47 protein-coding genes, 3 tRNA genes and 1 pseudogene (1 of these 51 running past the window's edge) are annotated in these 57,671 nt (G+C 35.4%); 22 read left to right on the top strand and 29 right to left on the bottom strand.

Annotated features, from left to right (window positions below):
• On the top strand, positions 1 to 44 hold the 3' end of the coding sequence (locus tag CF599_RS02605; RefSeq protein WP_121964485.1) for a toxin-antitoxin system YwqK family antitoxin. 772 nt of this gene lie to the left of the window's left edge; the window shows 44 of its 816 coding nt (coding positions 773-816); its start codon lies beyond the left edge, outside the window; the stop codon is at positions 42 to 44.
• Positions 45 to 158: 114 nt separating this feature from the next.
• On the opposite strand, the gene CF599_RS02600 is transcribed toward CF599_RS02605, so the two are convergent.
• The 3 genes from CF599_RS02600 to CF599_RS02590 are packed head-to-tail and all read right to left on the bottom strand — an operon-like array spanning position 159 to position 3,128.
• Entirely contained in the window at positions 159 to 1,187 is a 1,029-nt protein-coding gene (locus CF599_RS02600; protein WP_121964484.1) for an asparaginase, read from the bottom strand.
• Positions 1,177 to 2,313: a 1-acyl-sn-glycerol-3-phosphate acyltransferase gene (locus tag CF599_RS02595; RefSeq protein WP_121964483.1), complete on the bottom strand. Its 1,137-nt coding sequence runs from the start codon at positions 2,311 to 2,313 to the stop codon at positions 1,177 to 1,179. Before CF599_RS02595 ends, CF599_RS02600 begins: the two co-directional genes overlap by 11 nt.
• Positions 2,314 to 2,357: 44 nt before the next feature.
• On the bottom strand, positions 2,358 to 3,128 hold the full coding sequence (locus CF599_RS02590) for a TatD family hydrolase (protein ID WP_121964482.1): 771 nt from the start codon (positions 3,126 to 3,128) through the stop codon (positions 2,358 to 2,360).
• Positions 3,129 to 3,208: 80 nt separating this feature from the next.
• On the opposite strand from CF599_RS02590, the gene CF599_RS02585 reads away from it, so the two are divergent.
• Positions 3,209 to 3,646, top strand: a complete 438-nt coding sequence (locus CF599_RS02585; RefSeq protein ID WP_121964481.1) for a retropepsin-like aspartic protease — start codon at positions 3,209 to 3,211, stop codon at positions 3,644 to 3,646.
• Positions 3,647 to 3,650: 4 nt separating this feature from the next.
• On the opposite strand, the gene CF599_RS02580 is transcribed toward CF599_RS02585, so the two are convergent.
• A complete protein-coding gene (locus CF599_RS02580) occupies positions 3,651 to 4,226 on the bottom strand; it encodes a DUF3109 family protein (RefSeq protein WP_121964480.1) in 576 nt (191 codons plus the stop codon).
• A 382-nt stretch (positions 4,227 to 4,608) separates the two neighbouring features.
• On the opposite strand from CF599_RS02580, the gene CF599_RS02575 reads away from it, so the two are divergent.
• Positions 4,609 to 4,803, top strand: a complete 195-nt coding sequence (locus CF599_RS02575) for a hypothetical protein (RefSeq protein ID WP_121964479.1) — start codon at positions 4,609 to 4,611, stop codon at positions 4,801 to 4,803.
• Positions 4,804 to 4,808: 5 nt separating this feature from the next.
• Positions 4,809 to 5,423, top strand: a complete 615-nt coding sequence (locus CF599_RS02570; protein ID WP_121964478.1) for an FAD-dependent oxidoreductase — start codon at positions 4,809 to 4,811, stop codon at positions 5,421 to 5,423.
• Between the two features lie 81 nt (positions 5,424 to 5,504).
• Here the strand turns inward: CF599_RS02570 and CF599_RS02565 are convergent, their stop codons facing one another.
• From CF599_RS02565 to CF599_RS02545, 5 genes are all read right to left on the bottom strand, one after another.
• Positions 5,505 to 6,470, bottom strand: coding sequence for a PCMD domain-containing protein (locus CF599_RS02565; protein ID WP_121964477.1), 966 nt, complete (start codon positions 6,468 to 6,470; stop codon positions 5,505 to 5,507).
• A 33-nt stretch (positions 6,471 to 6,503) separates the two neighbouring features.
• Positions 6,504 to 8,228, bottom strand: coding sequence for a phosphoethanolamine transferase (locus tag CF599_RS02560; protein ID WP_121964476.1), 1,725 nt, complete (start codon positions 8,226 to 8,228; stop codon positions 6,504 to 6,506).
• An 8-nt stretch (positions 8,229 to 8,236) separates the two neighbouring features.
• Positions 8,237 to 9,409, bottom strand: coding sequence for a BamA/TamA family outer membrane protein (locus CF599_RS02555; RefSeq protein WP_121964475.1), 1,173 nt, complete (start codon positions 9,407 to 9,409; stop codon positions 8,237 to 8,239).
• A gap of 123 nt (positions 9,410 to 9,532) precedes the next feature.
• The gene (locus CF599_RS02550) at positions 9,533 to 10,723 is read right to left on the bottom strand and encodes an aromatic amino acid transporter (protein WP_121964474.1); all 1,191 of its coding nucleotides are present in this window, start codon (positions 10,721 to 10,723) and stop codon (positions 9,533 to 9,535) included.
• Positions 10,724 to 10,888: 165 nt separating this feature from the next.
• A complete protein-coding gene (locus CF599_RS02545) occupies positions 10,889 to 11,815 on the bottom strand; it encodes a beta-1,6-N-acetylglucosaminyltransferase (protein ID WP_121964473.1) in 927 nt (308 codons plus the stop codon).
• A 208-nt stretch (positions 11,816 to 12,023) separates the two neighbouring features.
• On the opposite strand from CF599_RS02545, the gene CF599_RS02540 reads away from it, so the two are divergent.
• The 5 genes from CF599_RS02540 (at position 12,024) to CF599_RS02520 (ending at position 18,044) form a co-directional block, all read left to right on the top strand.
• Positions 12,024 to 12,398 carry a hypothetical protein gene (locus tag CF599_RS02540; protein WP_121964472.1) on the top strand — a complete coding sequence of 125 codons (375 nt, stop codon included), beginning with the start codon at positions 12,024 to 12,026 and terminating at the stop codon, positions 12,396 to 12,398.
• Positions 12,399 to 12,471: 73 nt separating this feature from the next.
• A complete protein-coding gene (locus CF599_RS02535) occupies positions 12,472 to 14,838 on the top strand; it encodes a TonB-dependent receptor domain-containing protein (RefSeq protein ID WP_121964471.1) in 2,367 nt (788 codons plus the stop codon).
• Position 14,839: 1 nt separating this feature from the next.
• Positions 14,840 to 15,163 (top strand): hypothetical protein, encoded by a 324-nt coding sequence (locus CF599_RS02530; protein WP_121964470.1) that lies wholly within the window; start codon positions 14,840 to 14,842, stop codon positions 15,161 to 15,163.
• Positions 15,164 to 15,271: 108 nt separating this feature from the next.
• Positions 15,272 to 15,805 (top strand): DUF4625 domain-containing protein, encoded by a 534-nt coding sequence (locus CF599_RS02525; protein WP_121964469.1) that lies wholly within the window; start codon positions 15,272 to 15,274, stop codon positions 15,803 to 15,805.
• Between the two features lie 118 nt (positions 15,806 to 15,923).
• The gene (locus CF599_RS02520) at positions 15,924 to 18,044 is read left to right on the top strand and encodes a prolyl oligopeptidase family protein (RefSeq protein ID WP_371514451.1); all 2,121 of its coding nucleotides are present in this window, start codon (positions 15,924 to 15,926) and stop codon (positions 18,042 to 18,044) included.
• Between the two features lie 75 nt (positions 18,045 to 18,119).
• On the opposite strand, the gene CF599_RS02515 is transcribed toward CF599_RS02520, so the two are convergent.
• The 7 genes from CF599_RS02515 to CF599_RS02485 form a co-directional block, all read right to left on the bottom strand.
• Complete coding sequence (locus tag CF599_RS02515) at positions 18,120 to 18,728, bottom strand: DUF1684 domain-containing protein (RefSeq protein ID WP_121964468.1); 609 nt, start codon at positions 18,726 to 18,728, stop codon at positions 18,120 to 18,122.
• 87 nt (positions 18,729 to 18,815) lie between these two features.
• Positions 18,816 to 19,289: a Dps family protein gene (locus CF599_RS02510; RefSeq protein ID WP_121964467.1), complete on the bottom strand. Its 474-nt coding sequence runs from the start codon at positions 19,287 to 19,289 to the stop codon at positions 18,816 to 18,818.
• A gap of 178 nt (positions 19,290 to 19,467) precedes the next feature.
• Positions 19,468 to 19,920 (bottom strand): hypothetical protein, encoded by a 453-nt coding sequence (locus tag CF599_RS02505; protein WP_121964466.1) that lies wholly within the window; start codon positions 19,918 to 19,920, stop codon positions 19,468 to 19,470.
• 70 nt (positions 19,921 to 19,990) lie between these two features.
• On the bottom strand, positions 19,991 to 20,716 hold the full coding sequence (mtgA, locus tag CF599_RS02500; protein WP_121964465.1) for a monofunctional biosynthetic peptidoglycan transglycosylase: 726 nt from the start codon (positions 20,714 to 20,716) through the stop codon (positions 19,991 to 19,993).
• Positions 20,717 to 20,992: 276 nt separating this feature from the next.
• Positions 20,993 to 21,709, bottom strand: coding sequence for a 3-ketoacyl-ACP reductase (locus CF599_RS02495; RefSeq protein ID WP_121964464.1), 717 nt, complete (start codon positions 21,707 to 21,709; stop codon positions 20,993 to 20,995).
• Positions 21,710 to 21,769: 60 nt separating this feature from the next.
• Complete coding sequence (locus tag CF599_RS02490; protein WP_121964463.1) at positions 21,770 to 22,546, bottom strand: DUF3050 domain-containing protein; 777 nt, start codon at positions 22,544 to 22,546, stop codon at positions 21,770 to 21,772.
• Positions 22,547 to 22,629: 83 nt separating this feature from the next.
• On the bottom strand, positions 22,630 to 23,808 hold the full coding sequence (locus CF599_RS02485; RefSeq protein WP_121964462.1) for an acyl-CoA dehydrogenase family protein: 1,179 nt from the start codon (positions 23,806 to 23,808) through the stop codon (positions 22,630 to 22,632).
• 388 nt (positions 23,809 to 24,196) lie between these two features.
• Here CF599_RS02485 and CF599_RS02480 point away from each other — a divergent pair, with 388 nt between their 5' ends.
• Positions 24,197 to 25,294 carry a redoxin family protein gene (locus CF599_RS02480; RefSeq protein WP_121964461.1) on the top strand — a complete coding sequence of 366 codons (1,098 nt, stop codon included), beginning with the start codon at positions 24,197 to 24,199 and terminating at the stop codon, positions 25,292 to 25,294.
• Positions 25,295 to 25,553: 259 nt separating this feature from the next.
• The gene (locus tag CF599_RS02475; protein ID WP_143824784.1) at positions 25,554 to 26,783 is read left to right on the top strand and encodes a hypothetical protein; all 1,230 of its coding nucleotides are present in this window, start codon (positions 25,554 to 25,556) and stop codon (positions 26,781 to 26,783) included.
• A gap of 52 nt (positions 26,784 to 26,835) precedes the next feature.
• On the opposite strand, the gene CF599_RS02470 is transcribed toward CF599_RS02475, so the two are convergent.
• Positions 26,836 to 27,687, bottom strand: a complete 852-nt coding sequence (locus CF599_RS02470; protein WP_121964459.1) for a DUF4349 domain-containing protein — start codon at positions 27,685 to 27,687, stop codon at positions 26,836 to 26,838.
• 452 nt (positions 27,688 to 28,139) lie between these two features.
• Here CF599_RS02470 and CF599_RS02465 point away from each other — a divergent pair.
• The 4 genes and pseudogenes from CF599_RS02465 (at position 28,140) to CF599_RS02450 (ending at position 31,187) form a co-directional block, all read left to right on the top strand.
• A pseudogene (locus CF599_RS02465) lies at positions 28,140 to 28,766 on the top strand (CatA-like O-acetyltransferase).
• Position 28,767: 1 nt separating this feature from the next.
• Positions 28,768 to 29,265, top strand: a complete 498-nt coding sequence (locus tag CF599_RS02460) for an NUDIX domain-containing protein (RefSeq protein WP_121964458.1) — start codon at positions 28,768 to 28,770, stop codon at positions 29,263 to 29,265.
• Between the two features lie 211 nt (positions 29,266 to 29,476).
• On the top strand, positions 29,477 to 30,328 hold the full coding sequence (locus tag CF599_RS02455; RefSeq protein WP_121964457.1) for a hypothetical protein: 852 nt from the start codon (positions 29,477 to 29,479) through the stop codon (positions 30,326 to 30,328).
• 307 nt (positions 30,329 to 30,635) lie between these two features.
• The gene (locus tag CF599_RS02450) at positions 30,636 to 31,187 is read left to right on the top strand and encodes a hypothetical protein (protein ID WP_121964456.1); all 552 of its coding nucleotides are present in this window, start codon (positions 30,636 to 30,638) and stop codon (positions 31,185 to 31,187) included.
• A gap of 524 nt (positions 31,188 to 31,711) precedes the next feature.
• Here CF599_RS02450 and metF read toward each other — a convergent pair.
• The 8 genes from metF to CF599_RS02410 all read right to left on the bottom strand — a co-directional run bounded on the left by metF (position 31,712) and on the right by CF599_RS02410 (position 44,766).
• Positions 31,712 to 32,671, bottom strand: coding sequence for a methylenetetrahydrofolate reductase [NAD(P)H] (gene metF, locus CF599_RS02445; RefSeq protein ID WP_121964455.1), 960 nt, complete (start codon positions 32,669 to 32,671; stop codon positions 31,712 to 31,714).
• Positions 32,668 to 36,402: a methionine synthase gene (gene metH / locus CF599_RS02440; RefSeq protein ID WP_121964454.1), complete on the bottom strand. Its 3,735-nt coding sequence runs from the start codon at positions 36,400 to 36,402 to the stop codon at positions 32,668 to 32,670. The genes metF and metH overlap by 4 nt, the downstream gene beginning before the upstream one ends.
• Positions 36,403 to 36,447: 45 nt before the next feature.
• Positions 36,448 to 37,644, bottom strand: a complete 1,197-nt coding sequence (locus tag CF599_RS02435; protein WP_121964453.1) for a PLP-dependent aspartate aminotransferase family protein — start codon at positions 37,642 to 37,644, stop codon at positions 36,448 to 36,450.
• A 157-nt stretch (positions 37,645 to 37,801) separates the two neighbouring features.
• A complete protein-coding gene (gene thrA, locus CF599_RS02430; protein ID WP_121964452.1) occupies positions 37,802 to 40,204 on the bottom strand; it encodes a bifunctional aspartate kinase/homoserine dehydrogenase I in 2,403 nt (800 codons plus the stop codon).
• 12 nt (positions 40,205 to 40,216) lie between these two features.
• Positions 40,217 to 41,182: an alpha/beta fold hydrolase gene (locus CF599_RS02425; RefSeq protein WP_121964451.1), complete on the bottom strand. Its 966-nt coding sequence runs from the start codon at positions 41,180 to 41,182 to the stop codon at positions 40,217 to 40,219.
• Between the two features lie 13 nt (positions 41,183 to 41,195).
• A complete protein-coding gene (locus tag CF599_RS02420; protein ID WP_121964450.1) occupies positions 41,196 to 42,335 on the bottom strand; it encodes a PLP-dependent aspartate aminotransferase family protein in 1,140 nt (379 codons plus the stop codon).
• 1 nt (position 42,336) lies between these two features.
• On the bottom strand, positions 42,337 to 43,611 hold the full coding sequence (locus CF599_RS02415; RefSeq protein WP_121964449.1) for an O-acetylhomoserine aminocarboxypropyltransferase/cysteine synthase family protein: 1,275 nt from the start codon (positions 43,609 to 43,611) through the stop codon (positions 42,337 to 42,339).
• Positions 43,612 to 44,058: 447 nt separating this feature from the next.
• Positions 44,059 to 44,766 carry a tRNA1(Val) (adenine(37)-N6)-methyltransferase gene (locus CF599_RS02410; protein WP_121964448.1) on the bottom strand — a complete coding sequence of 236 codons (708 nt, stop codon included), beginning with the start codon at positions 44,764 to 44,766 and terminating at the stop codon, positions 44,059 to 44,061.
• Positions 44,767 to 44,963: 197 nt separating this feature from the next.
• Between CF599_RS02410 and CF599_RS02405 the strand changes: the two genes are divergently transcribed.
• On the top strand, positions 44,964 to 45,995 hold the full coding sequence (locus CF599_RS02405) for a GTP pyrophosphokinase family protein (RefSeq protein WP_121964447.1): 1,032 nt from the start codon (positions 44,964 to 44,966) through the stop codon (positions 45,993 to 45,995).
• Between the two features lie 100 nt (positions 45,996 to 46,095).
• Here the strand turns inward: CF599_RS02405 and CF599_RS02400 are convergent, their stop codons facing one another.
• From CF599_RS02400 to CF599_RS02390, 3 genes are all read right to left on the bottom strand, one after another.
• Complete coding sequence (locus CF599_RS02400; protein WP_121964446.1) at positions 46,096 to 46,788, bottom strand: DUF1003 domain-containing protein; 693 nt, start codon at positions 46,786 to 46,788, stop codon at positions 46,096 to 46,098.
• A gap of 130 nt (positions 46,789 to 46,918) precedes the next feature.
• Positions 46,919 to 47,449, bottom strand: a complete 531-nt coding sequence (rimM, locus tag CF599_RS02395; RefSeq protein ID WP_121964445.1) for a ribosome maturation factor RimM — start codon at positions 47,447 to 47,449, stop codon at positions 46,919 to 46,921.
• 12 nt (positions 47,450 to 47,461) lie between these two features.
• Positions 47,462 to 47,989, bottom strand: coding sequence for a 30S ribosomal protein S16 (locus CF599_RS02390; protein WP_121964444.1), 528 nt, complete (start codon positions 47,987 to 47,989; stop codon positions 47,462 to 47,464).
• Positions 47,990 to 48,988: 999 nt separating this feature from the next.
• Between CF599_RS02390 and CF599_RS02385 the strand changes: the two genes are divergently transcribed.
• The 3 genes from CF599_RS02385 to trxA all read left to right on the top strand — a co-directional run bounded on the left by CF599_RS02385 (position 48,989) and on the right by trxA (position 54,878).
• Entirely contained in the window at positions 48,989 to 49,639 is a 651-nt protein-coding gene (locus CF599_RS02385; protein ID WP_121964443.1) for a hypothetical protein, read from the top strand.
• Between the two features lie 287 nt (positions 49,640 to 49,926).
• On the top strand, positions 49,927 to 54,450 hold the full coding sequence (gene dnaE, locus CF599_RS02380; RefSeq protein WP_121964442.1) for a DNA polymerase III subunit alpha: 4,524 nt from the start codon (positions 49,927 to 49,929) through the stop codon (positions 54,448 to 54,450).
• A 110-nt stretch (positions 54,451 to 54,560) separates the two neighbouring features.
• Entirely contained in the window at positions 54,561 to 54,878 is a 318-nt protein-coding gene (trxA, locus tag CF599_RS02375; protein ID WP_121964441.1) for a thioredoxin, read from the top strand.
• 165 nt (positions 54,879 to 55,043) lie between these two features.
• On the opposite strand, the gene CF599_RS02370 is transcribed toward trxA, so the two are convergent.
• On the bottom strand, positions 55,044 to 56,465 hold the full coding sequence (locus tag CF599_RS02370) for a DUF1399 domain-containing protein (RefSeq protein WP_121964440.1): 1,422 nt from the start codon (positions 56,463 to 56,465) through the stop codon (positions 55,044 to 55,046).
• A gap of 410 nt (positions 56,466 to 56,875) precedes the next feature.
• Here CF599_RS02370 and CF599_RS02365 point away from each other — a divergent pair.
• The 3 genes from CF599_RS02365 to CF599_RS02355 all read left to right on the top strand — a co-directional run bounded on the left by CF599_RS02365 (position 56,876) and on the right by CF599_RS02355 (position 57,466).
• Positions 56,876 to 56,949: transfer RNA gene (locus CF599_RS02365), tRNA-Asp, on the top strand.
• Positions 56,950 to 57,098: 149 nt separating this feature from the next.
• A tRNA-Asp gene (locus tag CF599_RS02360) sits at positions 57,099 to 57,175 on the top strand.
• 214 nt (positions 57,176 to 57,389) lie between these two features.
• Positions 57,390 to 57,466, top strand: a tRNA-Asp gene (locus tag CF599_RS02355).
• Positions 57,467 to 57,671 lie beyond the last annotated feature (205 nt).

Genomic DNA, 57,671 nt, shown 5'->3' with positions numbered 1-57,671 from the left:
TGAGAAAAGAAGAGACGTTTAAGAACGGTGCTGTAGTGAATTAAAGAGTATATATTATGTGTATGGTATGAATTGAATATATTTGGTAAAGTAGGTATAGATACACGGTCATAAAATGCAAAAAGCTCTTAGATATCCTCTAAGAGCTTTTGTTATTTTTAGTCTTCCATTTCTCCACAGATAGGAGTTTCGAAGGTAGTTTTAAAGTCTGTAATGTCTTTTTGCTTAAGCATAAACATTAGTTTAGTAATAGCAGCTTCTGTAGTAATATCTTTACCTGAGATCATACCTATTTCCTTAAGTTCTGTACTTGTTTCATATTTACCCATATGTACACTTCCACTAGAGCATTGAGTAACGTTAATTACTTTTAGTCCATTCTTAATAGCATCAGCTAGTGTATTAAGGAACCAAGGCTCTGTCGGTGCATTCCCTGCTCCATAAGTTTCAAGTACGATACCCTCTAGGTCCTTAATATTAAGGATAGCTTCTAGTACATTCTTCTGAATACCAGGGAACATCTTTAAGATCATCACATTAGTAGACATCTCTTTGTGTACAGTGAAAGGCAATTGTGTTTTGCTATAGTTTAGCAAATGTTTGTTTATACGCAAGTTCACTCCTGACTCTGCTAAATGAGCGATGTTAGGAGAGGTAAACGCATTAAATAACTCAGCACTTACTTTAGAAGTACGATTACCTCTATATAGTTTGTACTCAAAGTATAGACATACCTCTTGTATTACAGGTATATTGTTTTCTTGTACAGCTGCTACTTGAATAGCAGTGATTAGATTCTCCTTTGCATCTGTACGCAAGTCACCGATAGGTAACTGTGAACCTGTTAAGATAACAGGCTTACGCAAGTTTTGAAGCATAAAGCTTAATGCTGAAGCAGAATAAGACATCGTATCCGAACCGTGTAATATCACGAACCCATCAAACTTATCATAATTCTCCTCTATCACTGTCGCCATCTGTCCCCATAACTCCGGTCTCATATCAGAAGAGTCTATAGGAGTCTCGAAAGAGTATGTCTCTATCGAGCAGTCTAGCATATGTAATTCGGGTATGCGTTCTACTAATTGATCAAAGTTAAAAGCGCGCAAAGCACCCGTTTTGAAGTCTTTAACCATACCGATGGTACCACCAGTATAGATTAAAAGAATAGTAGGTTTATTGTTCATCGTTTTGTTTTAATTTGTTGACAACAGGGTTAGCGTACATAGCTAGGAAACCATCTACTACTATCTTATTCTCTTTATCTACACGTAGTTCAAGGCGTCTTTCGAATAATTGCCTCTCCTTTTCTGTGTATTTATCTGCGAATTTATTTGTGCCATACACTATATCATACGCAATATAATTCGTAGGCCATAAGTGGTAGTTAGCAATGATAGATTTGTCTATCTCCGTAGCTACAGCCTGCATTTGCTTGTTTGTTTTATCTACTGTTTCCTTGATGTAATCAAGTTCAGTATCAAGTATTTTACCTACCGTGATGTGTATTCCTCTTTTTTGACCAATAATACCACTGTATAGATTGATAAAGTCTTCGTTTTTATCTTTTATATACACTTCGTCATTAGCTTTTGCTAATAATTGAGGCATTTTAAGGGCATCAGTAGGATCATACTCATAAGAGATAGATACAGGTACGATCTTCACTTTCTTAAAGTAATCCATAAGATTAGGCTCATCAGAAGCCATTCCGATCATCTTAAGAACTCCTTGGTGAGTTGCATCATTTCCATCTTTAGTACGGCCTTCTCTCTGTGCTATCCACACAGATCTGTTCTCCTCAAATAAAAGATGTTGTATATATTCAGACATTAGTTTAGAACTTTCTAATAGTTCTCTAGGTGGTAATCCACGTTTAACTAAGAAGTTTCTATTTACTTTAGCTAGTGCTAGTAAAAAAGATTTTTGTACTAGGTTATCCCCTATAGCAGAGGCTGTCATAACTAATTTATTATCTTTAAGAGCAACGTTCAGAAGAGAAGTATCCATTAGGATATCTCGATGGTTAGATACATATAGATAAGCTGTGTCTTTATCTAATTTGTCAAATCCAGAAGTGGTTAGGCCATTTGAGCTTCTCTCTAATATTTTTTGAATAGAATAGTAAGCAAAGTCATCTTGAAATTGCTGAATTGAGTTAACTTCCTTTAGAGAAGTCATCCATTCTTCTTCTGTTTTGTTAGGAAAAGTATAAGCCATTAACGCTTTTATCATAGGGTGTTTTGAAATCTGGTGTAAGACTTCGTTTACCTCGTGATCGTGGTAGTGGCGTATAGAATCAAACTTAGACATTAGTGTAATGTGTTATTATGAACAAGTTAATGTTGTTTCTTATGTTATATTCCAAATACAGCTATTGAATTGGCTGTAGTTTGTCTTGCTATTTCTTCCAAAGGAAGTCCGTAAATATCGGCTAATTTTTCTGCAATATTCACTATATATGTACTTTCGTTTCTTTTACCTCTAAAAGGAACAGGTGCAAGGTACGGAGAATCAGTCTCTAATACGATATGCTCTAATGCTATTTTGTTTAAAAATTGGTCTATTTTGCCATTTTTAAAAGTAGCAACTCCTCCAATACCTAGCATTAGGTTATATGAAATCGCTTTTAAAGCTTGTTCTTCAGTACCTGTAAAGCAGTGAAAAACACCTCTTAAGTCATCTCCTTTTTCTCTTTCAAGAACTTCGAATACTTCATCAAATGCATCTCTACAGTGGATGTTAATGGGAAGTTTATATTTTTTAGCTAATTGTATTTGATACTGAAAAGCTTCTTGTTGTATTGCCAATGTACTTTTATCCCAGTATAGGTCTATTCCTATTTCTCCTACGGCATAGTACTTTCTGCGCGCAAGTTCTGCTTCTATAAATGCAAGCTCTTGCTTATAGTTCTCCGGTTTTACATCTGTAGGATGTAGGCCCATCATTAGAAATATATTGTCTGGAAATTCCTGCTCTAATTCGAACATTGCTTTTGCATAAGTCGAATCAATAGCTGGTATAAAAAAACGTGTAACCCCACTAGATATTGCCCGATTTATTGTTTCTTTACGATCGTCTGCAAAAGCATCAGAATATAAGTGTGTATGTGTATCAGTAAAAATCATTTGAATAGTGTGTTTTTCTAAATTGCTAGATTATTGGTGCAAAAGTACCTTTTAAAAAGAATTTAAACTACATTTGATTGATGGAAAACAAGGAAGAAGTATTAAAAAAGGGAAGATATAAGAAAATAAGGTTCAAAGTTTCTAAAACAAATCACCTTTTTGTCAGTGCAAAGATAAATGGAGTGTTTGGAGATTTCATTATTGATACTGGAGCATCTAATAGCTGTATTGACTTTAGCTTTGTTGACCATTTTAAGATTGTCCCAGAGCATTCACCTACTAAAGCATCAGGTGCAGGGGCGAATGGGATGCACACTCAAGTAGCCTATCACAACGAATTACAGATGAGTCGCTGGTATAACAAGTCATTTAACTTAGTGATACTAGATCTTACTCATGTCAATGTAGCCTTAGTAGAATATAAGGTCAAGACTGTACACGGTATTATAGGCTCTGATGTGTTACTTAATGGAAATGCCATTATAGATTATAAAGAGCAAATCCTTTATCTACAATAAATAATTATCGCTTAGATTTACTCCACTCTCCTGCTACCAATTCAAGTTCTTTATACCAATCTTCTCCGTACTTGCGGATTAATGGGGCTTTAAGGAATTTATATACAGGGACACTTAGCTCTTGACCTAACGTACATGCATCACTGCAGATGTGCCATTTATGATAGTTTACTGCTTCGAATGAAGAGAATTGTTTAATTCGGATAGGGTATAAGTGACAAGAGATTGGTTTTTTCCAATCAATTAATCCTTCATTATATGCTTTCTCAATACCACATAGTGCCATTTCGTTTTCATAAATAACATAAGCACATTCTCCCCCTTCTATAAGTGGTGTCTCGTATTCTTCATCATCACCATATACAGAAGTACCTTGTTCTTCGATAGCAGCAATACCTTCTGGGCGTAAGAATGGTTTTACCTTATCGTATACAGATCTAAGTATTTCTACTTCACCGTCTTCCACAGGAGCACCCGCATCTCCATCAATGCAGCATTCTCCTTTACAAGCTGAAAGGTTACACACGAATTCTTTCTCAAGAACATCCTCTGATACTATTGTTTTTCCTATTTGAAACATCTGAATATTATAATAATTGAGTGCAAAATTACGAATCTTTAATCAAATAATTTCTTTTGCTTTTAGTTTAACCTTTTAGAGCGTCTATTTAGTTTCAATATAAAACACTTGAAGCTAGTTAGTTGTTTGCTTAACGGCTATAATTGTTAATTATAGATTTGTTTATAGTGTTAATGTTTTTGTTCTAAATAAGGATGTTTGTCTATTTATATGATTAGAGTTGCATTAAAAAGACTGTGTTCTTTATAATAATTGTTTAAAAGGGCTATTTAATGATTAAGACTGTCGCTGTTAAAATAATTAGTATGTATGTTAAAGGATTGTCCTAGTGGTGGTTTTTTTGTACTTTCGGGAGGTAAAATCAAATTCTTTATCATTAGAAATGAAAATCTTTAGTTACGTAATTATTGTATTTGCTGTAGCATTAGTAGTGTTAAACGCCACTAAGCTAGACTTTAATAATCTTTTTCAAGGGGATAGTCTTATAGCATTAATTGGTATTGTAGCAGTGCTTTGTGCTGTATGTATTATATTGATCTACCGTACGTCAAAAATGATAAACGATAAGACAAAATAAATCAGATGGAAATATTTGATGTTCTTATTATCGGAGGTGGAGTATCAGGGGTATCGTGTGCGCAAGTGCTTGGTAGTGCTGTAAAAAAGCCTTTTGTAGCTGATAAGAAAGTGGGGATAATTATGCATCAGAAAACTTCTATGTTACAAGATGCAATCTTCTATAATGCTTATGGTGTTAAACAAGGAACTTTAGGAAGTGATCTATTATCTCAGTCTATTGAGGATTTGAACTACTATAAGCACTTGATTCAGATCTTTGGAGAGAAAGTAACCTCTGTCCGTAGAGTAAATGAGGTGTATGAAGTACGCACAAATAAAGATATATGCTATACTAAACTAATTGTAGTGGCTGTTAATTCTAGTCCAACCTTTGATATAGAGGGGTTACTAGAGTATGTAGAGCCTCATAAAAAATCATTAGCTAGTAAAAATAGAATACAACTTAAGAATAATGACCATCTAGTAGTAGACGGAATCTATGTTGTGGGAACATTAGCAGGACACAGAAGTCAGTTAGCTATAGCTGCAGGTAGTGGAGCCGCAGTTGCTACAGATATTCTTACGTTATGGAATGATGGTGTAGAGACACATAGTCACGATAGTATACGAGTGAAGTAGTTAGCTTCATTTTATCAAAATAATAAGGGTGCTTAAGTTTTAACTTAAGCACCCTTATTATTTTGTTTATAGTAGTTATTATTAGTATACTAATCCTACGTTATCTACCCATAGACGGCTATCAGTATTACCGATATATGCTCCTCCATTACTAGACGAGAATTGGACAATTAAATGTGTTACTTCATCATCTGCTGTTCCCCATCCTTCTTCTTGGATAGGAACCATCTTACCTTTGCTGTTTCTTGTATAGTAAGCGTTACTTCCACTTCTTAGCGCCATATATGAAGCATAATAACTTTGTTTAGATATATCACCATAGTTTACTGTAAGGCGGTGTTTATTTTGCCAAGTCTTAATAGATTTGTCCATAAGCTCCCAACCTGTACCTATGCGTTTAGCGTGTATATTACCATCTTTATCTTCCCATCTTTTTTGAAGTAAGATTTGCACTTCTGCTTTATCCGTTCTATTAGCATCAGTACCACTTCCCATTCCATTTACTTTCTTAGATTGACCTCCAGTAGTAACTTTGTAATCAAACTGTAGTGCTTTAGGCTTTTTAGTAAAGGCGATACCTGTTACTAATTTACTTTGAGGATTCTTAGTATCTGTAATAGGCTCTAACATCTCTCCTAAAAAGATAGTACCACTAGCAAGTACATTGATGTTGATAACACCTAATACTTTTACTTTTTCAATACGTGTTTCTAGACGAGCAGCATATCCGTTGTCTCTTTTTTCAGGAAATACAGTTACACTACCTTTCGTGATGCCACTTACTGTTGCTAATACAGACGAGGTAGCCCATGGTGACTTTTTATTCTTATAAGGAGTATTGTCTTTTAGTGTATCCTTTGTTTCTGTTATCTCGTATAAATATTGTGTTTTACCACCAATTACAAAAGATTCTTTAATCTCACGTACCATCCAATGGTCCATATTACCTAAGCGAATGGATTCTATTTTCTCACTTTGGGCTACTGCTGCGAAAGGCAAGGCGAACATTAGCATAGCAAGTATGTTAAGTTTTGATTTTGTTGTCATATTGTTGTTTTGTTAGTCTTTAATGTTGTTTTGTTAGTCTTTAATGTTGTTCTTTTTGAGCATTTCGAAGTCTTCTTTTTTCAAGTTCATCTTTGTATACGGCACAGCTATATCATGATCATTAAGATACATACGTGCTTCTACATTAAATACTCTATTGACTAAAGATAGGTCTTTTTCTAGATAAGCCGTGCGAATATGTGCTGCGTTAATCATAGTATGAAATACTGCATTCGTAGAGATAGGCTTGTCTTTATTTGCGTAAACAGCTTTCATTCTCTTCTCATTACTAGCTATATATTGATTCGAAAACCACATTATGAATGGTACTCTAAGCTGATAATATGTAGGGCTAGGAGACGAGTGTAAGAATCTATTTCTATCGTCGTCAAACAAGTCTTCACCGTGATCAGAGGTATATAACATAGCTACATCAGCATTAGTCTGCTCTAATGCTTTAATCGTCTGTGATAAGAAGTAATCTGTATATAGAATAGTATTGTCATAGGCATTAATCAGTTGTTGTTTTTCTGATTTTCTTACTCCGCCCACATTGTCTGGAGTAAACTGTCTAAACTTCTCTGGATAACGCTCCATATAATTGAAATGCGAACCATAACTATGTAGTAGAATGAATAAATCACCCGTATTATTAGTTATTTCTTGTTGCATTAATGTTACAAGCTCTTCATCATAGTGATTTTCAGTCATAAGTGTTTTACTGTCTGTAGATCGTATTGTCTTGTAGATATCAGCTTCTTTAGTAAAGAATTCGATGAATGAAGAGTTCTCTGCTTGATTAGAAAGACAGATGGTTTTAAATCCGGCTTCCTTAAAGGCCTCTATAATTCCTTTTTTGCGATAGATAGAGTTGTAATTCTCAGCTTCTGCATCAGATAGTATCATCGATACACTCTTATGAGTTGTATTAGATTGAGTCAGAGCATCTTTAAAAACAACAAGGTTTTCTTGTTGCTTTAGATTTGGATTAGTCTCTCTATCATAACCATATAAAGACCAATTATCAGCTCTACTTGTCTCTCCGATGACAAGTACGTAGATTTGTCTTTCCTTACTAGGGATGCTATCTCTATAAGCTTTAAAAGAGAAGTCCTTAGAGGTCTGCGGATAGCGCTGTATTTTATCCCATTTATTAACAGCAAAACCTAAGTTATGCAAGGCATTTACAGGATAAACATCTTGATTAAAAGCAAAGGTATTTGTGTTTTTATTAGTACTGTAAAAAGACAGTACTAATGATGCTATTAATAGCAGTACAGCAGGTAAAACAGTCAATCTTCTAAAGCTCCAATCTAAGTAGTTTTTCTTTTTCCATTGACGTATAGCTAACACGATAGGAGGTATGTATAGAAAGCATACTAGTGCAATCGATGGCAGTAAACTACCAAGTAATTCATTGATTTCAGATGTATTGGTTGTTGCAACATTTAAGAACATATCTGCGGCAATAATATCTTCTCCGAACAGGTAGAATAATACAATCTGAAAGGCGTGTAAGAACATCAGAGGAAAGCATAGAAGTAACCAAGCCCCTGAGTTTTTAAAGGCAGAAAAAATAGTCATAAATAGCCCTAATGGGAAGAGTATTATTACTATTCGCCCAAGTAGATCTACTGGCTGTGTAAAGGCAAAATAAAAGCTAGGTGCCATATTCACTAGAATATAGAACCAAAATAATGCTATAGGATTATTAATTATTCTGCCGAATAATCCCTTAGTTTGGATATTGTCTGCCATAGTTCTAATTAAAACGATTCATATATATTAAAGTAGAATCCACTTTGTCCCTTACCGAATCCGTAGTCAAGGCGTACGTTCACTCTGTTTTTAAATTCCCATCTATAACCGATACCATAAGTAGGAAGTGTATGTGTCCAATCAAATTCTTTCATATTCTTAAACACATTACCTGCTCCACCCCATACAGCTACACCGTGGCGATTATAGATCTTTTGTCTTAGCTCTACTTGAGTATTAATCTGTTTTCTATCTCTATATTGTCCCATGAAGTATCCTCTCATTTGTCTAGCTCCTCCTATTTTAGAAAGCATTGTCCACGGAACATCTCCATTATTGAACTCACCATTAAGATCAAATGCAATAAGACCATCTTTCCATACTTCTTTATAAGCACGAGTAGTAAACTTAATGTTGCCAAAGTGCTTATTACTTCCCAGTGATTTAGGAAAGAAAGTCTGCTCATATAAAATAAAGATTCCTTTGCTCGGGTTGGGAATAAAATCTCTAGTATCATACTGAGCAATAAATCCCCCTCCAATAGCCGTATTCTTAGAATCAGTATCTGGTCTTACATTAATATCTTGAAAGTTTCTACTTTGTATATTCTGAGCAGAGAATACTAATCCTACATAGGTGTTAGGTAATATTTTTCTAAGTATATCAAATTTTAAGCCTAAATGGTATTCATCATATTTAGTATACTCACCTAAATCACCTGCATCATAGCCAATACCGAAGTATTTGCTAGGCATATACTTAAATGCCATGTCATAGTGAAACCTATAATCATCATTGGGAAATATAGTGGTATTCTCTACTCCAATAGCAAAAAAGCCACTAGTAGTAAAGTTAGTATAAATAGCTACATCAGATGGGGGTAAACTTAAATCTTCTTTATCTAATCGATATAGCCCTGATGCTACGATACCTAGTCCTAGTTTAGTATCAACGGAGTAACTAGGTCCTCCTATAAAAGATAAGTCAAACTTGCTTTGTGATTTGTCTTTTTTAGCTTCTTCAAAGTAAGAGATAACACGATCAAAGAATTTTTTATTCGTAGCGGTACTATCCCGGAGCTCTTCATTAGGAATATCACTTGTACGTTCTTGTGCAAGTGTTATGGTGCTCGTCATTAGTGAGATAACGCTTATTGTTGTTAGTAAGTATTTGTAAGTCATATATTGTTATAAGGGGGCAAATTTACGCAATTTACAGGTTCTAGAATCTTGAAAATTCCTAAATAAAAATGACATTAAGCGTTTATTAACTAAGTTTTAGAAAGTTTAAACTTTATTTAAGCTTTAACTATTGCTAACAACTAGAAGTTGTGCGTAAACTATTAGTAAAGAAAGTATTAATATAAAACTTATAACAATATATTGAAGTGAAGATATCTTGATATTGTGAAATTTCATTGCTTTCAGATATAGTATAACAGGAATAACAAGTGCTAAGATTACACCTGCTATAGCAGCATATCCTAATGCTAGAATGAATCCCTCTGGATAGAACAAAGCGAACATTAATGGCGGTACAAATGTGCAGACAGTGGCCAAAGGTTTTATAATGCTTTTTTTCTTGTCTTTAAATAAGTCTCTATAGTAATCAAATAAACCTATACTCACACCTAAAAATGATGTTCCTAATGCTGTAGCAGCAAAGAAACTAAACAGGGTTTCTATAGATGTAGAATGTGATAGTTCTCTAATGCTTAATAGCAATCCTTTTACTTCAGAGTGTTCATTTAAGATTTGCATAAATACAGTCTGGTCTAAACTACCCAATATAACTATTTGCCAAACTAAATAAATAGCTAGTGGTAATAAACTACCTAGTATAAATGCTTTCTTAAGCATCTTTTTATTTCCATCTAGATAATCTACTATACTTGGGATACTACCATGAAAACCAAATGAGGTAAATATAGCAGGGATGGACATAATCACTATTCCTAGTGATAAGGGCATATGAAGTAGATTAGCCCATTTGATTAACGGGGTCATTAAGATTACTAATAAAACTAAGAAGACTACCTTAGCACCAAACAAGATGCGTGTGAACCAATCAACCCATTTAGTTCCAATAATAACCACTGTACTAAAAACCAAAGAGAATACTAATACAGCTAATCGATCATCTACATTAGTATTAAATAAGAGGTCAATATTGGTTTTAAGAATAGTTCCTCCTCCAGACATATAAGCAGCAGTTAGCCCATAGATTAGAAACATAAGACTTAGTCCAGCTATCCTATTAACTAGTAATCCAGCATATTTTTTAGTCAATGTGTCAAACCCATCTTTAGAACTATTAAAGTCATAAATACGAACCATTAGTAACGCCGTATAACACATCGCAAACCAAATAACAAATAACAAAAGAGTTGCTCCTAAGAAACCTACACCTGCTGAGGTAATAGGCATAGCTAGCATTCCTCCTCCTATAGAAGAACCCGCGATAATTAATATACTTCCTAATAGTCTGCTATTCATTTTTCTGTTTTTAGAAAAACAAAGGTAACGAAAACCAACTTGATTATTAATGGTGTGTTTAGGGGTGGAATGTTTAAATACTTCCGCCTTGGCTTTTAATGTTTGTGATAATCGAATTTATTTGCCCCCTTAATTGTCCTGTCAACATATGCTGTGATTATTTAACTAATCTAGTATGTTCTTGTCAATCCAATCTAGTATGTCAGAATGGTTCTCTGCATCAAATTTTCGAGCATTTAGAAAATCTTGTTTTGACATTTCTAGAAGTAAATCAGAGTCTTCTAAAGTAAAAGTAACAGGTAGAGGCACTCCCTTTCTAAACCAATCAACATAAGTAATTGTCGGTTTGATTTTAATTGAAGAATCCTGTTCCATTATCTTCATAAGTAATGTTTGAAAGAAATATTCATCAACACAAAATGAATGTTTAAAAAACGGGTGCAAATTATTATAATCTTGATGATAATAATCAATGATCTTTTTTAGCGTTTTATAACTTAATGACCACCAATTAGACCCTTTGTAAAACTCTATAGAATTATTTAATTTCTTCTCATTAAAAAAATACTTTAAGTACTTAAACTTAAAACATCCTTTTAGTAATGATTTGTAAATACCTGTAAAATTATGTTTTTTAAAAATGACATAATCTCCACGTTTGTCACTTCTATTTATTTTGTAACCTTTAAAATTTAAGTAAGGTCTTGGAAATGATTCTTGCGCTAATAATATTTCAATAAATTCTACTGATACGTTTTCTTTGTAAAATTCAGAAACTTCAATACTCTTCTTTAAAGGATAATCTTGACCACTCTTTAGCTCGATTCGGTCTTCAGGTTGAACATCAAAATGTTCTAATTCATAAATAAGATTTAAGGTTGCTTGAACTTGAGAAAAATCTCCCCAAATACAATTAATGCGATTGTCAATGAAATGAACATTAGGGTACTGGCAACACTTTTTAAATAGTTCAATATTGCTTTTGGCATCTATATGAATTAAAAAAACAGTCTGTTTTTCATTCATTATGTTTATCATACGATTTAACTGTTGAGGATTAGTATGTGCCTGAACTAAGTAAAATATTCTCATTTATTTATGATTGTTTTAGATTTAACAAATATAATTATTCTTATGGTTGTATAATTCTAAAAAGTATAATAATGAACAAAAAATAAGGTAGTGATTAGTTGTTAGTGAGGTTTTTGTTACGGTTATTGGAAATGCTGTAATGTGAACTAATTATTAAATTATTCGCTACCTTTTGTTAATCTCTTTAATTCTTGTCTATATTTGCAATATGCAAGCAAAGAAAAACATAGCGAGAATACTATTGGTGGTAGCCATTATGTTTACCGTTGTTTTTCAGTTTGTGCATAGTTATGAGCATATCTCTGCTTCTTTCGAATATGAGAAAGAACACAGTACACATGCTCACTTCACAGAAAAAAGAGGAGATCATACAAGCCAAGTTACTTTTACGGAAGCACATAGTCAACTAGACAAGTGTTTTGTATGTGATACAATACTTAACCCTGCTATTACTACAGATATATTATCATTTGATGTTATGTCTTTTGATATGGCTAAAGCTGTACATGACGTTGTATCACTATCAGTTGTCCCTCTATCTCAAATATTCTTTTCGCTTAGGGCACCGCCTTCATTGGCATAAACTATCGATGAAGTCTCTTGCATTATATGCATTGAGATAGATTATTTATGTACAATTAAAATTTAGCGATTATATGAGAATTTCTATTCTTGTACTTTCACTAATGGCTTCTATTGGTACTTATGCACAGCAGTATGTTGTGAAAGCTAAAGTATCTGATGTTTATGGAGAAGCGTTAGTAGGGAGTAATATTTCTTTTGCAGGATTACAGTCTGGGACTGACCTGAAAGGACAATTTATATCTACACCTGTATCAGCAGGACAACACCGTTTATTAGTTGAATACCTAGGATATGTATCTGTGGATACGTTGCTTAATGTGAAGTCAGATATATATTTAGACTTGCATTTAAAGTCAGATAATACACTACTAGATCAGGTACTAGTATCTACTCACGGGTTAAAAACTGTAGCTAACACTGAGGTAGTTACAAACAAAAAGTTAGTAGAGAATTTCTCAGGGTCATTCGCCAAGACATTGACGTCTGTACCTGGTGTGAATGCTATGGAGATAGGAGCAGGAGCTTCTAAACCTATTATTCGTGGACTTGGATTTAACCGTGTGGCGGTGGCTGAGAACGGTGCAAAACAAGAAGGACAACAATGGGGTGCTGACCACGGTCTTGAGATAGATGCGTTTAGTACTGAGGAAGTTGAGGTGATTAAGGGAGTTGGTACTATCGAGTATGGTAGTGATGCTATCGGTGGTGTGATTAAGATTAATAATGAGAAAGTGCCTGAAGTACATTCGTTTAATGGGAGTGCTACGATGTTTGGCAAGACGGTAAACGATTCTTATGGTGCTTCAGTACAAGTAAAAGGTAGAGGAGAGAAGTTCTTCTATAAATTTAAAGCTACTGGACAGGACGCTGGAGATTACCGTGTGCCTGTATCCGAGATAGACTACCTAAATACGATTATCCCTATTCACGGGAATAGAATGAAGAATACTGCCTCTAAGAACTTTGCGTTATATGGGCAGATAGGATATGTGGATGATAACTTTAAGAATATACTTAGCATTAGCAATGTGTATGATAAGAGTGGTTTTTTCCCTGGATCACATGGTTTGCCTAATGTAGCAGCTGTAGCTGACGATGGGGATCACCGCAATATAGAATATCCACGTCAGAATGTTAGTCACTTTAAATTAGTAAATACTACTACTTGGGATAGTTCACTGCAAGATAAGTGGACGTTTATGGTAGCGTATCAAAACAATAAAAGACAAGAGCACAGTCTGTTTCACTCACACTTCGATGATCAGACACCTCCTACTTCAAACCCAGATCTAGAGTTGCAATTCGTATTAAATACGGTGGATGCTTCTGTGAAGTATGAACATCTATTTGATAATAATCATAAGTTGACTTTAGGGGTACAACAGAACTTTCAAAACAATACCATTGATGGATATGGCTTCTTATTGCCAAAGTATAATAAGCAAGGTACAGGAGTATTTGGATTATATGAGTATTTTGTAAATGAGAAACTTACTTTAGAAGGAGGAGCTCGTTTTGATTATGCAAGTGTACACGTTAAGCCATTCTACGATCAGTTTCTTTATGACTACTTAAAGGAGCAAGGCTATGCTGATCAGATGGCTGATAAATATGCGCAGAGAAGTACGACTACAGATAGAGACTTCACTAGTGTAAATGGGATGATAGGAGCGAAGTATGCGCTTAATGATAAGTTCAATTTTGGAGCTACCGTGGGTACTAACTTTAGATTCCCCACTGCTATCGAGTTAGCATCTAATGGTGTACACCACGGAGCTTTTAGACACGAGAAAGGTAACCCTGATTTAGACCCTGAGAAAGGTATCGCATTAGACTTTAGAGCAGAGTTTAAGACGGAGACGTTTAACACTACTTTTAGTCCGTATATGTATTACTTCTCTAACTATATCTATCTTAAGCCAACAGGGAAGTTCTCTATACTACCGGATAGTGGGCAGATATATGAGTACACACAGTCAGAGGCTATTATCAGTGGTTTTGAATGGAAAGTAGAGAAGTGTTTCTTCGAACGCTTAAATGTATCAGCAGTATTAGAATATATCTATAATCAGCAGGTATCGAATGGACAGAATGGGGCTTACCCGCTGCCGTTTACACCTCCGATGAATGTGTTCGGAGAGGTGAGATATACTTTTGGAGATACTAATCTGTTTAAAGAATCTGAGATTTACTTTAATGGTAAATGGTATGCTAAACAAGAGCGTATCGCACAAGGGGAAGAGATTACACCTAGTAGTCAGAGCTTCGGTGCAGGGGTATCATCTACGATACAGTTAGGTAAAGTGAAAGCGCGTACAACACTTTCTGTTACTAATATGTTCGATACGAAGATACTTAATCACACTAGCTTCTACAGACCATTAGGTATCCCTGAATTAGGTCGTTCAATACAATTGATGATTCAAGTGCCATTCTAATATGACAGATAAGAACATACGTGCTATAGTATGTTCATTATGGTGCGCCCTGTTTTTGGTGCCATTACTGAACAATACTCTTCACTATGTCATCATTGATCATCATTTTGGGCAGAAATCTAATACGTTAGAGTATGTAGATAGTAGTACTATTCACTATTGTGAGCAGTATCTCTGTAAACTCTCTCCATCTATAGAGAACCTAGTCGGTCCTGTAGAGTTCTGGGTAGAGAGATTATATGATGTAATATTAGTCGAAGTAGTAGCCAGCTATAAAGAATGTCTATTTCCCTTTTATTGGTTAAGAGGACCTCCAGCGAATTAGTACCCCAATACTCATTTTGCAAGAGGAAGAAACAAAGACAATTTATTAAAAACACTAGATTGTGTATAGTCTTTAGTACAGCACAATCTAGTTTAATATTTCAAGAAAATGAAACAATTAAAATATATACTGAGCATATCATTATTAAGTAGTGTATTATTCACATCATGCCTTAAAAGTGATGGAGATATGGATACAGAGAAACCTGTAATAAAACTTAATGCACCAGTAGAAGGAGCTAAATTAGAGGCTGGTGAGAGTATTCATTTTGATATGGATTTATCAGATAATATAGCTTTAGGGTCTTATGATATAGATATACATTCTGCTGAAGGACATTCGCATACACATAGTGCTGCTGTTAAAGATGCAGATCATGACCATGATCACGATCATGAAGAAGATCCAGAGAATGCTCATCGCAAATCATTCAAATATAAAAATAGTTGGGATGATATTTATGGACAGCGCAATGCACATATTCACCACCATGAAATTGTAATTGATAAAGACGCGAAAAGAGGTGAATATCACTTTGTCGTTAAGGTGTTAGATAAAGCAGGTAATCAAGCTATGGAATACCGTACAGTGAACATCGTAGACCCAGGTAAGGGGGATGATGACCATGGACACAAGCATTAATAGTAGGAAATAATGTTAATTAATAGAGAGTAAGGGGGATTCCTCCTTGCTCTTTATTTTTTAATAGATATATTTACTATCTTATTATTTAAAGTAAGAATAACTAACTTAAACATTTATGAAAAAAACACTTATGACTTTACTAGTTGCTACAGTCATTGTTTCTTGTAAACAAGGAGCTACTGAAGAAGTAGTGGTAGATTTAAAATACCCTGAAACAAAGAAGGGTGATGTAAAAGATACTTACTTCGGTGTAGAAGTAGCTGATCCATATAGATGGTTAGAAGATGATAGATCTGAGGAAACAGCAGCTTGGGTAAAAGCTGAGAACCAAGTTACTTTTGATTATTTAGGACAGATACCTTTTAGAGAGGACCTAAAGAAGCAAATGGAAGAAGCTTGGAACTACGAGAAAATAGGTGCTCCTTTTAAAGAAGGTAAGTATACTTACTTCTTTAAAAATGACGGATTGCAAAACCAATCTATTTTATATCGCAAGGATGCAGCAGGGAAAGAAGAAGTATTTTTAGATCCTAACCAATTCTCTAAAGACGGTACTACTTCATTAGGTAGTGTTGATTTCTCTGAAGATGGTTCTAAAGTAGCTTATGCAATCTCTGAAGGTGGTAGTGACTGGAGAAAAGTGATCGTATTAGATGCTGAGACGAAGAAAGTAATAGGAGATACATTAGTAGATGTTAAGTTTAGTGGTGTTTCTTGGTTTGGTAATGATGGTTTCTATTATTCTAGTTATGATAAACCTACTGGAAGTGAGTTATCTGCTAAGACAGATCAACATAAGTTATATTACCACAAGTTAGGAACAGCTCAAAAAGAGGATGCTCTTATCTTTGGTAAAGATCAAAAAAGACGTTATGTAGGTGGATCAGTAACTGCTGATAATAAGTATCTAGTGATTACTGCTGCTAATTCTACTTATGGAAATGAACTTTACTTAAAAGATCTTTCAGTAGCGAATAGCCCTATCGTGACATTAGTTAATAACTTCGATAGCAGTAATGGTGTGTTAGATAGTAAAGACGGTAAGTTATATATCGTGACTGACTATAAAGCTCCTAATACAAGAGTAGTATCTGTAGATGCTAAAAATGCAGCACAGGCTAACTGGGCTGACTTCATCGCAGAGACTAAGAATGTATTAACACCGACTACAGGTGCTGGTTATATTTTTGCTAATTACTTAAAAGATGCTGTAGCTTATGTAGAGCAGTATGATTATACAGGTAAGAAAGTAAGAGTAGTTGAATTGCCAGGTATTGGAACAGTAAGTGGTTTTGGTGGTAAGAAAGACGATACTACTATTTATTATTCTTTCACTAACTATATCACAGCAGGTAGTATTTATGCTTTTGATCCAGCAAGTGGAACTTCTAAAGTATATGAACAACCTAAAGTGAAGTTTGATTCTTCTAAATATGAGTCTAAACAAGTATTCTATACTTCTAAAGATGGAACTAAAGTACCGATGATTATCACACATAAGAAAGGACTTAAGTTAGACGGAAAGAACCCTACTATGCTTTATGCTTACGGAGGATTTAATGTTAGTCTAACTCCATCATTTAGCATTGCTAATGCTATTTGGTTAGAGAATGGCGGAGTATATGCTGTACCTAACCTTAGAGGTGGTGGTGAATATGGTAAAGAGTGGCACGTAGCTGGTACTCAAATGAAGAAACAAAATGTATTTGATGATTTTATTGCTGCAGGCCAGTACTTAATTGATAACAAATATACTTCATCTGATTTCTTAGCAGTTAAAGGAGGATCTAATGGAGGTTTATTAGTAGGTGCTACGATGACGCAACGTCCTGATCTTATGAAAGTAGCTTTACCAGCAGTAGGAGTATTAGATATGCTTCGTTATCACACTTTCACAGCAGGTGCAGGATGGGCGTATGATTATGGTACATCTGAAGATAGCAAAGAAATGTTCGAATACTTAAAAGGTTACTCTCCATTACACAATGTAAAAGCTGTAGCATATCCTGCTACTATGGTGACTACAGGGGATCATGATGATAGAGTTGTACCAGCGCACAGTTTTAAATTTGCAGCTGAGTTACAAGCTAAAAATACAGGTAAGAACCCTATGCTTATTCGTATCGAAACAAATGCTGGACATGGTGCAGGTAAATCTATTGCTCAACAAATCCAAGAGCACGTAGACTTACAGGCGTTCACATTATATAATATGGGAATTAAGAAATTAAAATAAGCTAGTTTATTCTAGATAATAAAAAAGGCGAGTCAATGAGTTGATTCGCCTTTTTGTATTTATCGGTTTTGGGTATTATTCGTATTTATAATCTTTTACACCTGCGTTTATCTCGGCATCTATAAAGTTTTGTTCTGGTGGAATAGGACATGAGAACTTAGGATTATATACACAGTATGGATTATAGGCTAGATTAAAGTTAATCGTGATACTATCTCCTTCAGGTATCTGTAAATCTAAATATCTACCACCACCATAAGAAGTAACTCCTGAAGTAAAATCTGTAAAGGGTAAGAACAAGTGATTAACATACTCTTCTTTCTCTCTGACGGTCAAATCTTGAAATACATCTACTTTATACTCTTTTTCTTTTAAGGAGAAAGTTATTACTCCGTATTTCACATAGGTTGGTCTTCTCGCAGTTGTAGTAGGCATCTCAAAGGGCTTTTCCTCAGGTGTGCGTTCTAATTTACCTTGTATAACAAAATCGTCACTTATAGGGAAGTATTCTAAACCTTTAAACTTCTTAATAGCATCTTTAGGAAGCGGTGAAGTTTTCGTATCGCTAAATTCTTTATTAAGGTTTTTTTGGAATAGTACAGCTTTGTCTGTCTCGTTAGCCGGTGTATTATTACAGCTTATACCTAAAAAAGCAATGAATGCGATGGCGATAAGTTTCTTCATGTCTTATAATTTGTTTAATAGGTATAAAATAAAAGACTTGCCATCAGAATGGCAAGTCTTTTATCATTTTATTATGTGAATGTCTTATTATTTTAAGTGAGCACGTAGCATCCATGCTGTTTTCTCGTGTGCTTCCATCAGTCCGATTAAGAAGTCAGCTGTACTCTTGTCATTTGACTCCTCGATAGCATTGATATTCTCTCTGATAAAAATAATAATTGTTTCGTAATCAATTAATAGCTCACTAATCCAAGATTTACTGTCATTGCTATTTGTAGCTCTTTCTTCAGTTAAATGAGTTAAAGCTAGATAATCTTTTAGAGATGAAGGTGCATAGTGGCCTAGTGTTCTAATACGTTCAGCTATGTCATCTACATTAATGATCAACTCATTATACAATTCTTCAAAGTATAAGTGTTTTGAGTGGAAGTCAACCCCCTCTACATTATAGTGAGCATTTCTAGTTTTAGTATATAGAATAAATTCATCTGCTAATAATTTTGCTAATACGTCTGCATTAAACTGACGTGCTTTTTCTGATAACCCAATGTTTGCTTTCATAGTTTTTGTTTTTTTGTTATAATGTAAATATACAAAAAAAAAGAGTGTGAAAGTGCTGGATAATAATTGATTATATTTATAAGGCTATTGAGAAGCTTTATATCTAAAACAATATTTTTTCAAAAAAAAGAATAAAAAAAGGAGCTCCGAAGAACTCCTTAGTGTATTAATTAAAATACTATTTTTTGATTATTTCAGAGATAGCTTCTGCTTTACCTTTTACTTCCTCTGCTTTCTTTTTAGTAGCGTCTTTAGCTTCTTCTACCTTTTTTTCAGTAGCATCTTTAGCTTCCTCTACTGCATTTCCTGTTTTAGTAGCTACTTCTTCTACTTTAGCTTTAGCGTCATCCCAAGTTTTTTGCGCCGCATCTAAAGCTTTTTTAGCTTCTTCTTCAGCTTTCTTGTCTCCTTTTTTTACTGCTTCTTCTACAGCTTTTTTAGCATCAGCTAATTTAGTTTCAGCATCAGCTTTAGCTTTTTCGAATTCTGTAGTAGCTGTAGTAGCTTCTGGAGCAGGTGTTTCAGTTGTTGCTTCAGTAGTTTCTGGAGTAACTTCTGTCTCTACTTTGTCTTTACATGATGTAGCGAATAATAATCCTACAACTGCGAATGATAACAATACTTTTTTCATAGTAATTTATTTTAGTTCATACCAAATGTATAAAAAAATATAAAGACAGTTGCATTAATAGCAAAAATATTTATTTTCCCTTTTTATCTTTTTTAGAAGTGTTTTCTTTGTCCTCATTGAATTTAAGAGGACCAAAACCATTAATATATCTTGTAATGGTATTCTTTCTTTTATTGATGTATGGACCAGAATTATTAGCCTTGTATCTACGTGGGTTTGGTAAGATTACTGCAATACCGGCTGCTTCTCTAGCAGATAAGTTCTTAGCATCTTTATTATACCAATGTTGCGCTGCTGCCTGTGCCCCATAGATACCATCTCCCATCTCTATACTATTCAGATAAACTTCAAGTATTCTTTCTTTAGACCACAGAAGTTCTATAAGGACAGTGAAGTATGCCTCAAATCCTTTTCGGATATAACTACGACCTGGCCATAAGAATACATTCTTAGCGGTCTGCTGAGAGATTGTACTACCTCCTTTAATTTTCTTTCCTTTCTCGTTATTCTTCATTGCCTTTTCTATGGCTTTAAAGTCAAATCCATTGTGTTGAATGAAAGTCCCATCCTCACTAGTTATAACTGCTTTTTGTAAGTTTGTACTGATGTCTTCCATCGGTACCCAGCTATGTTTTAGTGTCATCGGTTTATCGTCCTTAACCTGTTCATATAATCTGATGAACATTAACGGAGTATAAGGGATCGGTACAAAGCGAAAGAAGATTACTGAGGTGATACTCAATATGAAAAAGGCTAGTATAAACTTAAAGATAAGTCGTGTTATTTTTCTTATCATAGCGAAAGAAGGAGTTTAAAAAACGGAGCAAAAGTAGTTAAAATAATGTTTCATTTTCAAAAAATATATTTAATAAATATATGGACATAGATAATAACAAATATATTAATTTAATGTTTATAATTACTTGAAATAGTGTTTCTTATGTGGTATTTGATATTGTCTTGTTATTTGAATTCACATATAGTATTTAAATAAAAAACTCGCCATAGTAGCGAGTTTAGGTTGTAATCATAATAAGTAATAAGAAATTAGACATACGTCTCTCCCCTTAATTTATTGAGGATTGGTTGTCCACAGGGATACTGTTTTAACCATGGCTCTTCTAGGTAATCTTAATGTAGCTACGATAAGCTCAGCGAAGTCCTCAGGTTGTAAGATATGATCAGGATTACCATCTGTAAGTCCTAAATCTATTGACATATCTGAAGCGATAGTACTTGGTGTTAGTGTACATACTCTGATATTATTCTTGCGAACCTCTTTCATCAGTGATTCAGACATTCCGATCACAGCAAATTTAGAAGCAGAATAAGCAGATGTAGTTGCATTCCCGTTTAGACCAGCAGTAGAAGCTACGTTAAAGATATCTCCTTCATTCTGGTCGATGAGATGAGGTAGTACTTCTCTAGTCACATTATATACTCCCATTACGTTAGTTAGTAAAATCTCTTCCCAACGGTCAGCAGACATATCTGTAAACTTTCCGAACTCTGATATACCAGCATTATTGACTAATATATCTACTCCACCTAATGTATTTATGATATTCGCTATCTCTGTTTTTACTTTTGCTTTATCTGTAACATCGAATGCTGCATAAGTAGCTTTCACTCCTAATGCTTCTAATTCTGCTACTGTAGCTTGCAATGTTTTTTCGTTTCTACCAGTAATAGCTACGTTTATCCCTTCTTGAGCAAAAGCGATTGCAGTTGCCTTACCTAATCCTCTTCCACCTCCTGTGATAATTGCGTTTTTACCTTTCAATTTCATATTTTTAATGCTTTAATGTAAAGATATATAATTTATTAGGAAATTAGTATTTCCCTAATGTTAAATTTGATTCTTATCTATAAACTTTTCGATAGAATTCCACAAATTATAGCGTTTTATTAGCGCTTGTTTTGAGATTACCACTACGTCATTCCACTTCTGATTATCTTCTCCACATAACTCAGAAATCATCTTCATAGCCATTGGACCATGTTCATCTTCATCTAATTCGATATGGCGTTCGAAGTAATATACTAATTTTGTTAAGTCTGTTTCAGGGAAGTTTTGTTGAAATCCTTTTAGAATCTCTGTAAACATTGACGGAATTAAGTCTTCACGTCCGAAAGTAAATGCTGCTGCTATCTCATGCGCTTTACCATCCTCAATAGTCTTAAATGTAAAATCTAGAAATTCTTTAATTCCAGTATCTAGATCTGTTTTTGCAATTGCTTCGAAGATAGGTGTACCTCCTTTTAGATTGTTGATTAAAGCTGTGATACTTGTAGTATCTGCATTAGCTGTTAACATTGCATCTAGATACATTTCGAAGTGACTAAGGCGTTGACCATCATAAGCCAAGTCTGATTCCTCTGCCAAGACTATTTCATTTATCAAATAACGTGTCTCTGGATATGGAGATGCAAACCACGGAGTCGTTGTACAAGTTAATTGCTGTTGTAATGCCTTAAGTAACGACATAAAATCCCAAACCGCATATACATGCCCTTCCATAAAAGCACACAAGTCTGGTATCGTCTTTATCTTATTATAAAGTGGGTGTTGAAGCAAAGCATTTCTTTCTTCAGCGATCTGTACATTGATTTCTTGAATAGTCATATCTACTTAATTTGGTACAAAAGTAAAAAAGCTTCACCGAAAGGCGAAGCTCTTTATATAAAGTTTATCTATTACTCTTTTTATTATTTAAATGCTGCGAATCCTGTCACATCCATTCCTGTGATTAACAGGTGTATATCATGTGTACCCTCATAGGTTACTACAGACTCTAAGTTCATCATGTGACGCATAATAGAATACTCACCAGTGATACCCATACCACCTAGCATCTGACGAGCTTCACGAGCGATGTCTAATGCCATAGCTACGTTATTACGTTTTGCCATAGAGATTTGGGCAGAAGTAGCTCTTTCTTCATTTTTAAGCACTCCTAATCTCCATGTTAGTAATTGAGCCTTTGTAATCTCTGTGATCATTTCAGCTAATTTCTTTTGTTGAAGTTGAGTAGCCCCGATAGGTTTATCAAACTGTATGCGCTCTTTAGAGTAGCGCAGCGCGGTGTCATAACAGTCCATTGCTGCCCCGATAGCCCCCCAAGCGATACCATATCTAGCAGAATCAAGACACCCTAGAGGGGCACCTAATCCTGATTTATTAGGAAGTAAGTTTTCTTTAGGAACCTTGACATTATCGAATATTAACTCACCTGTAGCCGAAGCTCTTAGTGACCATTTATCATGTATTTCAGGAGTAGTGAATCCTGCCATACCACGCTCTACGATAAGCCCATGGATACGTCCTTCTTCATTTTTAGCCCATACCACAGCGATATCCGCAAATGGGGCATTAGAAATCCACATCTTTGCTCCATTAAGTAGGTAATGGTCTCCCATATCTTTAAAGTGACTTAACATACCCCCTGGATCAGATCCATGATCAGGTTCTGTTAGTCCAAAACATCCTATGATTTCTCCACTTGCTAGTTTAGGCAAGTATTTCATACGTTGTTCTTCATTTCCATATTTCCATATTGGATACATTACTAATGAAGATTGTACAGAAGATGTAGAACGGATACCTGAATCACCTCTTTCAATCTCTTGCATAATTAGTCCGTAAGAGATCTGATCTAGACCTGGACCTCCATATTCTGTAGGAATATATGGGCCGAATCCACCTATCTCTGCTAACCCTGGGAGTAACTGTTTTGGAAATTCTGCACGTTGAGCGAAGTCTTCAATTATAGGGCTAACTTCTCTCTTTACCCATGCTCTAGCTGTATCTCTAATCAACTTATGCTCATCTGTTAGCAAGTCGTCTAATAGGTAATAATCTGGTGCTTGGAATAAATCTGGTTTCATAAAGCAATATTTTTTTTGGTTGTCTAACAAATATAGACAATATTCTGAGTTGACCAAATTTTAGCTAATTTAATTCTGATTATCCTTTCCTTTTTCGAATACTATGTTTATAAAAAACTCTATTCACAGCATCGTAAAGAAATATTGTTCTTATTGATTTAATTAGGTAATGGTCAGTAAGTGGTAGTTAAGTTATCGGTATATGATAGGCTTAAAATAGTATGTTTTAAGCCGACCACAAGCCTATCATATGCCGACCACAAGCCGACCACCCCCTTTTTAGGCTAATGTGGATTTTATGTTTAATGTGATACTGTTATAACCGTTTGATTTATGATATTTATTTTTCTAATGTTTTGTTATCTTAGCTAGACAAATGGATTAGATTATGACTAATAAGTTAATATATATGCTTTTATTGTTTTGTTCAGTAGGAGTAATAGCACAAGATAAACTTAGAATAAAGGGTAAGATAGAAGGGATCCCTAATGAGGCTACTTTAAGCCTTTCTTTTGATAAGCTAGAAATAGAGTTTAATGCAGTAGATGGAATATTTGAAGTAGAAACTCAGATTATTAAAGCACCTACTTCCGTCTATTTGTTTATCAAGAATGGAGAAGATTTTAAGTACACTTCTTTTTTCTTGGGGAATGAGTCTGTTACTATTGAAGGTAATGTAAATAATTTAAAATATCTACAAGCGAAGGGATCTGCTTATGATGGTTTAAGATATGAGAGTGTGTTGTTAACTAAAGATGTTAGAACAGCACGAGATGTTATAGAAAGTAAAATATCTAAACTTGTAGAAGAAGGGATGTCTCAAGACAGTGCGATGGCTTCTTACAAGGAGGAATATTTAGGTATAGAACAAAATATCAAAGACTTAGATTATGAGTTTCTAAAGAAAAATATTAATACTGATTATGGACGTTATATATTGGGGTTTATAATTAATGATGACAACATTGATCATTATAAAGAACTGTATAATTTAGTGGATAACCAATATCTAAATACTGATGCAGTAGTATTTTTAAAAACCTTGTTAGATAGAGAACCACTAATGAAAGGGGATAAGTATTATGATTTTATAGCTTTAGATTTAAACCCAAAAGAGAGTAAGTTTAGTGACAATTTTAAAGGTCAGTATGTGTTACTTGACTTTTCTTCTCCATATTGTTGGTTTTGTCGTCAGGCTGTTCCTATAACGACTAAGATAACGGAAGCATTAGAGGATAAGCTAGTGCATGTGACTTATTGTATAGATAATGATTTAGTTAGTGCAAAACAGTATAAAGATTTAAAAGGAGATAAGGGAGTAATTGTTTGGGATAAAAAAGGAATGATGAGTTCAACCATAGCTAAGTATAGAATGAGAGGAACTCCTTATTATGTATTATTTAATCCACAAGGCAGAGTGCTAAAGATATTTGATCAAGGGTTAGAAGAGAACTTCGAGGAACAATTGAGAGCGTTGATGAAGTAGAGTTTTGTTTTTATTTTGTTTGAATGTCTATCTGAAGTGGAGTGATATAAAGGGTGTTGAAGATATAGTGTTGACATTGAGTTATATGATCCTGATGTATATAGTAATCAGTTGACATCAATACGAAAGTAACTGTTTAAGTTATGGGGTAGAGGACCTGTGTCATTTATAACAGATAATGATAATATGGATAGGAAAGTCAAGGAGGTAGATAAAGTAATGAAACAACTACATCAGTTAGTACAAAAAAATAAAATAGATGAAGAATAGATATTTATTAGTTGTCATAATAATGTGTTTGACAGTATTCGTTAGTTGTAAGGATAAAGAAGCGCAAACAGAAGGTTTGTACACTGCTAAGTTTGATAGTCTAGCAGGCATAGATAGAGCTAAGAATGCGGTGATGTATGAGATGTTGTCTAATGATTTGAATGCTATACTTGATGATAGTTATGATAGAGAGATCATTGGAATAAAGAAATTTGATATTCAAGTTGATTTAATGTATGAGTATCTCAAGACAGTTGATTATAAGTTTCTGTCTGAGCGTGCTTTCAATGATAGGTTGGCTAAGATTTTTAAGTATAAAAGAGGTGGTGTACATGGTAATTATGAGCATGTTACTCCTATTTATATTGACGCATTAGACGGAGAGTATTTTGAAACACCTTTTTTATCTGCGGTGATAGATGAGTATAATTACGATTTGACTGTGGTGAATAACAAAAAATTTGTAACTCAGCCTTTCTGTTTATTGCAGTTAGTTGATTACCGCAATGATTATCCTAGTTTAGCCTTGTTGGAGGATGAAGTGAATAAGAAGAGAACGTTAGAAGGTAAAGGTAATTTGGATCATTGGTTTAAGGATATGCTAAGTGATAAAGTGCGCAAGTCTATCTATGAGAGAATTGGACATTATAACAAGTATCTGTTTAATAACAATAGACAAAGCTTTGAGTGGCTTAAAAAGAACGATGTTGACTTCTTAGAGAATCTGTTGTTTAGATATGGATATACTGAGGACAAAGAGTTGATAAAGTGGGCTATAGATAAGGTTAGGTTTGATGTGAATGGAGATTTGGATAAGTTCGATAAACAGATGGATTATTATAATGATCTTTTTTCAACTATAGATGGCCAAGGAAAGTTAGTTTTATCTCCAGTTCTTATGGATGTACTGGTTTCTTATGATCAGGAAAAACACTTAAATGATTTGGATATTTATTTAGCGAATATCGGAGGGATGTCTTCGGATATGTATGAGTATGATGCTCGTGCATTTGCCTATTTCTTTGAGATAATAAGAAGAATTAAAGGAGATACTGACGACTGTGTAGTAGCTATATGGTTCAAAACCAAAGTAGATGGTAAGTTATATGATCTTAGAGAAGAATTTAGTAAGAACGATTATTATGGATATAAGGGGCTTAAAGAGTTTTGGGACAGAGTAGTCGAGTATGATAAGAACTATGTACAGCCTGTGGGCTAATGTCTTATAAAACAAAACGCCCTTCCATATCAGAAGGGCGTTGGTTTTATGACTAATTTATTTTATTCTGTTTTCTGCGTTTTCGGATGCGTCTTATCACAAAGAATAGTCCTGTACCGATAAGGATGAATGGCCATATATAGAATATTCCGATGACAAATGATAATAGATTCTCCCAACCTGAGCCAAATGCTGATGAGATCTCGTATCCAAAGCCTGTGGTAGACTCTCCTTTTTCGTAAAAAGTAACAGAAAGTGTACTTAGAGAAACTCTACTCTTTAGGTACTTTAGACGTCCTTCGAACGATTCTATATCTGCTCTTAAAGTTCCTAATTCACTTTCTATTTTTAGAATATCCTCGATAGAATTCGCTCGTTTTAGCAACTCCTTATAGCGTTCTTCTATTTCCTTTTTTGTTTTGATTCTCGCTTCTACATCAATGAACTCTTCTGTTACATCTAAGGCACTGATATTTTTGTTGTCTACTTTAGTAGCAGTGGCAGTTACACCTTCTAATAAAGTTTCGAAGTTCTTAGTAGGGACACGTATTTCTATAGTATATTCTGTTTGATTGCCATATACTGTAGAGCTATCTTGTGATAGGTATCCGTTTAGTTTTTTAATACTTGTAGCAATGTTTTTTCTCGTTTCTTGAGCATTAGAAGTTTCAAAGCGTATGCTTCCTTGCTTCACGATCATGCGTTCAGGAGCTGTTACTTCTTCAGCTGTATCTTGATTTTGTTTAACTTCCGTAGTGTTGTCACTTGCAGCTTCAGCAGCAGCATCTGTGGTACTAATATTTTCTAACGCAACAGATGAAGGTTCTCCAAGCTCTGCTGACTTAGAGCAAGAGGCTATTGTTACGAATAGCATTAAGGTTAATAGCTTGAGTGTCTTTTTCATAGTATTTGATGTTTTTATAGACAAATGTAATGGATGTTAGTTATATAATGTAAAAGAGGTTTAAATATTGTTCTAAATCACTGATTATAGGGAGGAGGGAGTGTAGTTAGGAATGTTGGTTAACTGCGGATTATTGTAATTTGTGATAGTAGTGTTTTGATTTGCATAAATGAATGATATAGTCGTTTGTCAATCAAAAAGAGGTGATTTTGATTGACAATGTGTTTTGATGCGCAAAAATGAACGACAAAGTTGTTTGTCAATCAAAATGGGGTGTTTTTGATTGACAAGATGGTTTGATGCGCATAAATGAACGACAAAGTCGTTTGATAATCAAAAAAGGTTTTTTTTGATTGACAAGATGGGTTGATTGCCGTCATATAGACAAAAGTCTTTCAATATTAAAAGTATTCCCTATACTTTTGCTGAGAATAATAACAACACAACAAAATATGAGAACTAAGATTGATACTGCTCTATGGGAAAGGAGAGAACAATATGCCTTTTTTACGAAGTTTACAGAGCCATTCTTTGGTATTACGGTACAAGTAGATTGTACGATGGCTTATAAAAAAGCAAAAGATAATGGTGATTCTTTCTTTTTAACTTATCTATACGATGCACTTAGAGCAACCAATGAAGTAGAAGCGTTTAGATATAGGATAGTTGATAATAAAGTATATCTATATGAGGAAGTACATGCTTCGCCTACTATAAATAGACCTAATGGTACTTTTGGGTTTGCGTATATGAACTATTACACTGATAGAGAAATATTCTTTACAGAAGCGAAGAAAGAGATAGAGAGTGTGTAATCGTCTAATACATTATTACCTGCGTCTAATAGTGAGAATGTACTGCATATATCAGCTTTGCCATGGCTTGATTTTACGAGTATGAGTCATGCACGCAACTATGATTTTCCGGATAGCTGTCCTAAGATTTCTTTTGGAAAAGTAGTAGAGGAGAATGGACGTAAGCGTATGGCGGTATCTATACATGGGCACCACGCGCTGATGGATGGATATCACGTAAGCCAATTCGTAGAGCGCTTTCAAGAATTATTAAACGAGCAATAAGATGAGTACAACTGCTGTTCCGTTAGGAATAAAAAGAATAGCAACACTGTGTGTGCTTCGCAATGGCAATAACTTTATGCTTCTTAAGCGACTAAAAGAACCCAATAAAGATACTTATACTCCTGTAGGAGGGAAAATAGAACCATACGAAACTCCTGAGGAAGGTGTTATCCGTGAGACTTTTGAGGAGACAGGAATAAGAGTGGATAAGGTAAAGTTCTGTGGAATACTGACGGAGACTTCTCCTACCAAGTATAATTGGTTAAGCTATGTGTATGTAGCTGATATCGATGCTGTCACTCCTCCTGAATGTAATGAGGGAACTTTAGAGTGGATAGCGTATGAGAACTTGCTAAATGTACCAACCCCAAAGACGGATTGGTTTATCTATAAGTATATCTTAGAGGGTAAGCCTTTTGTGTTTCACGCTTTATATGATGGTGAGTTGAATTTGTTGGAGATGAAGGAGGAGATAGCTAATGAGGAATTAGGAATTTAGAATTAGGAATTTTTGGTTTACGGTTAATGGTTTTTGCCTACGGTATTAGGTAGAGGTGGGGTGTTATTGTTGGTACATCCGTTATATACAGTAGAGACGCAATACTTTGCGTGTCAGATAAAGTTTTTCAGGACTAATGGTAAAGTTGCTATTTAGTGTCGCAGACTATGAGTTGATTATAGTTTATCTTTGTGCAATAAATTAGTTTAGAATGATAAAAGACTTCTTTGTTTCGTTTACAGATAATATAAAAGAAAAAACACGAAACCCCTTCTTAGGAACTTATGCCGTTGTATGGTTAATACGTAATTGGTATGTTGTTTATATGGTATTCAATTTCGATAAGGATTGTACTATGGATGATAAGTTACGTTTGATTTCAGAATATTTTGGAAAAAATCCTTTTTGGGAGAATGTTGGGTATAATGTCCTCTATACTTTTGCAGTGTTGTTGGCAACGTATATCTTATTGAATTTATCAAGATTAATTGTAAACGGCTTTGAAAGAAATCTTACTCCTTGGATTTATAAAGTGACTGATAAAAGCTCTATTGTTACAAAGGATACTTATCAAATTGCTTTGACTAGGATAGAGAAAATGGAATCAGATTTAGAATCAGAGAAAGAAAAGAGATATAGAGCGGAGGAAAAAAGTGAAAAATCAGAGAAAGAATTGATTTCGGAAAGAACTAATATATTGGATTATAATGTTATAAAGGAGGAAAAAAACAGACTTATTAAAGATATACAGGATAAAGATAATATGTTTAAAGAGCTTGACACAAAGTATAAAGTTGTTGAGCAAGAATTATCAAAATTGAAAAGTAATGATTCTAACGTAGAAAAGTACTACTCTATACTTTTAAAAGAAGAGTTAAAAGAAGATTTTGTCAAATGCGTTAGTTCTATTAGGAAAGGATTTTATATAGCTAATTCTATTAAAGGTTTAAGTAGGTTTTTAGAATTAGGTTTTTTTGAAGTACTTGGTAATAGTGGGGATAAATCTAAGTTTAAACTATCTAAGAGGGGGGAAGAAGTAATAGAGTACATTAATTTAAAGTAAGAAATTAAGTTTCCTGTTGGTAGGTTATAAGATTTAGTTACATACGAGATATTTCATTCAATAAGACAAGGGTAGTGGTTACCGTTTGCTAGTTAAGGTAGAGGTGCATTATTAAGCGTGTCATATATAGTGAATCATTACCATGGTTATTGTGTGGACAGATAGGTATGAACTATGTTCGTTTGGATTTGTAATCTGTTCGAAGATAACGCAATTAATTTAGTGTAATTATTTGATTATTAGTATTTATTTTTGATTTGTGTTGAGTTTTAAAATGTATTTTTGTTTTAGGTATCAAACATATGAAATGGCAAAAAGAAAGAGGATTATAACAAAAAAGATTAGTCAGAATATAGAGACTGATCCATATGCTTATGTTGTCAATAATGCTTCTGTCCAAACAAGAAAATTGAAATCTGAAGACGTTGGATTTTTTGTTACTATTTATGGAGATAAACATTATATATTACGTTTCTCAAGTGAAGATGATTCAGGAAAAAGAAGAGAAGGGATTTCAATAAAAGAGACAGTAGACCTTATTTTTAGGTCAATTAAACATATTATCTACTATATTTTTAAAGAGAATAGTTTTAACCCTATTAATTTCCCTACTTCTACTGAGCGAAAGAAACGGATAGTTTTAGTAAATAAGATAGACATTGAAGAAGATTTAAATGTTGTAGTAGAGATTCATTTTGATAGTATTGATGTTTATGAGTTTACCATAATTACAGCGATGAAGATAGATAATTTTAATATTGCAGATGGACAGTTTTACTTAGAGTTTTATAAAGAGAACTCTATACTCAAGCAATTCGTACGTAAGGAAGAAAGAATAGTAGATAGATTTGATAATTAAAAGCTATAAGTAAAGTAAAATAGTATAGGTATTAAATATCAGTATTTTATATTAAATAGATTTATAATTCATATATTTGTAATCAGAAAAAGATAATTGAATAGGACGATAATCTGGACAGTAGAAATACAGGATTTGACTCTGGACAATTCAATATAAAAAGCCTTTCCATAACGGAGAGGCTTTTGTGTTTTATAGCCCCTACTGTGTCTCACATTCTGCTACCAAAAGAGGTTAAGTGATGTCGTATATGGCTAATGCTGATTCTGGATTTATGGTTCACAGTGTATTGTGGTTACTGTGTGGAGTTGTATGTGAGATGCTCCAGTCTTCAGCATGACATGGATGGTGGATGTAGATGGTGGTTACTGTGTGGAATTATAATCTGTATAAAAACTTAAAAACCCCTCGCCATATAGACAAGAGGTTTCTGATTACAACCAATTTATAAATAATGACAGCCTATTACTGTCTGATTACTCGATACTGTTTTAGACCGTAAACGGTAAACTGTCAACTGTTAACTATGCCGTAGCAAGCTTGATAATCTTCTTGATATTATCAGATTTACCCATAGAGTAGTAGTGTACGATAGGGATGCCTGCTTCTATTAGTTCTTTTGACTGTTGGGCGCACCATTCGATACCGATCTCACGGATGGCTACATTGTCTTTTGCTTTTAATACCTCAGCCACTAAGTCATCTGGTAGGTCAACTTTAAAACGTTGAGGTAATAGGTTTAGTTGACTTAGTGTAGCTAATGGTTTAAGTCCAGGTAAGATAGGTACAGTAATACCGATGGCTCTACACTTATCCACGAAGGCAAAGAACTTACTGTTGTCAAAAAACATTTGAGTAACGATATACTCTGCACCATTGTCTATTTTCTGCTTTAAGTACTTTAGGTCAGTGTCAAAGTTAGGAGCTTCCATGTGCTTCTCAGGATAACCCGCTACTCCTATGCAGAAGTCCGTCTTACTGGTATTCTCAAGCTCAGGATCTAAGTAGATACCTTGGTTTAATTCGTTTATTTGCGTAACTAATTCAGAGGCGTACTTGTTTCCTTTAGGTTCAGGTTTAAAGTAAGTTTCGTTCTTTACGGCGTCTCCTCTTAGGGCAACGACGTTGTCAATGCCTAAGAAGTCAAGGTCTATAAGGAAGTTTTCGGTGTCTTCTTTGGTGAAGCCTCCGCACAAGATGTGCGGTATGGCGTCCAACTTGAATCTATTTTGGATAGCCGAACAAATGCCGACAGTTCCTGGTCTTTTTCTGACAACTCTTTTTTCCCACAGTCCGTTGCCTGCTTCTTTGTACTCATATTCTTCGCGGTGATACGTCACGTCTATGAAAGGAGGTTCAAACTCCATTAGCGGTTCTATAGAGTCAAATATTCCTTGAATGTTTTGCCCTTTTAACGGAGGTAATATCTCAAATGAGAATTGAGTTTTACCATTAGCTTTTTGGATATGTTCTGTTACTTTCATGATTCGTTAGTCGTTAATTTATTGTTTAGAGCCAAGTTGGGTGATAGCCAACGCTCTGATTCTTCTGTTGTTATATTTCTTCTTTCTGCATAGTCTGCTAATTGGTCTTGTTCTATTTTTCCCAATCCAAAGTATCTACTTTGTGGATGAGCAAAATAATAACCTGATACAGATGAGGCAGGGTACATTGCATAGCTCTCTGTTAGACTTACACCGATGCGTTCTTCTACTTGTAATAGTTTCCATATTGTGCCTTTCTCTAAATGGTCAGGACAAGCTGGATATCCTGGTGCAGGTCTAATTCCTTGGTATTCTTCTTTAATTAGTTCTGCATTGCTAAGACGTTCATCTGAGGCGTATCCCCAAATCTCTTTACGGACACGGTGATGTAGGTATTCTGCAAAGGCTTCTACTAAACGGTCTGCTAATGCCTTAACCATAATAGCGCTGTAATCGTCAAGGTCGTCCTCGTATAGTTTAGCTTTCTCATCTACACCAAAGCCTGTACTCACACAGAACAGCCCGATGTAGTCTTCTAATCCACTGTCTTTAGGCGCTACGAAGTCTGCAAGTGCTATATTCGGTGCTTTTACATTCTTTAATGACTGTTGACGTAGAGTTAATAACTTGTCTAATGCCTCACCTTGTTCATTATAGACTTCGATGTCGTCATCGTTAACTTGATTTGCTGGGAAAATACCTAAGATACCTCTTGCTTCAAACCAACGCTCGTTGATAATCTTGTCTAACATAATAAGAGCATCGTCGTAAACCTGTGTAGCAGTCTGTCCGACTACCTCATCTGTCAATATCTCTGGAAACTTACCATATAACTGCCATGAGCGGAAATAGGGTGCCCAATCGATAAAAGGCAATAACTCGTCTAACTCTACAGTGACTGTTTTAGTTCCTATAAAGTTAGGTTTAACTATGTCCTTAGCATCCCATTCAACCTTGACTTTATTAGCACGTGCTTGGTCAATAGTGATATAGCTCTTGTCTCTTGCTCTACCTAAATAATCACGTCTCAATTGATCATACTCTGCTCTGATGTTGTCCTTAAATGTAGCTTCTACTTCTTTCTGTAAAAGTTGGTTAGCGATAGTTACAGAACGAGAAGCATCGTGTACATGTACGACACAGTTCTTATACTCAGGAGCTATCTTCACTGCAGTGTGAACACGAGAAGTAGTGGCTCCACCTATCATAATCGGGATAGTACAGTTAACCTTGTCTAACTCTTTAGCTAAGTGAACCATCTCATCTAATGAGGGTGTGATAAGTCCACTTAGTCCGATGATATCTACTTGTTCTTTAATAGCTGTTTCGATAATCTTCTCTGGAGACACCATTACGCCAAGGTCGATAATTTCATAGTTATTACACGCTAATACAACAGCTACGATGTTCTTACCGATGTCGTGTACATCCCCTCTTACGGTAGCCATAAGTATCTTACCTGCGTTACCGATGTGTGCTTCTGCATTCTGCTTTTTGCTCTCTTCAATATAAGGCAACAGATACGCTACAGCTTTCTTCATCACACGGGCAGACTTCACTACCTGAGGTAAGAACATCTTACCTGCACCAAATAAGTCACCGACTACGTTCATCCCATTCATTAGATATTGTTCTATCACTTGGATCGGTTGAGGTACGCTAAGGCGAGCTTCTTCTGTATCCTCGATTACGTGTGCCTCGATACCCTTTACTAAGGCGTGTGTTAGACGATCTTGGATACTACCTGAGCGCCATTCTTGTATCTTAGCTTCGGTTATTTGAGGATTATTCTCGTTCTTAATACTCTCCGCAAAGTCAAGTAATCGCTCCGTCGCATCAGGTCGTCTGTTTAAAAGAACGTCTTCTACATGTATCATTAGATCCTTATCTACCTCATCGTAGACTTCTAACATCTCAGGATTCACGATTCCCATATTCATACCGTGCTGTATCGCGTGGTAAAGGAAGGCGGCATGCATTGCTTCACGTACTTTATTGTTCCCTCTAAAGGAGAAAGATACATTACTTACACCACCACTTACATTGGCATAAGGGAGATTCTCTCTAATCCATTTGGTTCCATTAAAGAAGTCTAAAGCATTGTTATTATGCTCTTCCATTCCCGTAGCAACAGGAAATATGTTAGGGTCAAAGATGATGTCCTGAGGTGCGAAGTTTACTTGGTTAACTAATATATCATAAGAGCGTCTGCATATCTCTATTCTTCGTTTTAATGAATCTGCTTGTCCATTCTCGTCAAAGGCCATCACCACTGTAGCAGCGCCATAGCGTTTGATTAGTTTAGCGTGTTCGATAAATAACTCTTCTCCTTCTTTAAGGCTAATAGAGTTAACGATAGCCTTACCCTGTACAACACGAAGACCGGCTTCTATAATCTCCCATTTAGAACTGTCAATCATAATAGGCACTTTAGAAATGTCTGGTTCTGATGCAATCAAATTTAGGAAGTTAGTCATACAGTGCACACCGTCTAACAGTCCCTCGTCCATGTTGATATCGATAACCTGAGCACCTCCTTCAACTTGCTCTCTTGCGATGGCAAGGGCTTCGTCGAATAGTTCTTCTTTAATCAAACGCAGGAATTTACGAGAACCCGTAACGTTAGTACGCTCACCGATGTTTATAAAATTAGCTTCGGCAGTCACATATAACGGCTCCAACCCTGATAAGGCAAGCACAGGTTTAGGTGTGCTACGAGGGTGTGTCTTTCTCGCTGCTTTATTATTCTCTACTGCGTCAGCAATCAACCTGATGTGTTCTGGTGTAGTACCACAGCACCCACCGATGATTTGCACTAAGTTTTGACTAAGGAAACTATAGATAAGTTCCTTCATCTCCGTAGGCGTTTGGTCATATTCTCCAAAGGCATTAGGCAAACCTGCATTAGGGTGAGCAGAGATATTCACAGCAGCATGTTGACTTAGCTGTTTGATATACGGCTCTAATTGTTCTGCTCCTAAGGCACAGTTAAATCCAATGCTCAATAAAGGAATATGTGCAATAGATATTAGAAATGCCTCAACTGTCTGCCCTGATAACGTACGTCCTGATGCGTCTGTAATAGTCCCTGATATCATTATCGGGATATCTATACCTCGCTCTGCTTGTATTTCGTCTATGGCAAATAACGCTGCTTTAGCGTTAAGCGTGTCGAATATTGTTTCTACTAATAGTAAATCACATCCTCCGTCTAATAGTGCTTCAGCTTGCTGTTTATATGCTGCTCGCAATTGTTCAAAAGTAATAGCTCTATATCCTGGGTTATTCACATCAGGAGATAAACTTGCTGTCTTATTAGTCGGTCCGATAGCTCCTGCTACATAGCGGGGTCTATCAGGATTTAATGCTTCTACTTCGTCTGCTACTTCTCTTGCTATCTTAGCCGACTGATAGTTTAGTTCATATACTATATCTTCAAGGTGGTAATCTGCCATAGCTATGGTCGTACTCGAGAAGGTATTAGTAGATAAAATATCAGCTCCTGCTAAAAGATATTGTCTGTGAACTTCTTTAACAGCTTCAGGTTGAGTGATAGACAACAAGTCGTTATTTCCCTTTAGTGAATGAGCAAAATCAGCAAAGCGCTCACCCCTAAAGTCTTCTTCTGAGAATCGGTAAGCCTGAAGCATAGTACCCATGGCTCCATCGAGTACTAAAGTGCGTTCTTTTAATAGGCTTCTGATATCAGTCTGTATAAGTATTGTTGACATAATTTTCTCTTTTAATCAATGTGTTTTGAAGTGTTCAGAACAAGGTTATTGTCTTGCAGTAGATAACGCTTGTTCTAAGTCACGGATAATATCTTTTGTATTCTCTAAACCTACAGATAGACGAATCAGGTTGTCTGTAATACCTGTGGCAAGTTTTTCTTCTGCAGGAACTTTACTATGTGTTGTTGAAGCAGGGTGTGTAACGATAGTTCTACTATCTCCAAGGTTCGCAGAACGACTACATAACTGTAAGGCATTTAAGAATGTTCTACCTGCATCAAGTCCTCCCTTGATACCAAAGGCAATTATATTACCCCCTTGTTTCATTTGTTTTTTTGCTATTTCATATTGTGGATGACTTGGTAAGAAAGGATATTTAGTAAACTCTATCGCAGGGTGTTGTTCTAAATACTCCGCTATAGTCAAGGCATTCTCACAATGTCTATCTACTCGCACAGCCAAAGTCTCAAGGCTCTTCGATAACACCCATGCGTTAAAGGGAGAGATACTCGATCCAATAGTGCGACCAAATAGGTATATCTTATTTAGATATTCTTTATAACCTACTGTTACTCCTCCGCAAGCTCTACCTTGTCCATCGATTAACTTAGTTGCTGAGTGAATCACTACATGTGCTCCTAAGAGAATAGGGTTCTGTAGGTAGGGTGTAGCAAAGGTGTTATCTACAATAAAAATAAGGTTGTGTTTCTTTGCAATTTCCCCTAAGTAGGCTAAGTCTAATATATCAACCCCTGGATTAGTCGGACTCTCAGCAAATAATATCTTCGTATTAGGCTGTATTAATTGCTCTATATCGTAAACTTGGTTTAGATCAAAGTAACTCGTATCAACACCCCATTCAGGAAACATGTTACTAAACAACCCTCTCGTAGAGCCAAAGATGTTAGAACAAGAAACAATGTGGTCGCCTGCTTTTAGTAAAGGAAACAAGCTACAGTACACAGCTGCCATACCTGTTGCAAATGCATATCCTGCTTCTGCATGTTCGAATAGTCTTATCTTCTCTACAAGTTCTGTCTGATTAGGATTAGTAAAGCGAGAGTAAGAATATTGATCTACTTCTTCCGCAAATACGGCACGCATATTCTCAGCGTCGTCAAAGACAAAGCTTGAAGTTAGGTATAGTGGTGTAGAGTGCTCATTGTATTGGGAGCGCTCTGTCTGTGTTCTTATGGCTTGTGTCTCAAAACAACAGCCTTCTTCATTGTTAGTTGTACTCATCTTGTTTTTGGTTTTTATAATTTAATCTCGTCACGGATTGCAAATCCGCGACAGCGGTTTACAGTTAACAGTGTGTTTGACACAATATTTTGTATCACTTTTACAGTTACGTTGGTTAGTCCGTTAACTGTAAGCTGTTCACTGTTAACCATTTTTATTATTTATCAGCTAATCTTAGTATATCTCCAAACACTCCACGTGCTGTAACTGAGGCTCCTGCTCCTGCTCCTTGAATAATGATAGGGTTGTCTCCGTAGCTTTCTGTGTATATTTCGAATATACTGTCTGAGCCTTTTAGCTGTCCTAAGGCAGAGCTAGTAGGTACTTCGATTAGTTTGGTTTCTAATACACCTTTGTCCTTTTGTAAGTCGCCTGATAGTTCCCCTACATAGCGAAGTACAGTGTCAGGAGCTAAGCCTTGTTTTATCTTGTCGAAGTAAGGGTTTAACTTCTCTAAACTGTTTAAGAACGTTGGTGTATCTACTGTTTGTAATTCTGTAGGGATAAGGTTCTGTATATTGATTTCTTCGAACTCATTTTGCAAGTCTAACTCACGTGCAAGGATTAATAACTTACGTCCTACGTCATTACCTGATAAGTCTTCACGTGGATCAGGTTCTGTATATCCTTTCTCTATCGCTTCTTTTAGTACTTCATTAAACGGTCTATCTTGAACAGAGTAGTTGTTGAAGATATAGCTTAAGCTTCCTGAGAATACTCCTTTGATCTTCGTGATATTCTCTCCTGATAAGTGCAACAGTTTAATCGTATCAATCAATGGTAAACCTGCTCCTACGTTCGTTTCGTATAAATATTCTTTGTGATTCGCTTTTAACGTCTGACGAAGTTCATTGTAGAAGCTATATGATATGGTATTCGCTATCTTGTTAGAAGAGATTAAGTCAAATCCGTTCTCTACTAATGGGATATAGTTCTTGATGAATTCTCCTGAAGCAGTATTGTCGATAGCGATTAGGTTCTCTAAGTGATTTGCATTTGCATAGTCTATTACTTCTTGTATAGTATATGCTACACTCTTCTCTTTTAAGTCATCTCTCCAATTGCAGTTGATACCGCCATCGTTAAGTAATACTTTCTTAGAGTTTCCGATAGCGAAGATGTTCAGTGATATGTTCTTCTTGTCTTCGATTGATTGAGCAGAGTGTAAGATTTGGTCTATCAATGTTCCGCCAACTAAACCATGTCCAAATACAGCAATGTTTATCTTTTTAGCAATACCGAATATTTGCCCATGTATAACGTTTAGTGCTTTTTTAGCTTCTTCTTTTCGAACTACTAAGCTTACGTTTTTACCTGTTACTGTATTGTTGAATAGGATAGGAACAATCTTATTCTTTACCAATGCAGCATAAGGTTTATCAAAAGTGCTTAAGTTCTGCCCAATGATAGAGATAACAGCTAAGTCCCTGATAATAGTGATACTGTTCACATCACGTGTATAGAAGTCATTAGAGAATTCTCTATTTAAAGCATCAGCTGCTTTGTCGGCATCTTTGTCTTCAACTATAAATCCTAAACCACGTTCTGAAGAACCTTGAGAGATAACCCCTATGCTAATTCCTTCGTTAGCTAAAGCTGTGAATACACGGGCATCAACACCAACGATACCTAATAATCCACGTCCTTCGAACTGTATTAAGGCAACATTAGACTGAACAGAAAGTGACTTGATTCCCTTTGCTGTTGCTTTATTAGAGATCAATGTTCCTTTGTTTTCAGGGTTTAGTGTGTTTAAGATTCGAAGCGGAATATTATTTTCTACTAAAGGCAATATCGTTTTAGCATGTAAGATAGATGCTCCGAAGTTTGCTAACTCATTAGCTTCGTCAAAGTGAAGTTCTTCTATCTTCTGTGCGTTCTTTACCCAATCAGGGTTAGCAGTATAAATACCATCAACGTGTGTATAGTTTTGCAATTCATCCGCTTGAATGAAGTTCGCTAATAAAGCCGCTGAGTAGTTGCTACCATTGCGTCCGAGTGTAGTAGTGTCTCCTTTATCAGTTGCCCCAATAAAACCTGTCACTACAGCTATCGTTCCTTTGTCTAAGTTGTCAAAGTAAGCTTTAGTTTTTTGTTTTGATACTTCATCTATCGCTTGTGCGCTACCGAAGTTATTATCCGTGATAAAGAATTGACGGCTATCTACAGGAGTTGCTTTAATACCTTTTGCATTTAACTGAGCTGCTAATATTTTACTTGATATTAATTCCCCCTGTGCTAATACTTGGTCTTTAATTTTCACTCCATAGTCTTCGATTAATGAAACTCCCTCATATAATTTGCTCAATACTTCTATTTCAGTCTGTATATCTGCTTCGTTGTGGTATGTTCTGTTTTTGAATGCCTCAAAAGCAGTTGCGTAATCTTGTTTAGTCTTTGCTAAGTCTAATATATTTTCAAGGGTATCTGTTGTATCTCCTATTGCAGAAACAACGATAGTGATAGGTCCTTCACTTATTTTATTTTTGACAATGTTTATAACGTTTTCAAAAGCTTGTCCTGATGCAAGAGATTTTCCTCCAAACTTTAATACTTTCATGATGTGCTGATTTTAGAATAATGGTTTTAATAAATGGTTTAATTGTTCGTATTCAATTAAAAAGGCATCGTGGCCGTGTATTGATTGAATCTCTTGGTATGTAATGTGTTTGCAACAGTCTTTTAATAAAGCTACTGTGTGCTCTTGTTCTTTGTTTGTGAACATATAATCTGTATCTACTGCTATACAGTGTATTTGTGCACTTGTTTGTTGAGCAAAAGCCTTTAAACTATCTTGTGTTTGTTCTTGACCTATTGTTTTCAGAAGGTGATTCATCAACTTATAAGCGGATAGTTTAAAGCGATCTTCTAAACTCTGCCCATGGTACTTTAGCCAACTCTCTATAGCGTATTGGTTTTCACTTTCTTTAAAACCATTTGAGAACTTCTGCTGGAGCGATGCAGGAGTGCGATAGAGTAGCATAGCGTGCATACGAGCATCTTCTATAGGTCGAGTCGAATTATTTAGAATGCTATCTTGTACTAAGGCATTTCCTATTAACCAATCTGATGCTTTACAACTTGTAGCTATAGGGATTAGATGATCTACAGCTGTTGGTCTTAAGAAAGCTAACTCCCAAGCGATACTTCCTCCTAAGCTTCCCCCAATGACAGCGTATAAGTGACTAACGTGTAGTCTGTCTAACGCTTTCCAAAACACTTCTGCGATAACTTTAGTGGTTATAGCTTTGTAGTCTTGGATGAGGTGAGTCTCTTCTTCGTTGTATCCATTTCCTGGAATGTCAAAAGCGATAACAGTGTATTTGTTAAGGTCGATTACTTTATCATATCCCACTAAGCTATTCCACCATCCATTGTCTCCTGCCACTTGACTATTTCCTGTCAAGGCGTGATTCACCAACACAATTGGAGCACTGTGTAAGGGTTGTCCCACCACCTGATAAGTGAAGTGAAAGGTATGTGTACTGCCGTTAGGTAGCGTGTGGTTAGTGATGGTTATTTCTTGTAAGCGACTCATGGTATTCTATTGTTTATAGTGCTAATGCTTGTTTGATATCTTCTATTAAATCTTCTGTTTCTTCTAAGCCGATAGATAAGCGTATTAAGCTTTCTGATATACCTGCTTGTATTTTTGTTTCTTTGGGAACTGATCCATGTGACATCTCAAAAGGGTAGTTGCTTAAACTCTTTATTCCTCCTAATCCCTCTGTCAGTGTGAATAGTTCTAATCCTTGAATGAACTTTAAGGCAGCTACTTTAGTATTGTCTTTTAAGTCAAAACTGATGACTCCTCCATAGTATTTCTGTTGCTTCTTAGCCAACTCGTGTCCTTCGTGACTTTTTAATCCTGGATAATATATCTTGTCTATCTTAGGATGTGTGCTGAGGTATTCTGCTATCTGTAAGGCATTCTCTGAATATCCCTTATATCTTAACAGCAGAGTTTCAATTCCTCTTATGGTAAGAAAGCTATCAAAAGGACTAAGGATTGCACCTGTGGAGTTCTGATGAAACTTAATAATCTTACCAATCTCTTCTGTCTTAGTAATAACTAAGCCTGCTACTACGTCTGAATGCCCTGCGATATATTTAGTGGCACTGTGTACGACAAGGTCTGCTCCTAAGTCTAATGGCTTCTGTGCTATTGGGGTAGCGAAAGTATTATCAACGCATAGCCAAACCTTGTGTTTCTTAGCAATAGTAGCGATGGCTTGAATATCTGATATTCGTAGGGTAGGGTTAGTAGGGCTTTCTATCCAAATCAACTTGGTTTTACTGTTGATTGCCTTTTCTATATTCTCTACCACTGTTGTATCTACATAATGTGTCTTGATCCCAAACTTCGCATATACCTCATTCAACAGTCTGTATGTCCCACCGTAAATATTAGCGACTGCAATGACTTCATCTCCTTGACTTAAAGTTTTAAACACAGCATCTATCGCTGCAAGTCCACTTCCAAAAGCAAATCCCTTTGCTCCATTCTCTAAAGAAGCGATCAAGTCTTCAAGTACTTGACGTGTAGGGTTATTAGTACGACCGTAATCAAATCCCTTATTGACACCTGGTGCTTCTTGACCGAATGTTGAGGTCTGATAGATTGGCACTGCTATAGCTCCTGTATGTGGGTCTATCGGAATGTGTTTTAGTATATCTGTTTGGGTACTCATTTTATAATGTTTTAAATACGTTAGCTAAATCTGCTTTTAAGTCCTCGATGTTTTCTATTCCTACTGATAATCTGATTAAGTCAGGCGCTACTCCTGTTGCTTTTTGTTCTGCTACGCTTAATTGTTGATGTGTAGTAGAAGCAGGGTGGATGATTAATGACTTGGTATCTCCGATGTTTGCAACTAAAGAGAAAAGCTTGGTGTCGTTAGCAACTGTCTTCGCTGCTTCAAATCCTTTCTTCAATCCGAATGTAACTACCCCACTTTGTCCTTTAGGTAAGTACTCTTTTGCTAAATCGTAGTAAGCACTTGACTTCAGACCTGGATAGTTAACCCATGCTACAGTGTCTTGCTTCTCTAACCACTCTGCTAATGCAAGTGCGTTCTCACTGTGTTTTTGGATTCTGATAGGCAATGTTTCTAATCCTTGAATGATTTGGAAAGCATTAAGTGGGCTAAGTGCTGCGCCTAAATCTCTTAATCCTTCTACTCTTACCTTAGCTATGAATGCTGCATTACCTAAAGCTTCGTGATAAACAAGACCGTGGTATCCTGGTGATGGCTCTGTAAACTCAGGGAACTTACCACTTGACCAATCGAATGTTCCAGCATCAATTATTGCTCCTCCTAATGAAGTACCATTCCCTGTGATGTATTTCGTAAGTGAGTGAATGACGATATTAGCACCGTGTTGTATTGGATTAAGTAGAGCAGGAGAAGCTACTGTGTTATCTACGATAAACGGTATGTTAAACTCCTTAGCGATCTTTGCAACTGCTTTAAGGTTAATGATGTCTAACTTCGGATTACCTAAACTCTCTACGAATATTGCTTTTGTATTGTCTTGAATATTGTTTCTGAAGTTGTCTATGTTAGAGGGATCAACGAATGTAGTGTTGATACCAAAACGAGGTAGCGACACATTAAACAAGTTATACGTTCCACCGTATAAGCTATTAGATGATAATATATGGTCACCTGCTTTTAGTAATGTTAAGAACGCTGTAGAGATAGCTGATGCTCCTGAAGCTGTTACTACTGCTCCGATACCTCCCTCAAGTGCTGCTAAGCGTTGTTCTAAGATATCGTTAGTAGGATTGTTTAATCTTGTATAGATATATGCAGGGATAGATAGGTTAAATGCACCTGCTGCATGATCCGCATTTTCGAATACATATGATGAAGTCTGATAGATAGGCACTGCTCTTGTTCCTGCTGTTGCTTGTACATTGTGTCCTGCGTGTAATGCTTGTGTTGAAAAGTTTAAATTGCTCATGGTTGATTATGTTTTTAAATGTTTTAGTTACTAATTTGTGGGCATAAAAAAAGTCCCTTCGGCACTGCCGAAAGGACTTCAAGTATTCTAATCTTGTTTTTAGATTATGACTAACTCGTTGACTTTAGGCAATAGGGCGGTGTGAACATCATCATGTTCATCATCATCATTGCCATCATCATTGTGTTAGTATTGTAAATCATGGTATTGTTTTTATTCTAATTATATACTGTTGAAATTGGTGTAAAAAAAAAGCCCTCGCTACTGCAAGGGCTTTATATATGTTATTTTGAATTTAAGTTTATGCAAATAACAAGCCCTGCGGATTTCTCCACATCATCATTGTCATCATCATTGTATAAACTGTATTCATTATTTCTTCTTTGTTTTTGTTGTTACAAATATCACTAATTTATTTTGGAATAAACAAAATAAAAATAACTTTTTTTATAATTTCAAGTAAAAATCCTTTACAAGTGCCTCAAATGCTGGGGTGTACTGATGTCTCTCTACTTCGATAATTAGCTCGTCTAACGGTATTTTATCTACTAATTGACGTGAAAAAGCAATTAAGCTACGCTTGATTTCGGCTTGTTCGTTCCCTCGAACGCGAGTTACCTTAAATGGATAGATACCAAACTCCGCTGCTAAACGGATCATAGTGTCTTCTTCCTTAGCGGGAATGATTACACTAAATACCCCTTTCTCAGACAAAAAGTATTCTACAGCTTCAACTAATAAGTCAAAAGGCATCGCATCCTGAAAGCGTGCAGTGTCTCTCTGTTTATCATTTGTTTGATAGTCTTCACTATAGAATGGAGGATTAGAGATAATCAAGTCATACTCTTCTTCCATCTCATTAGCGAAAGTCTCTAAGTCAGCATGGTAGCAGAATAGTCTATCTCCCCATGGGCTGTTCTCAAAGTTATCAATAGCTTGTTCATGCGCACTCTCATCTATTTCTACTCCATCTATTTGTTCAGCACCTGTACGCTGTGCCATCATAAGGGCTAATAGGCCTGTACCTGACCCAATGTCTAATACACTATAAGGATTGTGATCTACAGGTGTCCAAGCGCCTAATAGCACTCCATCTGTACCTACCTTCATCGCGCATTTATCTTGCTGTATTGTGAACTGTTTAAACTCAAACATCTTGTTTATTCTTTTCACAAAAGTACATTATTTAATAACTCTTTGTTTAAAAGTGTTCAGAAACTGAACATTGCTGCTTACCTATTTTGTAAATCCTATATTCATAGGAAGTAGTTGATTTTAGATACAATAGTAGATTTAAGATTTTTAAAGAGTTAAAATAGTATATTGTCTTTATATTTGAAAGAAAAGAGAATATGAAAGATTGGTTTGAAAAGAATCGCCCTCTATACGAAATGTTTAGTAAAAGGATAGAAGAGATTATCTCTGATATTTTTACTAATGAGAATATTGAATATCATCAAGTTGCTTCAAGAACGAAATCATTAGAAAGTTTTAATAAGAAATTAGATGTAAAAAAATACAAAGAACAATCTCAACTAACTGATTTGTCTGGAATTAGAATTATTACCTATGTCCAAGATACTATTCCTCTTGTAAGAAATCTTATAGAGCAGCATTTTGAAATTGATGAGCAGAATAGTGCAGATAAGAGTATTGAGCTTGGAATTGATAGAGTGGGATACAAATCTGTGCATTATGTATGTAGTTTTAAAGAAGATAGATTAGGGTTGCCAGAATTTGAGAAGTTTAGAGATTGTAAGTTCGAGATTCAAATACGTACAATACTTCAACATTCATGGGCAGAGATAGAACATGATAGAAATTATAAATTTGGAGGTAAGTTGAAGGATGATCTACAACGTAGATTGAAATTATTAGCTGGTTTGTTAGAATTAGCAGATAATGAGTTTAATACAATATCTAATGAAATTGATAATTATTCAAAAGAGGTAGAAGAGGAAACTGCTAAAGGGAATTTAAATATTTCGATAGATTCTACTTCTTTACAAAGCTATATTGATAAGCTTTTTAAGGATAGTTTAGTAATAGATTATATTGATAATATTAAGCAAATACCTGAAATTATATCTGAATTAAGAAACTACGGTTTGGAGACTTTAAATCAAATAGAAGATATTATTCCTAATGATTTATTTGAAGCTTATGAAAAGTATGGTAGAGAGGTTACTTCTATTGGGGTTCTTAGAGATATTATGATTATTAATGATAGTGAAAAGTATTTTAAAAAGTCGTATATGAATGATTGGGTCTTTTTTGAAAGCATGTACGCATATGATGTAGAAAGTGCCTTTTATAAGCATTTTGGTATTGAAAAATCTAATTTAGAAGAGTTAAGAGTTCTGAGTAATAATGGAATGCTATAGTCAAGAATCTTCATTTAGTAAAGTATTATATGCTCTACATCTTATACTACTTCTTTAAAGTACAAATATAGAGATATGAAATAGAGTTAATAAAATAATTCTATTTCTTCTTAACCTCTTTTAATAAGTCTTCAAGGTAATCTATTTGCACTTCCTGTATTTCTAGTAGTTTTTTGTTTTGGTGTACTAATAAGTGATCTATCTTTTCGCTTAATAGCTTAATCTCTAATTCAGCTTTAAGGTTGATTTTATAATCATGTTCATTGCGTTGTCTATCTTTTTGTTCCTGTCTATTTTGACTCATCATAATGATTGGAGCTTGTATAGCAGCCAAACAAGAAAGTATTAAATTTAATAAAATAAAGGGATACGGGTCAAAAGGCTTCGCAGTGAATACCCAAATGTTTATTGCCATCCATATGATTAGAAACGAAAAAAAAGTAATGATAAAGGTCCAACTACCACCGAAGGTAGCTACTCTGTCAGCTATTCGTTGCCCTAAAGTAAGTTTTGCCTCTATTACATCTTGTATGTTCTCAGATAATATGGCGTTGTTCTGAATAGCATTCATCACATCTTTGTCCAATATATCCATTTCTCCTTTTTCTTGCATTACTAAGGAAGTAAGATATAGGCGTCTATACCTGTTGAGTTCAGCTATCGTTATGAAATCTTGTTTAGTGAAGCTCGGGTAGTCTCTTTGGATTAGGAGAAAGATACCTTTTCGAATATCAACCCCTTTAATCTCTTCACCTGGAGTGATGTCGTTTTTCGTAATATAGCTAATCATCATAATAGTATGGTGTTTAAGGTAGTATTAAATGTAGAAATACTATTTGAATTAACAATATACAGTTTAAGAAGTTGTTATAACAAAAAACCTCGAATCAACAGATTCGAGGTTTTGTATATTAAGATAGATATTATCTCTTTAAGTAGATATCTAATAGTCCAACGGGTACGTGTAGATATAGCTTTTTATTTTCACGATCCACTTTATGTATAAGCTCATCGATCATCGGTACTAATATTTCAGTTCCGTTAAAGTCTATTTCGAATATCGGTTGGTAGTTACTATCATTTACTCTTTTTAGTGTACCTATATTTCCTTCATTCGTATCTATTACATCGAAGTCAGTGATCTCGTGGTAGTAGAATTTGTTTCCTTCTAATTTAGGAAGCATCGTTAAAGGTAGGTAAATCTCTGATCCGACTAAACGGTCAGCATCTTCTTCTGAGTTAGATTCTTCGAATTTAACTCTTAGAAAATCGCTTTTATGTAATGAAGCTTGTGACATAAAAAAAGGAACCAGTTGTCCGTCGAAGTCGACGAACACTGATTCCAAGTTTTCGTATAACTCAGGTTCATCAGTATCTAAATAAATAAGTACCTCCCCTTTAAAGCTAAATTTCTTTGCGATTTTGCCTAAATAGAAACAATCCTTTTTACGCATCTCGCTAGTAAATTATGCTTGAGTTTCTTCGTTGCTTTCTTCAGCAGCTACTTCAGCAGTTTCTTCTGCAGGAGCAACAGCAGCAGCAGCTTTAGCTTGAGCAGCAGCAGCACGTTTAGCGTTTACTTCTTTCTCAGCAGCTAATCTAGCAGCTTTGTCAGCAGCTTTGTTAGATGATAAACCATCTTTCTTAGCGTTGATTTTGTTAGCTTTTTCTTCTAACCAAGCAGCGAATTTCGCGTCAGCTTGCTCTTGAGTTAAAGCTCCTTTGTTAACTCCACCTTGTAAGTGGTGTTTTAACATTGCTCCTTTGTAAGAAAGTAATGTTCTAGCAGTATCTGTAGGTTGAGCACCGTTGAATAACCATTTAACAGCAGAATCAACATTTAATTCTACAGTTGCAGGGTTAGTATTAGGATTGTAAGTTCCGATTTTCTCTAAGAATTTACCATCTCTTGTTGCACGTGCATCAGCAGCTACTACCCAGTAAAAAGGTTTCCCTTTTTTACCGTGTCTTTGTAATCTAATTTTTACAGACATAATTAATTTAATTAGTTGAGGTACCCGACCTCGGTTTTATAATTCCGGCAAAGGTAATATTTATTTTGATGTAATGAGAGATAAAAATAACTTTTTTAAACTTCTATTGTGTTGATTATGTGTTGTTTTCTGTGAATGTCACTTTTGCTATGTTGGTTTTTTCTGTAGATAGTACTTAGACTACTATCTTGAGTATTGGTTTTCGTTAGTTGTGTAACTGTAAAACTGTACTGTTTTTTATCTTCAAAATTTGAGTATATTAGATCTATTGAATGAAGTTATTTTAAGTTATTGTTTGATCTGTTTATATGACTGATTATTAATTTTTTATATGTTTAAAGTCAACAATTTCACTAAGAGGTTGTTTATTTGGTATCAAAATATAAAGGTGTAGTGAAAATAATTTGTTTTTATTTTGTATATTTGTAAAGCATTGAATATCAATATTTAGTAATTTTTTTAGACCAATCTTCAAGGTCAATTTTTAAAGTAATCAAAGCATACATTAATAAGGGTAATTTAGGCATTTTTATGCTATTTTGGCTTGGGTGAGTCCATAGTGAGTCCATAATGAGTCCATAGTGACTCCATTAGAACAGCCTTTTTAATGGAGTCACTATAGACTTATTATGCTGTCAGTATACATTTATATGAACGGAGATAGGAACATCTTTAAAAGAGGCTATTAATAGAGTGGTTTTGGATAGGAAAAGGGTAAAAGAGGTTTAATCCTTGTGAGATAGAATCATTGATTTCTAGTGAAATAGAAATAAAATGTAGAGCTGCAAAGATACGAATTTAAGTTGGGAGGTATAGAAAGGGATAAAGTAGATACATGCTTATTTTTGGATACTACTTAGTCTGTTAAGTAGGGTATATTAACTTCTAAGTTACTCAGTAATTATTAAAAGTTAATATTATATTAAAATAAAGCTTTTTTGTGTGAGTAAAATACTATATTTTTGTATTCGCTGTTATTAAAGAAGATAGTTAAGAAATATGAGAAAGATAATAGGTGTATTTTTATTGATTTTAGGGTTGGGATTCATCGCTTGTGAGAATGAGACGAAGAATGGTGATCCTAGTATTATCGCTATGGTCAACAATGACTTGTTTAAAGCTAAACAAGGAAATGAAGGCAAGGAGATTAATTCTATGAAGTTTGAAACTTGGAGACCACAATTTAGTGAACTAAAAGTAGCAAATGAAAATGTATTCTATCTTAAAGCTGAGACTGATACTACATTGTTTTCAATAAGAGTTCCTTATACTTTGTTTGAAAATCAAGAAAAGAGAAGTTTTGATTTCGGTGATGTAGTGCAAGCTACAACTGCTGAAAATGATAAAGAAGTGGCTTTTGCTACTTATAGAGTTTATGACAATAAGAATACCAAAACACTTATTGCTATCTATAAAACACATACTGATGAGAAAGTAGTGGGCAATGCAGGGCTATTTAGTTATGCTCCTGATGAAAAGCAAGTACCTGGTACAATAACAGCTAGCTTTAATGCTAATATGAGAAAAGAGAAACCGGAGGGTTTTGATAAACTTAGTCAGAAGCAAAAAGATCATTACAATGATTTAACAGATGTAAAATCGTTCCAAGATGGTATGATTTACAGAATGTCTGTAAGTGCAGGGAAATAATTTAATTAGGAATTATCAATTACGAATTGTTTGCCTTCGGCATTAGGTCAGAGATTGCAAGTCTGTGACAGCTGTCTATGTTTGAAGGAAAAGATATATGAAGGCTACTCTTTAAGGGTGGTCTTTTTTTATTCACAAAATAAAACAGTGATATCACAACAAGCCAACAACAACTTCACTACATCACAACTTCACAGAAGAACAAAATCACAGAACCACAAAAGTTTTGTAACTTTGTGTTTTAGACTATTCTACCTTTATTTAGGTTAACATTCATATAATCAAGCATGTATTTAATTTTTGATACCGAAACAACGGGACTTCCTAAAAGTTGGCAAGCACCTATTACTGATACTGATAACTGGCCTCGATGTGTACAGATCGCATGGCAGTTACACGATGAGTATGGGAACTTGATAGAGCATCAGGATTATTTGATCAAGCCTGAAGGATATAATATTCCCTATGATGCTGAACGTATACACGGTATTTCTACTGAGTTAGCGGAGCAGCAAGGTGTGGCGTTAGAAGTGGCTTTAGCACAATTCAACATTGCACTGTCTAAGACGAAATTCATCGTAGGTCAGAACCTTGGTTTTGACTTGAATATTATGGGGTGTGAGTTTTATCGTAAGGGAGTGGATAGTATTATGGCTCAACTTCCGGTACTAGACACCTGTACAGAGGTGACAGCAGAGATGCTTAAGCTACCTGGAGGTAGAGGAGGACGATTTAAACTTCCTACGCTTACTGAGTTACATACATTCTTATTTGGCGTGCCATTCGGAGAGGCGCATAATGCTACTGCCGATGTGGAAGCGACGACACGTTGTTTCTTAGAGTTGATTAAGCATGGTACGTTTTCTGCTAAGGAGTTACAACAAGATGAAGACTATGTAAAACGTTATCGCGAGGCTAATCCGGAACCATTTCAGTTAGTAGGACTTAAACATATTAACTTACAGAAAGCTTCTGAAGAGATTAGAAAGAAGTTAGCTAAGCAAGAGAGTGGTGCTTCAGTAGAAGTATCTGACCATGCTAGAGAACTATTTGATAATGCTAAGTTCGCTCACCTGCATGTGCATACTCAGTTCTCTATTTTACAGTCTACGATAGCGATTAATAATTTAGTAAAGAAAGCAGGAGACTGTGATATGTCTGCTGTGGCGATGACAGACCACGGTAATATGATGGGGGCATTCCACTTCGTTATGGCTGTGAATAATCATAATAAAGGAGTTGAAGCAAAGAATAAAGAGCGTGTTGAGAATGGTGAAGAGCCATTACAGACACTTACCCCTATTGTTGGGTGTGAGTTCTTTGTTTGCGAAAACCATACAGATAAAACCAAAAAAGATAATGGATATCAAGTAGTCTTACTTGCTAAAAATAAAGCTGGGTATCACAACCTAGCGAAGATGGCATCTATCGCTTATACAGATGGATTTTACTATGTACCTCGTATTGATAAGGGAGTAGTGGAGCAGTATAAGGAAGATATTATCATGTTGACAGGTAACTTATATGGAGAAGTGCCTGGGAAGATATTAAACGTAGGAGAACGCCAAGCTGAAGAAGCCTTAGTATGGTGGAAAGAGCAGTTCGGTGAAGATCTATATGTAGAGTTAATGCGACATAATCAGGAAGATGAAAATCGCGTGAACAAGGCATTAGTAGAGTTAGCTCGTAAACATAATGTGAAATTAATAGCGACTAATAATGCTTATTATTTAGATAAAAAAGATGCAAATGCACACGACATTTTGTTATGTGTAAAAGAGGGTGAGAAACAATCAACTCCTATCGGTAGAGGTCGAGGGTATAGATATGGACTTCCTAATCAGGAGTACTATTTCAAGTCTTCTGATGAAATGAAGGAGCTGTTCGAAGACTTGCCAGATGCAATCTATAATATACAGGAAATAGTGGATAAGGTAGAGCCATTCGTGCTTCACCGTGATGTATTACTTCCTAAATTTGACATACCTGAGGAGTTTCAAGATGCACGAGATTTAGAAGGTGATGGAAGTGGAAAGAGAGGAGAGAATAACTTCTTAAAACACCTTACTTATATAGGTGCAGAGAAGAGATATCCAGTGATAACAGATGAGATCCGTGAGCGTTTAGATTTTGAGTTGGCAACTATCGAGAAAACGGGATATCCTGGTTACTTCTTGATTGTACAAGATTTTATTGCCGCAGCTAGAGATATGGGTGTGTCTGTAGGACCAGGTCGTGGATCAGCAGCGGGATCAGCAGTAGCTTATTGTTTGTGGATCACTAACCTTGACCCTATTGAGTATGACCTTCTTTTTGAGCGTTTCCTTAATCCTGACCGTGTATCGATGCCCGATATTGATATTGACTTTGATGATGAGGGGCGAGGACGAGTAATGGATTATGTAATCAATAAGTATGGATCTAGCCAAGTAGCGCAAATCATTACTTATGGTAAGATGGCGACTAAGTCTGCTATTCGAGATACAGCTAGGGTGCTAGATTTACCATTGTTTGAAGCAGACAGAATAGCTAAGCTTATCCCTGGTATGATGCCTTCTAAGTGGAACTTAAATAGGTTCTTAACAGAAGATGAGAATGCTGTGAAAGCGGTGTTGCGTTCAGAGGAGTTTGATAAAGTAAAAGAATTAATTGCTCTAGCTCAGGATGGTTCGCTAGCAGCAGAGACCATACAGCAAGCGAAAATATTAGAAGGTTCGATGCGTAATACAGGGATACATGCCTGTGGGGTAATTATTACTCCAGATGATATTACGAAGTTCGTACCTGTGACGTTAGCTAAAGATTCTGACTTGTATGTTACTCAGTTTGATAACTCAGTAGCGGAAAGTGCAGGACTGCTAAAGATGGACTTTTTAGGGTTGAAAACATTGACTCTGATTAAAGATACTATCAAATTAGTTAAGTATCGTACAGGAATTGAAATAGATCCTGACAAGATACCTATTGATGATGTGAAGACTTATGAATTGTTCCAGAGAGGAGAGACTATAGGGGTGTTTCAGTATGAATCTGCAGGTATGCAGAAATATATGCGAGAGCTAAAACCTACTGTGTTTGCCGATTTGATTGCAATGAATGCCTTATATCGTCCAGGGCCTTTAGAGTACATTCCATCGTTTATTCGCCGTAAGAACGGTGAGGAACCTATCGTCTATGACTTAGATGCTTGTGAGGAGTATTTAAAAGAAACATACGGGATTACAGTATATCAAGAGCAGGTAATGCTTCTGTCACAGAAGTTGGCTGGATTTACTAAAGGTGAGGCCGATGTATTGCGTAAAGCGATGGGTAAGAAGCAAAAAGAAGTACTAGATAAGATGAAACCACAGTTCGTAGCGCAAGCTTCGGCGAAAGGTCATGCAGAACCGATGTTAGAGAAGATATGGAAAGACTGGGAGGCATTTGCTTCTTATGCTTTTAACAAGTCTCACTCTACATGTTATGCATGGATAGCCTATCAGACAGCTTATCTTAAAGCGCATTATCCAGCAGAATATATGGCGGCAGTACTGTCTAATAATATGAATGATATTAAGTCTGTGACTTTCTTTATGGAAGAGTGTAAGCGAATGGGGTTACAGGTATTAGGGCCAGATGTGAATGAGTCATTCTATAAGTTTACAGTAAATGACAACTATGATTTGCGCTTCGGGATGGGAGCTATTAAGGGCGTGGGGCAAGGTGCTGTAAATACTATCGTAGAGAATAGAAAAGATGGATTATATACTTCTGTATTTGATTTGTCTAAACGCATAGATTTGAGGTCAGCGAATAAGAAAGCATTTGAAAACTTAGCATTAGCTGGAGGATTTGATTGCTTTAAAAATACACATAGAGCTCAATATTTCCATATGGATCCGAGTGATAATATAGTGTTTTTAGAGAAGGCTATTCGCTTTGGGGCAAAGTCTCAGGAAAATGATAATTCTTCTCAGTTTAGTCTGTTCGGAGAGAGTAGTGAGGTGCAGATAGCCGAACCATTATTACCAATCTGTGAGGAATGGAGTACAATGGAAAAGTTGGCGAAAGAAAAAGAAGTGGTAGGGATCTATATTTCAGGACATCCACTAGATGACTTTAGATTTGAGATGAAGTACTTCTGTAATGTAAGAGTAGAAGAGTTAGTGAACTTAGCTCCATTTACAGGGCGTAATGTTATGTTCGGAGGGATGATTAGCGATGTGCAATTCCGTACATCTGCTAAAGGAAAGGATTGGGCGATGTTTACTGTCGAAGGCTATGATGAGAGTTTTGAGTTTAGAATGTTTAATGAAGAGTTTCTGAAATTTAGGCATTTCTTGTTAAATAATACATTTGTATTCATTAAGATCTTGGTCAAAGAAGGGTGGATAAAGAAAGAGACAGGCGAGAAGACAGAGCCGCGTATACAGTTTATGGAAATGAAGTTACTACACGAGGTTATTCCTAGTTTTGCGAAGAAGTTAACTGTAATTATGAATGTGAGGGATATTGCTTCTAGACGTGTAGAGTTGATTAAAGATGCATTTAATAGATATCAGGGAGATAGCTTTGTTAACTTTGAGATATTAGAGATAGAACGTATACAAAAAGAGCCTACATTGATTGCGCCTGTGATAAGAATGAATGATTCTGATGATGATGAGAATGCGGTAGATAGTTTCGATGAAGAAGCAGAGGTAGCTGTTGATGTACCTGAATTTAAGGTTGTCAATAGATTAGAGATGTCTAGTCGTAGTAGTAGAGTGAATATTACCGCGGAGTTATTAGAAGAATTAGAAGGATTGCAGGTTGATTTTAAATTAAACTAATAGATATGATACTTTTTGGTAATGGTTTTATAGATAAAAATAATTAGTACTATATCATTAAGTATAATAAATTTACTAAGTTTGTTGATATAATATAAAAGCAAAGAATAATGGCATTAGAAATAACAGATGCTACTTTCGAGGAAGTAGTATTAAAATCAGACAAACCAGTAGTGGTTGACTTTTGGGCAGTATGGTGTGGACCTTGTAAAATGTTAGGGCCAGTAGTTGAAGAATTAAGTGCAGAATACGATGGTAAAGCTGTAGTTGGTAAAGTAGACGTTGATGCAAATCAAGAATTCGCTGCTAAATACGGTGTAAGAAATATCCCAACTGTATTAATCTTTAAAGATGGTGAAGTAGTAGGACGCCAAGTAGGTGTAGCTCCAAAGAAAACTTATGCTGAGGCAATAGACGCTCTATTGTAATCACAAGAATGAATATATATGAAGGCTCTCAGTAATGGGAGCCTTTTTAATTAGAAATTATCAATTAAGAATAGTTGCCTTCGATATTAGGGAAATGTGTTATTCTTTTAGCGGGTGGAAGTGCTTTGTGGATATAGGTAGAATAGATTTATAATTCCTAATTATTTAGTCTCCACCACAACCTCCGCATCCTCCGCCACCACATGAGCTACCGCAAGAACTGCTGTTAGAGCTTCCACAGCTACTATTAGAACTACTACCATCACTACTACAGCTATTGCTACTATTGTTTGAGTTAGATGATATGTGTGGGATTGGAGCGTTAGCTAATATCACCATCGTAGTGAGTGATGCTCCTAAAGCTGCATTGCCTGTCAGAAAGTAAGACCACTGCCAGTTGTCTTCTTTCAGTTTAGAGAATTTAACTCGCTTTGTGTAATATTTGGTTATGGCCTTATGGATACCTTCTGATGCTAGTCTCTGTAAGAAAAATAGTGAGCTAATGACGATGACTAAGGTTAATATAGTGATGAATAAAACAGGCTTATGACGTTCACTTCCAATGATTATACGCATAAAAGCAAAGAATACTATGCTTAATAGGATGGCGTAGTTCGTTATAAAGAGCTTGTTAAACTTAGCAGACCTGTTGATGTATTTATTTATGCCTTGGATAGTAGTTACTTGGTTAGTAAAGAGTGGTCTACCTATAAGTTTTGGTATTAGCTCTGTGAATTTTCTTGTTTTGAATTGTTTTAACTTGCGTAAGATATAAGCTTGTTCTCGGTTTTTTATATAGGTATCTTGGATCAGCTCTAGTGTATAGTTAGGTCCTGTCTTGATATTATGTTGTTCTATAAGTTCATTAAAAGTACCGATGATACCATCTTTTACATTCTTGTTTTTTAAGTACATCATCTCATAAGGATGAAGGTTATGGATAAAGCTGTTCTCGCTACTGTTTCTAATTATGTCATGTAGTACACTTTTATTGTATTCATTTAAGAATGCAATAACGCCAATAAATATGACCGTTAGTCCGAATAGGAATGCACTACTACTAATATTACTATATATAAGGGTTAAGGGATAATGAAGCAAGGGGATGGCAGCTAGACTTACAAATATTCCTATAAGTAGTTTAGTACTCATTTTATATTTGGTTTTGGGCAAGTGTAAACTGTCATACATAGATTGGTATTCCCATATCTCTTTAGGTTGTTCACCGAAGACTTGGTTATATATTAGTGTAGTATGTTCTTTGGCTTGCTTGAACATATCATATTCTTCACGGTTATGTGTTGAAGGGATATGCTCTATGGTTTTGCCAAGTATAAGGCAAAATTTTCTATATGACTTAGTAAAGACTAAATGTTCATGCCAAACGATATCAACGATATCAGAAGGCGATACCATCTTATCAGAGGTTGCAGCGAGGTACATAAACTTCTTATATTCTAATATAGCTTGCGTGGTGAAGTTTTTGGTCCACTTATTTTCTTTTGCTATTCGGAGTATAAAACCATATTCGTCAGTCCATTTATCTAATTGGTACTCCTCTACTTTCTTCCAAAGTCCTTTATTCATTGTTTGCAATATTTAGTTAAATATCTAATTATTAGAAGAGATATGCAATAAAAAAAGTTGAGTTAGTATGTAGAAGTATCCGGCAATAATGAAATTCGAAGGGGAGTTATAGCTTATTTACAATATTTGAAGATGTGTTTTGCAATATAAAATACGTGTAAGTGCCGATTTTGCTAGTGAAATGGCTTTTTGGGAGAGTTGGTTTTTGGGGAATCAAGGAGTTTTTTGAGTGAAAAGCGTGCTTGTGTGATTAGGGTGGAAAAATAATTGAAAATAAATCACTTTTTAGATGGTTGATTTTTAGTTTAGTAAAGGAATTGGCTAGAAAAAGATTGTTTTTTTTATTGTGCGGATTTGGTACTGTAGAAAATGGTTGTATATTTGCATCGCATTAAAGCAGTAATGACGAAGGTTTGGTAGTTCAGTTGGTTAGAATACATGCCTGTCACGCATGGGGTCGCGGGTTCGAGTCCCGTCCAGACCGCAAAAGGAGAGAGTAGCGTCTCCGTTAAAAGAGACGCTTTTTTATCCACTCTTTAATAAAATAAAAAACTTTAATAAAAGTTTGGAAGTTTAGAAAAAAGAGTTACCTTTGTCGCCGTTAAAGAATTAATGCTTTAAGAATAAAATACTGGTTTGGTAGTTCAGTTGGTTAGAATACATGCCTGTCACGCATGGGGTCGCGGGTTCGAGTCCCGTCCAGACCGCCAGTTAAAAGAAGCCTCTCACAACGTGGGATGGCTTTTTTTGCCCTCTAAATTTCGTATAGAGTGGCTGAAAGTAGTTGTGTTGTTAAGTGCGAAAGCACTAAAGGTTTAGTAGTTAGACCAATGAAAAGCTTTCCTAGTGCGGGAGAGCTTTTTTTAAAAAATTGTCAAGATTGATGGTTTTAACTAATAAACGCAATACAGAAAAGATATTATTGGTTTGGTAGTTCAGTTGGTTAGAATACATGCCTGTCACGCATGGGGTCGCGGGTTCGAGTCCCGTCCAGACCGCCAATAAGAAGAGAACCTCTCATGTAGTTGGGAGGTTTTTTTTGGCCTCTAAAAGTTCATCGATTAGAGGATCTAAAAGTAGTTGTGTTGTTAAGTGCGCAAGCACTAAAGGTTTAGTAGTTAGACCAATGAAAAGCTTTCCTAGTGCAGGAGAGCTTTTTTATTTTTATATACTTTAGTGATATCTACTTCTAGTTAGAAGTTTGAA

Source organism: Myroides sp. N17-2 (genome assembly GCF_002286775.1).
In the GTDB taxonomy this organism is placed as follows: Bacteria; Bacteroidota; Bacteroidia; order Flavobacteriales; family Flavobacteriaceae; genus Flavobacterium.
This window is presented reverse-complemented; position numbering and strand designations above follow the sequence as displayed.

Coding starts and splice junctions, on each gene's coding strand:
- CF599_RS02600 (WP_121964484.1), bottom strand. CDS start 1,187: ATGAACAATAAACCTACTATTCTTTTAATCTATACTGGTGGTACCATC.
- CF599_RS02595 (WP_121964483.1), bottom strand. CDS start 2,313: ATGTCTAAGTTTGATTCTATACGCCACTACCACGATCACGAGGTAAAC.
- CF599_RS02590 (WP_121964482.1), bottom strand. CDS start 3,128: ATGATTTTTACTGATACACATACACACTTATATTCTGATGCTTTTGCA.
- CF599_RS02585 (WP_121964481.1), top strand. CDS start 3,209: ATGGAAAACAAGGAAGAAGTATTAAAAAAGGGAAGATATAAGAAAATA.
- CF599_RS02580 (WP_121964480.1), bottom strand. CDS start 4,226: ATGTTTCAAATAGGAAAAACAATAGTATCAGAGGATGTTCTTGAGAAA.
- CF599_RS02575 (WP_121964479.1), top strand. CDS start 4,609: ATGAAAATCTTTAGTTACGTAATTATTGTATTTGCTGTAGCATTAGTA.
- CF599_RS02570 (WP_121964478.1), top strand. CDS start 4,809: ATGGAAATATTTGATGTTCTTATTATCGGAGGTGGAGTATCAGGGGTA.
- CF599_RS02565 (WP_121964477.1), bottom strand. CDS start 6,470: ATGACAACAAAATCAAAACTTAACATACTTGCTATGCTAATGTTCGCC.
- CF599_RS02560 (WP_121964476.1), bottom strand. CDS start 8,228: ATGGCAGACAATATCCAAACTAAGGGATTATTCGGCAGAATAATTAAT.
- CF599_RS02555 (WP_121964475.1), bottom strand. CDS start 9,409: ATGACTTACAAATACTTACTAACAACAATAAGCGTTATCTCACTAATG.
- CF599_RS02550 (WP_121964474.1), bottom strand. CDS start 10,723: ATGAATAGCAGACTATTAGGAAGTATATTAATTATCGCGGGTTCTTCT.
- CF599_RS02545 (WP_121964473.1), bottom strand. CDS start 11,815: ATGAGAATATTTTACTTAGTTCAGGCACATACTAATCCTCAACAGTTA.
- CF599_RS02540 (WP_121964472.1), top strand. CDS start 12,024: ATGCAAGCAAAGAAAAACATAGCGAGAATACTATTGGTGGTAGCCATT.
- CF599_RS02535 (WP_121964471.1), top strand. CDS start 12,472: ATGAGAATTTCTATTCTTGTACTTTCACTAATGGCTTCTATTGGTACT.
- CF599_RS02530 (WP_121964470.1), top strand. CDS start 14,840: ATGACAGATAAGAACATACGTGCTATAGTATGTTCATTATGGTGCGCC.
- CF599_RS02525 (WP_121964469.1), top strand. CDS start 15,272: ATGAAACAATTAAAATATATACTGAGCATATCATTATTAAGTAGTGTA.
- CF599_RS02520 (WP_371514451.1), top strand. CDS start 15,924: ATGAAAAAAACACTTATGACTTTACTAGTTGCTACAGTCATTGTTTCT.
- CF599_RS02515 (WP_121964468.1), bottom strand. CDS start 18,728: ATGAAGAAACTTATCGCCATCGCATTCATTGCTTTTTTAGGTATAAGC.
- CF599_RS02510 (WP_121964467.1), bottom strand. CDS start 19,289: ATGAAAGCAAACATTGGGTTATCAGAAAAAGCACGTCAGTTTAATGCA.
- CF599_RS02505 (WP_121964466.1), bottom strand. CDS start 19,920: ATGAAAAAAGTATTGTTATCATTCGCAGTTGTAGGATTATTATTCGCT.
- mtgA (WP_121964465.1), bottom strand. CDS start 20,716: ATGATAAGAAAAATAACACGACTTATCTTTAAGTTTATACTAGCCTTT.
- CF599_RS02495 (WP_121964464.1), bottom strand. CDS start 21,709: ATGAAATTGAAAGGTAAAAACGCAATTATCACAGGAGGTGGAAGAGGA.
- CF599_RS02490 (WP_121964463.1), bottom strand. CDS start 22,546: ATGACTATTCAAGAAATCAATGTACAGATCGCTGAAGAAAGAAATGCT.
- CF599_RS02485 (WP_121964462.1), bottom strand. CDS start 23,808: ATGAAACCAGATTTATTCCAAGCACCAGATTATTACCTATTAGACGAC.
- CF599_RS02480 (WP_121964461.1), top strand. CDS start 24,197: ATGACTAATAAGTTAATATATATGCTTTTATTGTTTTGTTCAGTAGGA.
- CF599_RS02475 (WP_143824784.1), top strand. CDS start 25,554: ATGAAGAATAGATATTTATTAGTTGTCATAATAATGTGTTTGACAGTA.
- CF599_RS02470 (WP_121964459.1), bottom strand. CDS start 27,687: ATGAAAAAGACACTCAAGCTATTAACCTTAATGCTATTCGTAACAATA.
- CF599_RS02460 (WP_121964458.1), top strand. CDS start 28,768: ATGAGTACAACTGCTGTTCCGTTAGGAATAAAAAGAATAGCAACACTG.
- CF599_RS02455 (WP_121964457.1), top strand. CDS start 29,477: ATGATAAAAGACTTCTTTGTTTCGTTTACAGATAATATAAAAGAAAAA.
- CF599_RS02450 (WP_121964456.1), top strand. CDS start 30,636: ATGGCAAAAAGAAAGAGGATTATAACAAAAAAGATTAGTCAGAATATA.
- metF (WP_121964455.1), bottom strand. CDS start 32,671: ATGAAAGTAACAGAACATATCCAAAAAGCTAATGGTAAAACTCAATTC.
- metH (WP_121964454.1), bottom strand. CDS start 36,402: ATGTCAACAATACTTATACAGACTGATATCAGAAGCCTATTAAAAGAA.
- CF599_RS02435 (WP_121964453.1), bottom strand. CDS start 37,644: ATGAGTACAACTAACAATGAAGAAGGCTGTTGTTTTGAGACACAAGCC.
- thrA (WP_121964452.1), bottom strand. CDS start 40,204: ATGAAAGTATTAAAGTTTGGAGGAAAATCTCTTGCATCAGGACAAGCT.
- CF599_RS02425 (WP_121964451.1), bottom strand. CDS start 41,182: ATGAGTCGCTTACAAGAAATAACCATCACTAACCACACGCTACCTAAC.
- CF599_RS02420 (WP_121964450.1), bottom strand. CDS start 42,335: ATGAGTACCCAAACAGATATACTAAAACACATTCCGATAGACCCACAT.
- CF599_RS02415 (WP_121964449.1), bottom strand. CDS start 43,611: ATGAGCAATTTAAACTTTTCAACACAAGCATTACACGCAGGACACAAT.
- CF599_RS02410 (WP_121964448.1), bottom strand. CDS start 44,766: ATGTTTGAGTTTAAACAGTTCACAATACAGCAAGATAAATGCGCGATG.
- CF599_RS02405 (WP_121964447.1), top strand. CDS start 44,964: ATGAAAGATTGGTTTGAAAAGAATCGCCCTCTATACGAAATGTTTAGT.
- CF599_RS02400 (WP_121964446.1), bottom strand. CDS start 46,788: ATGATGATTAGCTATATTACGAAAAACGACATCACTCCAGGTGAAGAG.
- rimM (WP_121964445.1), bottom strand. CDS start 47,449: ATGCGTAAAAAGGATTGTTTCTATTTAGGCAAAATCGCAAAGAAATTT.
- CF599_RS02390 (WP_121964444.1), bottom strand. CDS start 47,989: ATGTCTGTAAAAATTAGATTACAAAGACACGGTAAAAAAGGGAAACCT.
- CF599_RS02385 (WP_121964443.1), top strand. CDS start 48,989: ATGAGAAAGATAATAGGTGTATTTTTATTGATTTTAGGGTTGGGATTC.
- dnaE (WP_121964442.1), top strand. CDS start 49,927: ATGTATTTAATTTTTGATACCGAAACAACGGGACTTCCTAAAAGTTGG.
- trxA (WP_121964441.1), top strand. CDS start 54,561: ATGGCATTAGAAATAACAGATGCTACTTTCGAGGAAGTAGTATTAAAA.
- CF599_RS02370 (WP_121964440.1), bottom strand. CDS start 56,465: ATGAATAAAGGACTTTGGAAGAAAGTAGAGGAGTACCAATTAGATAAA.